Annotated in this window: 47 protein-coding genes, 1 tRNA gene and 1 pseudogene (2 of these 49 running past the window's edge); 25 read left to right on the plus strand and 24 right to left on the minus strand. The window is 57.0% G+C overall.

Going from position 1 to position 57,671, the window contains the following annotated elements; genetic code table 11:
• The 3 genes from JTM80_RS02380 to JTM80_RS02390 all read left to right on the plus strand — a co-directional run.
• A protein-coding gene (locus tag JTM80_RS02380) for an HD domain-containing protein (protein ID WP_172353993.1) crosses the window boundary here: on the plus strand, positions 1 to 315 show its 3' end. 924 nt of this gene lie to the left of the window's left edge; the window shows 315 of its 1,239 coding nt (coding positions 925-1,239); its start codon lies beyond the left edge, outside the window; it ends in the stop codon at positions 313 to 315.
• A gap of 190 nt (positions 316 to 505) precedes the next feature.
• Positions 506 to 1,282 (plus strand): ABC transporter permease, encoded by a 777-nt coding sequence (locus JTM80_RS02385; protein ID WP_172353994.1) that lies wholly within the window; start codon positions 506 to 508, stop codon positions 1,280 to 1,282.
• A gap of 4 nt (positions 1,283 to 1,286) precedes the next feature.
• Positions 1,287 to 2,258: an ABC transporter ATP-binding protein gene (locus JTM80_RS02390; protein ID WP_172353996.1), complete on the plus strand. Its 972-nt coding sequence runs from the start codon at positions 1,287 to 1,289 to the stop codon at positions 2,256 to 2,258.
• 223 nt (positions 2,259 to 2,481) lie between these two features.
• Here the strand turns inward: JTM80_RS02390 and JTM80_RS02395 are convergent, their stop codons facing one another.
• Positions 2,482 to 4,344 carry an AAA family ATPase gene (locus JTM80_RS02395; protein WP_172353997.1) on the minus strand — a complete coding sequence of 621 codons (1,863 nt, stop codon included), beginning with the start codon at positions 4,342 to 4,344 and terminating at the stop codon, positions 2,482 to 2,484.
• A gap of 476 nt (positions 4,345 to 4,820) precedes the next feature.
• Here JTM80_RS02395 and JTM80_RS02400 point away from each other — a divergent pair, with 476 nt between their 5' ends.
• On the plus strand, positions 4,821 to 6,737 hold the full coding sequence (locus tag JTM80_RS02400) for an ArsA family ATPase (RefSeq protein WP_172353998.1): 1,917 nt from the start codon (positions 4,821 to 4,823) through the stop codon (positions 6,735 to 6,737).
• A 225-nt stretch (positions 6,738 to 6,962) separates the two neighbouring features.
• Here JTM80_RS02400 and JTM80_RS02405 read toward each other — a convergent pair whose 3' ends face one another.
• Both JTM80_RS02405 and JTM80_RS02410 read right to left on the minus strand, forming a co-directional pair.
• Complete coding sequence (locus JTM80_RS02405; protein ID WP_172353999.1) at positions 6,963 to 7,739, minus strand: CPBP family intramembrane glutamic endopeptidase; 777 nt, start codon at positions 7,737 to 7,739, stop codon at positions 6,963 to 6,965.
• A gap of 30 nt (positions 7,740 to 7,769) precedes the next feature.
• Positions 7,770 to 9,002, minus strand: a complete 1,233-nt coding sequence (locus tag JTM80_RS02410; protein ID WP_172354000.1) for a methionine gamma-lyase family protein — start codon at positions 9,000 to 9,002, stop codon at positions 7,770 to 7,772.
• Between the two features lie 221 nt (positions 9,003 to 9,223).
• Here JTM80_RS02410 and dtd point away from each other — a divergent pair, with 221 nt between their 5' ends.
• Both dtd and JTM80_RS02420 read left to right on the plus strand, forming a co-directional pair.
• Positions 9,224 to 9,661 carry a D-aminoacyl-tRNA deacylase gene (gene dtd, locus JTM80_RS02415; protein ID WP_172354001.1) on the plus strand — a complete coding sequence of 146 codons (438 nt, stop codon included), beginning with the start codon at positions 9,224 to 9,226 and terminating at the stop codon, positions 9,659 to 9,661.
• Positions 9,662 to 10,031: 370 nt separating this feature from the next.
• Positions 10,032 to 11,204, plus strand: coding sequence for a hybrid sensor histidine kinase/response regulator (locus JTM80_RS02420; RefSeq protein ID WP_225906914.1), 1,173 nt, complete (start codon positions 10,032 to 10,034; stop codon positions 11,202 to 11,204).
• 106 nt (positions 11,205 to 11,310) lie between these two features.
• Here JTM80_RS02420 and JTM80_RS02425 read toward each other — a convergent pair whose 3' ends face one another.
• From JTM80_RS02425 to JTM80_RS02440, 4 genes are all read right to left on the minus strand, one after another.
• Positions 11,311 to 12,495, minus strand: coding sequence for a DNA double-strand break repair nuclease NurA (locus tag JTM80_RS02425; protein WP_172354003.1), 1,185 nt, complete (start codon positions 12,493 to 12,495; stop codon positions 11,311 to 11,313).
• Positions 12,496 to 12,608: 113 nt separating this feature from the next.
• Positions 12,609 to 13,199 (minus strand): peroxiredoxin, encoded by a 591-nt coding sequence (locus tag JTM80_RS02430; RefSeq protein WP_172354004.1) that lies wholly within the window; start codon positions 13,197 to 13,199, stop codon positions 12,609 to 12,611.
• A gap of 791 nt (positions 13,200 to 13,990) precedes the next feature.
• Positions 13,991 to 14,063 (minus strand) — tRNA-Glu (locus tag JTM80_RS02435).
• A gap of 324 nt (positions 14,064 to 14,387) precedes the next feature.
• Positions 14,388 to 14,666 carry an Npun_R1517 family heterocyst differentiation transcriptional regulator gene (locus JTM80_RS02440; RefSeq protein ID WP_068511929.1) on the minus strand — a complete coding sequence of 93 codons (279 nt, stop codon included), beginning with the start codon at positions 14,664 to 14,666 and terminating at the stop codon, positions 14,388 to 14,390.
• A gap of 1,480 nt (positions 14,667 to 16,146) precedes the next feature.
• Here JTM80_RS02440 and mnmG point away from each other — a divergent pair.
• The 4 genes from mnmG to JTM80_RS02460 all read left to right on the plus strand — a co-directional run bounded on the left by mnmG (position 16,147) and on the right by JTM80_RS02460 (position 20,959).
• Positions 16,147 to 18,042 carry a tRNA uridine-5-carboxymethylaminomethyl(34) synthesis enzyme MnmG gene (gene mnmG / locus JTM80_RS02445; RefSeq protein WP_205370514.1) on the plus strand — a complete coding sequence of 632 codons (1,896 nt, stop codon included), beginning with the start codon at positions 16,147 to 16,149 and terminating at the stop codon, positions 18,040 to 18,042.
• A 135-nt stretch (positions 18,043 to 18,177) separates the two neighbouring features.
• Complete coding sequence (locus JTM80_RS02450; protein ID WP_205370515.1) at positions 18,178 to 18,771, plus strand: tRNA-(ms[2]io[6]A)-hydroxylase; 594 nt, start codon at positions 18,178 to 18,180, stop codon at positions 18,769 to 18,771.
• A 15-nt stretch (positions 18,772 to 18,786) separates the two neighbouring features.
• Positions 18,787 to 19,314, plus strand: a complete 528-nt coding sequence (locus JTM80_RS02455; RefSeq protein ID WP_172354007.1) for a GNAT family N-acetyltransferase — start codon at positions 18,787 to 18,789, stop codon at positions 19,312 to 19,314.
• 415 nt (positions 19,315 to 19,729) lie between these two features.
• Positions 19,730 to 20,959 carry a glycosyltransferase gene (locus JTM80_RS02460; RefSeq protein WP_172354008.1) on the plus strand — a complete coding sequence of 410 codons (1,230 nt, stop codon included), beginning with the start codon at positions 19,730 to 19,732 and terminating at the stop codon, positions 20,957 to 20,959.
• 196 nt (positions 20,960 to 21,155) lie between these two features.
• Here JTM80_RS02460 and JTM80_RS02465 read toward each other — a convergent pair whose 3' ends face one another.
• The 4 genes from JTM80_RS02465 to glyS all read right to left on the minus strand — a co-directional run bounded on the left by JTM80_RS02465 (position 21,156) and on the right by glyS (position 25,998).
• Entirely contained in the window at positions 21,156 to 21,332 is a 177-nt protein-coding gene (locus JTM80_RS02465; protein WP_084782687.1) for a DUF4278 domain-containing protein, read from the minus strand.
• 584 nt (positions 21,333 to 21,916) lie between these two features.
• Entirely contained in the window at positions 21,917 to 22,879 is a 963-nt protein-coding gene (gene crtC, locus JTM80_RS02470) for a cyanoexosortase C (protein WP_172354009.1), read from the minus strand.
• Positions 22,880 to 22,899: 20 nt separating this feature from the next.
• A complete protein-coding gene (locus JTM80_RS02475; protein ID WP_172354010.1) occupies positions 22,900 to 23,493 on the minus strand; it encodes an HpsJ family protein in 594 nt (197 codons plus the stop codon).
• 360 nt (positions 23,494 to 23,853) lie between these two features.
• Positions 23,854 to 25,998: a glycine--tRNA ligase subunit beta gene (glyS, locus tag JTM80_RS02480; protein WP_205370516.1), complete on the minus strand. Its 2,145-nt coding sequence runs from the start codon at positions 25,996 to 25,998 to the stop codon at positions 23,854 to 23,856.
• Positions 25,999 to 26,304: 306 nt separating this feature from the next.
• Between glyS and JTM80_RS02485 the strand changes: the two genes are divergently transcribed.
• Complete coding sequence (locus tag JTM80_RS02485) at positions 26,305 to 27,753, plus strand: sulfotransferase family 2 domain-containing protein (RefSeq protein ID WP_205370517.1); 1,449 nt, start codon at positions 26,305 to 26,307, stop codon at positions 27,751 to 27,753.
• A gap of 136 nt (positions 27,754 to 27,889) precedes the next feature.
• On the opposite strand, the gene JTM80_RS02490 is transcribed toward JTM80_RS02485, so the two are convergent.
• Positions 27,890 to 28,954 (minus strand): hypothetical protein, encoded by a 1,065-nt coding sequence (locus JTM80_RS02490; protein ID WP_172354013.1) that lies wholly within the window; start codon positions 28,952 to 28,954, stop codon positions 27,890 to 27,892.
• An 89-nt stretch (positions 28,955 to 29,043) separates the two neighbouring features.
• Positions 29,044 to 29,541 carry a DUF4112 domain-containing protein gene (locus tag JTM80_RS02495; protein ID WP_172354014.1) on the minus strand — a complete coding sequence of 166 codons (498 nt, stop codon included), beginning with the start codon at positions 29,539 to 29,541 and terminating at the stop codon, positions 29,044 to 29,046.
• Between the two features lie 458 nt (positions 29,542 to 29,999).
• On the opposite strand from JTM80_RS02495, the gene JTM80_RS02500 reads away from it, so the two are divergent.
• The 4 genes from JTM80_RS02500 to JTM80_RS02515 all read left to right on the plus strand — a co-directional run bounded on the left by JTM80_RS02500 (position 30,000) and on the right by JTM80_RS02515 (position 35,761).
• Positions 30,000 to 30,677, plus strand: coding sequence for a hypothetical protein (locus JTM80_RS02500; RefSeq protein ID WP_205370519.1), 678 nt, complete (start codon positions 30,000 to 30,002; stop codon positions 30,675 to 30,677).
• A gap of 290 nt (positions 30,678 to 30,967) precedes the next feature.
• The gene (locus JTM80_RS02505; protein ID WP_205370521.1) at positions 30,968 to 33,589 is read left to right on the plus strand and encodes a DNA polymerase III subunit alpha; all 2,622 of its coding nucleotides are present in this window, start codon (positions 30,968 to 30,970) and stop codon (positions 33,587 to 33,589) included.
• Between the two features lie 40 nt (positions 33,590 to 33,629).
• Positions 33,630 to 34,292, plus strand: coding sequence for a Uma2 family endonuclease (locus JTM80_RS02510; protein ID WP_172354017.1), 663 nt, complete (start codon positions 33,630 to 33,632; stop codon positions 34,290 to 34,292).
• 131 nt (positions 34,293 to 34,423) lie between these two features.
• Entirely contained in the window at positions 34,424 to 35,761 is a 1,338-nt protein-coding gene (locus tag JTM80_RS02515; RefSeq protein WP_172354018.1) for an OB-fold nucleic acid binding domain-containing protein, read from the plus strand.
• A 17-nt stretch (positions 35,762 to 35,778) separates the two neighbouring features.
• Here the strand turns inward: JTM80_RS02515 and JTM80_RS02520 are convergent, their stop codons facing one another.
• Together JTM80_RS02520 and JTM80_RS02525 are read right to left on the minus strand one after the other, a co-directional pair.
• Positions 35,779 to 37,080, minus strand: coding sequence for a dihydroorotase (locus JTM80_RS02520; RefSeq protein WP_205370523.1), 1,302 nt, complete (start codon positions 37,078 to 37,080; stop codon positions 35,779 to 35,781).
• A 7-nt stretch (positions 37,081 to 37,087) separates the two neighbouring features.
• Positions 37,088 to 38,434, minus strand: a complete 1,347-nt coding sequence (locus JTM80_RS02525) for a histidine phosphatase family protein (RefSeq protein ID WP_255548862.1) — start codon at positions 38,432 to 38,434, stop codon at positions 37,088 to 37,090.
• Between the two features lie 571 nt (positions 38,435 to 39,005).
• On the opposite strand from JTM80_RS02525, the gene JTM80_RS02530 reads away from it, so the two are divergent.
• Complete coding sequence (locus tag JTM80_RS02530; RefSeq protein ID WP_205370525.1) at positions 39,006 to 40,583, plus strand: CPBP family intramembrane glutamic endopeptidase; 1,578 nt, start codon at positions 39,006 to 39,008, stop codon at positions 40,581 to 40,583.
• Between the two features lie 77 nt (positions 40,584 to 40,660).
• Here JTM80_RS02530 and JTM80_RS02535 read toward each other — a convergent pair whose 3' ends face one another.
• Complete coding sequence (locus JTM80_RS02535; RefSeq protein ID WP_390820011.1) at positions 40,661 to 42,646, minus strand: transglycosylase domain-containing protein; 1,986 nt, start codon at positions 42,644 to 42,646, stop codon at positions 40,661 to 40,663.
• Positions 42,647 to 43,250: 604 nt separating this feature from the next.
• On the opposite strand from JTM80_RS02535, the gene tyrS reads away from it, so the two are divergent.
• Positions 43,251 to 44,474 (plus strand): tyrosine--tRNA ligase, encoded by a 1,224-nt coding sequence (gene tyrS, locus JTM80_RS02540; RefSeq protein WP_172354021.1) that lies wholly within the window; start codon positions 43,251 to 43,253, stop codon positions 44,472 to 44,474.
• Positions 44,475 to 44,630: 156 nt separating this feature from the next.
• Here the strand turns inward: tyrS and JTM80_RS02545 are convergent, their stop codons facing one another.
• Positions 44,631 to 45,254, minus strand: coding sequence for a hypothetical protein (locus tag JTM80_RS02545; RefSeq protein WP_172354022.1), 624 nt, complete (start codon positions 45,252 to 45,254; stop codon positions 44,631 to 44,633).
• A 777-nt stretch (positions 45,255 to 46,031) separates the two neighbouring features.
• Here JTM80_RS02545 and JTM80_RS02550 point away from each other — a divergent pair.
• Together JTM80_RS02550 and JTM80_RS02555 are read left to right on the plus strand one after the other, a co-directional pair.
• Complete coding sequence (locus tag JTM80_RS02550) at positions 46,032 to 47,759, plus strand: ABC transporter substrate-binding protein (protein WP_225906916.1); 1,728 nt, start codon at positions 46,032 to 46,034, stop codon at positions 47,757 to 47,759.
• A 74-nt stretch (positions 47,760 to 47,833) separates the two neighbouring features.
• Positions 47,834 to 48,103, plus strand: a complete 270-nt coding sequence (locus JTM80_RS02555) for a YciI family protein (protein ID WP_172354024.1) — start codon at positions 47,834 to 47,836, stop codon at positions 48,101 to 48,103.
• A 46-nt stretch (positions 48,104 to 48,149) separates the two neighbouring features.
• Here JTM80_RS02555 and JTM80_RS02560 read toward each other — a convergent pair.
• Positions 48,150 to 48,452: pseudogene (locus tag JTM80_RS02560) on the minus strand (Uma2 family endonuclease); the annotation flags it as partial.
• A gap of 310 nt (positions 48,453 to 48,762) precedes the next feature.
• On the opposite strand from JTM80_RS02560, the gene JTM80_RS02565 reads away from it, so the two are divergent.
• Entirely contained in the window at positions 48,763 to 49,740 is a 978-nt protein-coding gene (locus tag JTM80_RS02565; RefSeq protein WP_172354025.1) for a cysteine synthase A, read from the plus strand.
• On the opposite strand, the gene JTM80_RS02570 is transcribed toward JTM80_RS02565, so the two are convergent.
• From JTM80_RS02570 to JTM80_RS02580, 3 genes are all read right to left on the minus strand, one after another.
• Positions 49,737 to 50,342, minus strand: coding sequence for a hypothetical protein (locus tag JTM80_RS02570; protein WP_172354026.1), 606 nt, complete (start codon positions 50,340 to 50,342; stop codon positions 49,737 to 49,739). The two genes, JTM80_RS02565 and JTM80_RS02570, sit on opposite strands and share 4 nt — an antisense overlap.
• Positions 50,343 to 50,440: 98 nt before the next feature.
• Complete coding sequence (locus JTM80_RS02575; protein WP_172354027.1) at positions 50,441 to 50,614, minus strand: hypothetical protein; 174 nt, start codon at positions 50,612 to 50,614, stop codon at positions 50,441 to 50,443.
• Positions 50,615 to 50,710: 96 nt separating this feature from the next.
• The gene (locus JTM80_RS02580) at positions 50,711 to 50,902 is read right to left on the minus strand and encodes a hypothetical protein (RefSeq protein ID WP_172354028.1); all 192 of its coding nucleotides are present in this window, start codon (positions 50,900 to 50,902) and stop codon (positions 50,711 to 50,713) included.
• 63 nt (positions 50,903 to 50,965) lie between these two features.
• On the opposite strand from JTM80_RS02580, the gene JTM80_RS02585 reads away from it, so the two are divergent.
• On the plus strand, positions 50,966 to 51,106 hold the full coding sequence (locus JTM80_RS02585) for a hypothetical protein (RefSeq protein WP_205370528.1): 141 nt from the start codon (positions 50,966 to 50,968) through the stop codon (positions 51,104 to 51,106).
• Here JTM80_RS02585 and JTM80_RS02590 read toward each other — a convergent pair.
• From JTM80_RS02590 to JTM80_RS02600, 3 genes are all read right to left on the minus strand, one after another.
• Positions 51,083 to 52,213 carry a TIGR03364 family FAD-dependent oxidoreductase gene (locus JTM80_RS02590; RefSeq protein WP_205370530.1) on the minus strand — a complete coding sequence of 377 codons (1,131 nt, stop codon included), beginning with the start codon at positions 52,211 to 52,213 and terminating at the stop codon, positions 51,083 to 51,085. The genes JTM80_RS02585 and JTM80_RS02590 overlap by 24 nt on opposite strands.
• A gap of 32 nt (positions 52,214 to 52,245) precedes the next feature.
• Positions 52,246 to 52,983 (minus strand): HAD family hydrolase, encoded by a 738-nt coding sequence (locus JTM80_RS02595; protein ID WP_205370532.1) that lies wholly within the window; start codon positions 52,981 to 52,983, stop codon positions 52,246 to 52,248.
• 141 nt (positions 52,984 to 53,124) lie between these two features.
• On the minus strand, positions 53,125 to 54,099 hold the full coding sequence (locus tag JTM80_RS02600; protein WP_205371237.1) for a transposase: 975 nt from the start codon (positions 54,097 to 54,099) through the stop codon (positions 53,125 to 53,127).
• A 308-nt stretch (positions 54,100 to 54,407) separates the two neighbouring features.
• On the opposite strand from JTM80_RS02600, the gene JTM80_RS02605 reads away from it, so the two are divergent.
• The 4 genes from JTM80_RS02605 to JTM80_RS02620 all read left to right on the plus strand — a co-directional run.
• The gene (locus JTM80_RS02605) at positions 54,408 to 55,466 is read left to right on the plus strand and encodes a putative 2-aminoethylphosphonate ABC transporter substrate-binding protein (RefSeq protein WP_255548863.1); all 1,059 of its coding nucleotides are present in this window, start codon (positions 54,408 to 54,410) and stop codon (positions 55,464 to 55,466) included.
• A 311-nt stretch (positions 55,467 to 55,777) separates the two neighbouring features.
• Complete coding sequence (locus JTM80_RS02610) at positions 55,778 to 56,980, plus strand: putative 2-aminoethylphosphonate ABC transporter ATP-binding protein (protein ID WP_172354034.1); 1,203 nt, start codon at positions 55,778 to 55,780, stop codon at positions 56,978 to 56,980.
• A 3-nt stretch (positions 56,981 to 56,983) separates the two neighbouring features.
• Positions 56,984 to 57,592, plus strand: a complete 609-nt coding sequence (locus tag JTM80_RS02615; protein ID WP_205370536.1) for a hypothetical protein — start codon at positions 56,984 to 56,986, stop codon at positions 57,590 to 57,592.
• Positions 57,593 to 57,666: 74 nt separating this feature from the next.
• Positions 57,667 to 57,671 carry the beginning of an NF041680 family putative transposase gene (locus JTM80_RS02620; RefSeq protein ID WP_205370538.1) on the plus strand. 1,306 nt of this gene lie beyond the right edge of the window, so 5 of the gene's 1,311 nt are visible here — the first part of the coding sequence; its start codon is at positions 57,667 to 57,669; the stop codon falls past the right edge of the window.

The raw sequence follows: 57,671 nt of genomic DNA on the forward strand, positions 1-57,671 counted from the left end.
CGCCGATTTGTGGATCGAGATTTATTCAAAGCAACTGATATTAGCCCGCTTTCCCCAGAGGCCCACCCAGAGGTTCTAGAGCAGGTGAGGCGATCGCTCTCCCATCGGGGCCTCATTGCTGACTATTACTGCGGCATTCGGGTGGCGCTGAGCCGGGGCTATACGCTCTATCAGCGGGGCATCAAGCTGCAAACCGAAAACGGACTGCAAGAGCTAAGCGAACTCTCCCCGCTGGTGAAAACGCTGACCCAGCCACTCCAGCGGAGCTGGCTGATTCATCCACGAGAGATTGATCTATCCGCTTGGTGGCAATGATTGTACCGGCTTAAATCACTTGTTGACTGTAAAAAGGCGATCGCGCATGGGCATTCCCTCGTGCCAGTTTTTTCCCTGCCACCTGAGTTTATGAACTCTTGTAACTTTAAGGGTATGATCGGCAGGATCACTGGCACGAAGGTTGCATCGGGAGGCAAGGACCCTGTTAGGAGTCAAGTTTGGCGCGAAGGTGCGCGGCTATGGGCGAGAAACGCTGGCAGTAGCGCAGCGAATTTTGCGGGAACTGGTGCGTCGGGGGCGATCGCTCCTGTTTTGGACGCTGTTTCCAGTCACCATTTTGCTGCTCAACGGCTACCTGCTCACCGAATCTGGCAATCTCTCCGAAGCAGAAGCCTTCGAGCGCTGTGTGCCTGCGTCGCTGGTGGGCGCGGCCTTGTTCTTTAGCTGTTTGGGCGGCAGCGTGTCCACGGTGGTCGCAGAGCGCGAGCAGCAGACCCTCAAGCGGCTGTTTATCTCGCCCCTCAGCGGCACATCCTATTTTCTCGGCATTTTTCTGGCGCACACCTACATTGGGCTGGGGCAAGCGCTGCTAATCTATGCCACCGCCAGCATTATGGGCGCGACGTTTGAGGGTTCGCCGCCGCTGAAGCTGCTGGTGATTTTGCTCAGCATTGCCAGCTACGTCGGCGTGGGCTTTATTCTGGGGACGCAGTTTGCCCGCCGCACGGAAGACGTGAATGCGCTGGTGGCGACCTTTGGCGTGCCGCTGCTAATTTTAGGTGGTGCGTTTGTGCCGACCCAGTTTTTTCCCGATGCGCTGCTAAATCTGGCAGAGTTCAACCCGGTGTTTCACATGATCGAGGCGCTGGATGGTGTGTCCGTGGCAGACGGAACCCTGGCTGAAGTGGGGTTGCATCTGCGCTTTCTGGCTGGCTTTGCGATCGCGGTGGTTGCCGGGGGCTGGTTGGCCTATCGCCGTATGGTGCGGGTAGAGAGGAGGCTGTAGCACAGTGCTGCATCTAGAAACGCTGACCAAAACCTACGGCGATCGCCCCGTTTTGCAAGATCTGACGCTGGACGTTCGTCCCGGCGAGGTATACGGCCTGCTGGGGCCCAACGGTGCGGGCAAAACCACTACCATCAACCTGATTTGCAACCTGCTGCAACCCGACAGCGGCCGCATTACGATCGACGGCATTCCTGTCTCGGATGCCACCAAGCGGCTGATTGGCATCGTACCTCAGGAAAACCTGCTGTATCGATCGCTCACCTGTGCCGAAAATCTAGACTTTTTTGCGCGAATTTATGCCGTCCCTCGGGAAAAGCGGGATCTCCGCATTGCCAACTGTCTAGCGGCCGTAAACCTGCTCGACCGCGCCAACTCGCCCGTGGAAACCCTCAGCGGCGGGATGCAGCGGCGGCTGAGTCTGGCGATCGCCCTAGTGCATCAGCCCAGACTCGTGATTTTGGATGAACCCACCACCGGCCTCGACATCGAAGCCCGCTATGAACTGTGGGAACTCATCCGTCGTCTGCGCGACCAGGGCATTACCACCCTGCTGACCACCCACCTGCTGGAGGAAGCCGAACGCCTCTGCCACCGCATTGGCATTCTCAAAGGCGGCCGCCTGTTGGCAGAGGGAACCCTGGCAGAACTGCGGCACTACGTACCAGCCCAGGAGGTGGTGCTGGTGCAAACGACAGAGGAAGAGAGGGCGATCGCCCGCGCCCAGCAACTCGGCTTTCCCTGCCGCCGCTACGGCAACGACCTCACCTTCTGGCTGCCCGCCTACCTAGACATGCAGGACATCATCGCCTGCTTTGAAGGCATTTCCCTCGATTCAGTCTGTCGGCAACCCGTGGGGCTATCGCACATCTATATGGAAGTCACCCAGCTCGGCACCGCGCCCGTGAGTTTAGCAGCAGGCGATTCCCCAAAGGATCGCTTCGCGAATCGCCTGCCAGTAGACTTGTCGCGCTGAGCCAGGGAAGAGGGAAGAGGGAAGAACGAAGAGAGAAGAACGAAGAAGTTTGTTTTTCGTTTTTGTTAGTGTCCTTAGTTTTTCGCCACCTCGATCTGGCAACTGCTGAAACCCTTACAGCATGGTTGTTCTTGATTGGTCATTTTGAGGGTGGCGAATAAATCGGGACACTAACCGTTCTTCGTTTTTCGTTCTTCGTTTTTCGTTTTTCGTTTTTCCCTTTTCACCTTGCCGCCTGCTTCTGACTAGTGATCAGCGCGTGGGCGATCGCAAAGTCTTCCTGCGTAATGTGTAGCGCACTCGGATCAGGGTTTCCGGCTGCTCGGTGGCGGCGAATGGCTTGTAGGGCGGCTTGGTTGCTCAGCAGCGCCAGGTCTGCGCCGTTCCAGCCGTCGGTTTGAGCAGCCCAGTGGGATAGCTCGACCTGGGCCAAGGGGCGATCGCCGTTATGTACGGTCAGGATTTCTAGGCGGCTGGCGGCATCTGGCAGGTCAATCTTGAGCTGAAGATCCAGCCGTCCAGACCGCATCAGCGCTGGGTCGAGGGCTTCGGGTCGATTCGTCGCTGCCACTAGCAGGACGTTGGTGCAGCCCTGCAAGCCGTCGAGTTCGGTCAACAGTTGACCCACGACGCGATCGCCCACGCCCGAATCGCCCTGAAAACTGCCCCGCACCGGAGCCAGCGTGTCGATCTCGTCGATAAACACCACGCAGGGAGCCGCCTGCCGCGCCTTGGCAAACAGTTCCCGGACGGCTTGCTCGGCTGCGCCGACCCATTTGCTCAGGAGTTCGGGCCCGTTCACCGCAATGAAATTGGCCCGGGCCTGGGTGGCGATCGCCTTTGCCAGCAGGGTTTTCCCCGTCCCCGGCGGACCCCACAGCAGGATGCCCCTCGGAGCCGTCGCCCCCGTGCGCCGATACAGATCGGGATAGAGTAGTGCGCCCTCGACCGATTCTTGCAGGGTTTGCTTGACGCTCTCTAGCCCGCCGATGTCGTCCCAGCGCACGTCTGGCGACTCCACCTCCACTGACCGCAGCACCGAGGGACGAATCTCCTGGGCCGCCTGCAAAAAGTCTGCCTGGGTAATGTGCAAATCGGCGGGAACCGGGGCGCTGAGGCTGGGCACTTGCCGCCGCAGAGCCAGATAGGCGGCCTTCTGGCACAGCGCCTTCAGATCTGCCCCCACCAAGCCCACCGAAAGATCGGCGATCGCCCCCAAGTCCACGTTTTGCAAGGGCATGGCGCGAGTCTGGATCTGCAAAATCTCCAGCCGTCCATCGCGGTCGGGCACGCGAAACTGCACTTCTCGGTCAAACCGGCCGGGTCGCCGCAGGGCCGGGTCGAGGTGGTCGGGTCGATTCGTCGCCGCCAGCACGATGACTCCCTGCGACTTGGCAAAGCCGTCCATCAGGCTCAACAACTGCGCCACCAGCCGCTTTTCCACCTCGCCTTCCACTTTGGCCCGGTCGGGCGCGAGGCTGTCGATTTCGTCGATAAACACAATGCAGGGCGCAGACTTTGCCGCTTTCTCAAATACGCCCCGCAGCCGCGCCTCCGCCTCACCGTAGTATTTCCCGATCACCTCCGGTCCAACTAGGGCGATATAGCTCACCCCCAGTTCCTCCGCCAGCGCCCGCGCCGTCAGGGTTTTGCCCGTGCCCGGTGGCCCCACCAGCAGCACGCCCCGCGTCGGTTCCAGTCCTAGCTTTTGCAGCAGATCAGGGCGCTTTAGCGGCAGTTCCACCTGCTCGCGCAGTTCTCGCAGCACCTCGCTCAGCCCGCCCAGGTCTTGCAGCGATGCGGTTGGCGCTTCTCCCGGTGCTTCCACGGGCGGCGTGTCGGGGGCAGCATCGGATGCGGCACTGGTTGCGGCATTGGGTGCGGCATTGGGGCGGACACGGCTGGTTCCAACTCCCGCTCCCCCGGTCGGACTGCCCGTGCGGGGAATGTTGCCCTGGCGCGGAATATTCCCCAGCGGACGGCTATGGATCTGCACGTCGGTCTTGAGTTCGCCGCTGGCGGCTTTTTCTTCGAGGGCTTTGGCCAGTTCCAGCAGTTGCTCAAATCCCTTAAACAGGTCGCTCATGGTTGCGATCGCCCCAATTTGGCGAATGGGTCACGTTTCTTCATTTAGTCATCCCAGCGGATGGGGAACCCTAACGAGAGGGGCGCAAGTGTAATACAGCGTTACCTTGATCCCCCCTTAGCCCCCCTTAACAAGGGGGGAATCGAGCCGCTCTGGAAGTCCCCCTTATTAAGGGGGATTGAGGGGGATCGGTTCCAATACGAGGCAGCCTGAGATCCCCCCTAGCCCCCCTTAACAAGGGGGGAATCGAGCCGCTCCGGAGGTTCCCCTTATTAAGGGGGATTGAGGGGATCGGTTCCGATACGAGGCAGCTTGAGATCCCCCCTTAGCCCTCCAACAAGGGGGGAATCGAGCCGCTCTGGAGGTTCCCCTTAATAAGGGGGGAAACAAGCCCCTCTGGAAGTCCCCCTTATTAAAGGGGGATTGAGGGGGATCGAGCCTTTCAAACCTAACCCCTGACCCCTCATCGCTGCTATATGTATCCATTTGATTCTGTACATCTACTGATGGTCAGCGGCAAAGGTGGTGTCGGCAAAACGACCCTCTCCTGTGCGATCGCCCGTCGCTGGGGGCATGAATTTCCCCAGGATCGGGTGCTGCTGATGTCTACTGACCCAGCCCATTCCCTGGGCGATGTGCTGCTGACAGAGGTGACAGACGAAGCGCGATCGCTCGCTGATTTGCCAAACGTGCAGACCCGCGCCCTGGATGCGGCGGCCCTGCTGACCGAGTTCAAAGCCCGCTATGGGTCGGTGCTGGAGCTATTGGTGGAACGCGGCAGCTTTGTCGAAGGCGCAGACCTCAGCCCCGTGTGGGATCTGGGCTTTCCGGGGCTGGACGAACTCATGAGCTTGTTGGAGATTCAGCGCATCCTGGAAGATGGCGAGAGTGACCGGATTGTTGTGGACATGGCCCCTAGCGGGCACACGCTGAATCTGTTTGGACTGATGGACTTTTTGGATCAGTTCCTGGCCGCCCTCAGTCTGTTTCAGGAAAAGCATCGGGTGATGCAGCAGACCTTCGCTGGGACGTACGCCGCCGACGCAGCCGATGAGTTTTTGGCAGAGATGCAAACGCGCCTGGGCCACGGTCGCGCCTTGCTGCAAGATGCCACCCGCACTGCCTGCCTTGCTGTCGCCATCCCGGAACCGATGAGCTACCAGGAAACCCGACGTTTTCTGGAGTCCCTCGACACGCTCCACATTCCCATTGGCGGTATTGTGGTCAATCGCGTCTTGTCCGACAGCCAGCCCAGCGAGGGCGATTCGCGCAGCGATTCCTATGGGAGTCGCCTTTGCGAACAGGCCGACCTCCTGGAAAAGTTCGCTGCCCTCTGCCCCGACCCTCCGCTGCTCATCCTGCCCCAGCAGCCCACCGAACCCGTCGGCCTCGAAGCCCTCGACAGGCTCCTGCCCCAACTCCTGCCCCACACCCTCGCGCCACTGCCCCCAATTCCTCTGCCCGTCGTGCCATCGACCCTTCACCCGATTCCGCCATCGCTTCCCGATTTTTTAGACCTCCACCGTCGTCTTCTGATCATCGGCGGCAAGGGTGGCGTTGGGAAGACGACCCTCTCAGGGGCAATCGCCCAAGGCATGGCCCAGCGCCATCCCCAGCAGCGAGTGCGGGTCATCTCTATCGACCCGGCCCATTCCTTGGGCGATGCCTTTGGAACCGTGCTGGGGCACGATCCCATACCCCTGTTGCCCAACCTCAGCGCCCAGGAAATCGACGCAGACACCCTGCTGCATCAGTTCCGCGAAGATTACCTGTGGGAATTGGCGGAGATGATGAGCGGCGACACGGGCGACGACGCACTGCAAATCGCCTACGGGCCGCAGGCGTGGCGGCAGATTGTGTCCCAGGCGCTCCCCGGCATTGACGAAATGCTGGCGCTAATTGCCGTGATTGACCTGCTAGAGGACGGCAGCCAAGATTTAGTGATTTTAGATACAGCCCCCACCGGGCATCTGCTGCGCTTTTTGGAAATGCCGACGGCGCTGAATGACTGGCTTGGCTGGATTTTTAAGCTCTGGCTGAAATATCAGGACGTGGTGGGGCGGGTGGATTTGATGAGCCGCCTGCGGACGCTGCGGCAGCGCGTGGTGAAGGCGCAAAAACTGCTGAAAGATCCCAGCTTTACGGAATTTATCGGCGTGGCGCAAAATCAGTCGGCAATCCTGGCAGAAGCGGCCCGCCTGACGGATTCGCTCAGGGCGCTGGGTATCCAGCAGACTTACTTGGTGCATAACCGCTACGTGCCCGGTCAGGAGATTCCCGCGGCGCAGTTTCCGGGGCAAACCATTGTGCGGCTGGCCAGTTTACCCAGGGGAATTCCGCCGCAGGAGCTAATTCAGCTTGCCGCCACGCTCCTCTTCGAGCCGCTGCCATAAGTTAATTTGGGTTTCATTAATTTGGATTAATTGGGGCACTAATATACTTCACGCAGCAATTTCAGCCCTCACCCTAAATCCCTCTCCCAGAGCGGGAGAGGGACTTCAAGCCTATGTCTGGCTCCCCTTCTCCCCGCTTGGGAGAAGGGGTTGGGGGATGAGGGCAGTAAGCTTGCTGTCTCAAGCTATGCCAGTGCCTTAACTTGGGTCATTTGGGGACTGCGGCTAGCTACCCCCGACCCCCCGCAGCGCCAAGTCTGCACAAAAATGGGCCAGCATTGCCGCCTCCAGCCCAAGCTTCCAGTAAAGCGCCCCAAAGACGAGTCCCAGCAGCCCGTTTAGCAGCAGCGATCGCCCAATCACTACCCCCGTCAGCGGCCAGACTGCAGCGGCAGCGGGCAAATGCCCCAGCCCAAACAGCAGCGACGAGAGGGCGATCGCCATCCCAAATATCCAGGTTGGCGGCGACACGGGACGCGCTGCCAGTCGCCACAGCACCCAGGTAATCAGGGTCATCAGCCCCAGCCGCAGCCACAGTTCTTCGGTGATTCCGCCGTAAATGCTCGCCAGTAGCCCTTTCCACAGATCCACTTGGGGTCGGGTGGCGGCGGAACCCGTGAGCGGGGCTGGCATCCACGGCTGAAATAGGATATCCAGCCCCAGAATCGCCAGCCCGCCCAACCCGCCGAGCAGGGCAATGCTGAGCCAGCGACGACGGGGCATGAGGGGCAGAGGGGTGCCCGTCAGCCAGGCCCGCACCAGCGGCGAATCGAGGCCCAGCGATCGCCCCAGCCGCAGCCCCAGCCAGCCCAGCGGCCACAGCACCAGTCCGGTTTGGATGGCCTGCCCAAAGGCGACGGCCGACAGCGGCACCGCCAGATCCGCAGGCGGAGGGGCGATCGCCATTAGGTAGGGAAACACAGCCAGCGCCCCCAACGCACCCAGGATGGCCCAAAATAGGGCAATTTTTATGTTTGGCTTGGTCTTCCAGGTTCTTTGCATATAAACTGCGTAAGTCCTGTAGGTTTTGGGTCAGGTTTTTGGGCCAACGGCTACAATGGCGGCTTCGAGGGCGATCGCCACATGAGTCCAGTGGGTTCCCCCCTGGCAAAAGACCGTGTACGGCTCCCGCAGCGGCCCATCGGCAGAAAATTCCGACGTACTGCCGTCGATAAACGTGCCGCCTGCCATCACTAGCTCACTCTCATAACCGGGCATTTCCGCAGGCACGGGACTGAGGTACGACCCAATGGGGGAATATTCCTGGATTGCCTTGCAAAAGGCAATGACCTTTTCGGGTGAGCCGAGGCGAATCGCCTGGATCACATCGCGGCGGGGCGCATTGGGCAGCGGATTCACCGGATAGCCCAACTGGTGAAACACATAGCTCGTCAGATGGTTGCCCTTCATTGCCTCGCCTACCATCTGTGGTGCCAGGAATAGCCCCTGAAACAGTAGCCGATTTTGGTCAAAGGTGGCGCCGCCCTCGCTGCCGATGCCGGGGGACGTGAGCCGACAGCAGGCTTTTTCTACCAAATCTGCCCGCCCGGCCACGTAGCCGCCTGCGGTGACGATCGTGCCGCCCGGATTTTTGATCAGCGACCCGGCGATCAGGTCTGCCCCAACGGTGGGCGGTTCGCAGTCTGCCACAAACTCGCCGTAGCAGTTGTCCACAAAGCAGACGGTATCAGGATTTTGCTGCTTTACCAGGTGGATAATTTTGGCAATGTCGTCAATCGACAGGCTTTGCCGCCAGGAATAGCCGCAGGAGCGCTGGATTAGCACCAGTTTGGTTTCCGGGCGAATTGCAGTGGCCAAATCTGGCCAGGCGATCGCCCCTTCTGGGGTTAATTCCAACTGTCGATAGGACACGCCAAAGTCCTTCAGCGACCCCAGCCCCTTGCCCCGCAACCCGATGACCTCCTCCAGCGTGTCGTAGGGTGCGCCCGCCACCGCCAGCAGTTCGTCCCCCGGCCGCAGCACCCCAAACAGCGCAGAGGCGATCGCGTGCGTCCCTGATACAAACTGCACCCGCACCGCCGCCGCCTCTGCCCCCATCACCTGGGCAAACACCCGATCCAGCACCTGCCGTCCCAAATCGCCATGCCCATAGCCGCTGACGCTGGCAAAGTGATGAACCCCTACGCCGTGATGTCGAAAGGCCTCCAGCACCCGCCGCAGGTTCGCTTTTACCTGGGCATCGATGCGGGCAAAGGTAGGCTGGAGGGCGTGTTCTGCTTGGACGATTAGACTGGCACTGAGCATGATTGAGAGAGCGTTGTGCGAACAGAGGAAAAATTACACGAATCTCCTATGATGCCATGCAAAATCAGGGTTCTGCATAGAAGCAGCGGTCTTCAGGCAAGATTCAAGCAAGATTTAAGCAAGGTTCAAACAGGGTTCGGACAGGGTTCAAACAGGATTCAAACAGGGTTCGGACAGGGTTCAAGCAGAGAGCCGTTCTGGAACAGCAAGGAGTCGGGAAAATGCGGGTCGTGTTGCAGCGGGTGTCGTCATCACAGGTTACGGTAGCGGGCGAAGTTGTAGGGCAGATTGGGCGCGGGCTGAATCTGCTGGTCGGCATCGCCAGTACAGACACCGAAGCGGAACTGGATTGGATGACGCGCAAGTGTTTGGAATTGCGGGTATTTTCCAATGGTGACGGCAAATTTGACCAGTCGGTGCTGGATGTTGGTGGAGACCTGCTGGTGATTAGCCAGTTCACCTTGTATGGCGACTGTCGCAAGGGGCGACGACCGTCGTTTGATCAGGCCGCAGCTCCCCTGCTGGCAGAGGCACTGTATCACCAGTTTGTCGAAAAGCTGCGCCAGAGCGGGCTGCGCGTGGAGACGGGGCGCTTTGGCGCGATGATGCAGGTGTCGATTGAGAACGATGGCCCGGTTACGTTGATTCTGGAAAAATAAAGGCTGAGCGAGCATTGGAAAACCCAGCCGCCATCTTTGATCGGGACGCAACCTGGGCACTATCTGGGCGCAGCTAGCCCCCTTCACAGCCGACGCTCTGAATTCCGCATTTCGCCCCAAAAAACACCCTGTTAGGTGAGGGCTTTCCGAAATGCCGAACAGTATTATGAAGCCAACCGTAAAGCGCTCAGTCGTGAGTCTGTCCGGCGGATGCGCCTTCATCAGGGATTGAGCGATCGCCCCTAAAGGTATCCAACCTAAAGGCATCCAAAGTGCAATTAGTGCAATCAGTGCAATTAGTGCGATTAAAGCAGTTCAAGCAGAAGCAAAATTTCTAACAACTGGCATGAGTTGGAGCAAGCGTTTGACAATGGAACCTGGCATCGTCTTACTAATTCAGCATGACCCAGAAACGTCGGCCAAAGCGTCGGATGCATTGAATGGAACAGGGTTCAAATTGTCGGTCTGTGAAGCGGGCGAAGGGACGACTCCCGAAGGGATTGCTTCGCGAATCGCCCAGGCTGCTCAAATCCAGCCCGCGCTGATTCTCTTGGATGCCGAATCTGAGGCGATCGCCCTGGAAACCTGCCGCCAGCTTCAGTCCAATCCAAACACGAGCAGCATTCCTGTTCTGCTGCTGCTGCCGCCGACCAGCAATCCCGACCAGCTTTATCCTGGCGTGTCCGATGTCCTGGTGAAGCCGCTGTTCACCCAGATGTTGCAGTCTAGAATTCGCATTCTGATGTCGCTCCAGACCTTGCAGCAGCAGGTGCAGAGACAAAACCAGCGCCTCCAGCAAGAAGCCCTCAGCCGCCAGTGCGCGGTTCAGACGTTGCGGGATGTGATGCATGCGCTCGCCCATGATCTGCGAAATCCTGTCCTGGGAATGCAGATGGTGTTTGGAAATTTGCTCAAGGGCACGGCTCGTCCCCTGAATTCAGGTGTAGACCTGGTTTCGGTTTCTCGCTCGGAGCTAGAGCGCATGGCTCAGGGAGTCGATTGCTATCTCGGCCTGATCAACGCGATGCTGAGTGCCCACGCCGAACCGGATGCATACCTGACAATTCAGCCCCAGCCCTTTCGTCTCGATGAACTGGTGCAAGAGGTGATCAAGGATTTGGAGCCACTGCTCAAAAAGTCGCAGGCCACGGTCTTTTGCAATATTGATCCGGAGTTGCCCCCCGTCAAGGGCGATCCCAAGCGACTGTGGGACGTGTTAGAAAACCTTCTGGTCAACGCCTTGAAGCACAATCCGCCAGGGATTCAGTTGACGGTGGAACTGCGTCAGGAAAACAATTCGGTTTGCTTTAGCGTGCAGGACAACGGCATCGGGATTCCCCAGGAGCAATGCCAGCGGCTGTTTGGGCTACACCAGCGTGGTCCAAATGCTCGGCAAGGCTTGGGGCTGGGTTTATACCTTTGCCAGCGAATCATCCAGGCCCACGGCAGCGAAATTTTAGTAGACAGTCGCCCCAAGGCAGGCGCAAAGTTTTGGTTCCTGCTGCCCTTAGCAAAAGAAGCGAAACTGGCGGCGATCGCCTGATTAGCCCTTGTGACGGCTCCGATACTCCGGCAATCCGGCTCACCTCTCAATTAGGCAATTTGCATTAGGCAATTTGCATCAGGCAATCTGTATTAGGCAATCTGCATTAGGCAATGCTGCCTCGCTTCCGAGCCTCCTTGTAAGAGGTTCCGATATTTTTCAGCCCAGCGCGGATCATTTCCCGCTCAAGCAGCGCAAAAAACCGAGCGCGATCGCCCCCGCGCACCACGGCCTGGTTGTGGGCTTCGGCCAGCGCCACCGGATAGCCATAGCCCTTTTGAACTTGAGCCAGCGTCAGGCTGAGGGCGCTGTTGAGCAATGCCTCGTCTTCTGCTACCCACTGCGGCAGGTCGATGCGGGCAATCTCTGCGCCCACGTTGACATAGCAAAAGTAAACATGGTGCGGGCCGTATAGCTCCAAAATGCGGGAGGAACTGCGCCACAGGGGGCTGCGCTCTCCGGGTTGCAGCAGCAGATTCCACAGCGCCGTATCGCGTAGTGGCGCAAACACTTGGCAGGGCGCATCTTCGGTCTTTCCGGGACAATGGGTGAGACAGTCGGGTTGGGGATGAGGACAAGCGTGGAGCCGCAGGAAATTCAGCGCTTCACCACTGCGGGCAGCGCTGAGGTAGCCCACCAGGGGAATGCGGGTGGCTCGCAGCCGATCCCAGGCTTTGAGGATGGGCGGCAGTAGGCGATCGCGGGCCTCCGTCGGCAGCGGCTCCAAAAACCAGTGAATCAGCGACCCGTCTACCATTGCCAGCGTGGGCCTCTCTGGAGCCTCAGCCTTCTCTCCTTCGCCCAGTTCTGCCAGCACCATCGCCTCCGACACCGTGCGTCGCAGCCCCATCCATTCTTCGGTGCGGATGCCCCACTGGCGGGATACGTACAGGTCTTCGGGTCGGTAAAACACCTCCGGCTGGCTGTCCAACAAAGGATAGCGGTTTTGCCCGTAGTGCAGCACCACGCGCCCGACGTTAATCAAATAGCAATAGGCAATTTCATGGTGGCTGGGGGCAATTTGGGAGCCGTCGGTGGCCAGAACGGTATGCAGCCGGGGGGCCGGGTCAATGGGGAGGCGCGTATTTAGCGGCTCTACCGGACGAGCCGCAGAAAACCCCAGGCGATCGCCCCATTCCTGCTGGCGGGCCACTAGGTCTGCCTGTTGTCCCTCCACCTCCCGCAGCAGCGCCTCTGCCCGCTCTAGTCTCTGTCGGGCGGCGATCGACTCCGCAGTGAGATGCTGGCTAATCCCCTGCATCTGGCGGGCAAGCTTGGTCAAGTCGAGCATATAAGGCAGCAGTGAGATTCCCAGTCAGCCCTCAGTCTGCTCCAAATCCTAGCTCAGGTTCGCAAAACAATACAAGCGTTCTGATTGAAAATCTTTGAATCCAGTCTTCAACATTACCCGGCTGCTTTTTGCAGTTCGTCCAGTCGTGCTAGCACCTCACGACTATGAACGGCAGGATTGACACCCAAAAACCGCTCCCGCAAAATGCCGTCTGGGTCAATCAGATAGGTATGCCGCAAGGACATCGTGCCCAACCATGAGCCGTAGGCTTTGCTGACTGCGCCCGTGGTATCAGCCAACAGGGGAAACTTCAGCCCTTCGGAGTCGCAAAACTCCCGGTGAGAATCCACGTCGTCTACGCTAATGCCCAAAATCTGGGTGTTGCGGGCCTGATATTGCGGCAAGTCCCGCTGAAATCGCTGTGCCTCTAGCGTGCAGCCGGAGGTAAAGTCCTTGGGGTAGAAATACACCACGACCCACTGGCCGCGATAGTCTGCCAAAGAAACCGTGCCGTCGCCAATGTTGGTGGGCAGAGAAAACTCTGGGGCGGGCTGGTCGAGTGGGGGCTGCGGGCCGCCCAGCGCCAGGGCAGTAGGGGAAGGCGGCACAACCCAGAGCCACAAGCCCAGCAGCAGGCAGGCAGCAAGCCGGACGAGCGATCGCCCCTGGGGTAAAAGTTTCCAAAGCGCTCCAAAGACAGCCATGACGCTCACCTGAGTAACGGCAAAGGGGGGAGGGGGAGTAAACCTAGGCATTGACCTAGGCATTGTTTTAAAACTTTCTAGGTCGTTGATTACCCTGATTCGATCCCCCTAAACCCCTAAATCCCCCTTAAAAAGGGGGACTTCCGGAGCGGTTTGTCCCAGTTCCCCCTTTGTTAAGGGGGGCTAGGGGGGGATCAATAAGGCTTTAAAACACGACCTAGCGACTGTGAGAGCTAATTTGTAAAGGAGCCTGAAAGCCTTGTTAATCAAGGATTTCCGAGAAACCGCTTTTCCTGGGCAAACATGACCTCAAAGCCACACATGCCAAGAGTTTCAGGCTTCTTAAGATTTGCTTCATAAATTAGCTCTGAGTTTCGTAGCTCACTTTTCTTAGCATACCGTTACATTTCCCTGTCAGCAGAAGATCGGGCAAGAAACCGCAAAACGCCCGACCCGCGAAATTTTAGATAAGCTTGCTGCTTTGCTTATCGTGCCGCCGAGGTTGCACAGGCTGTAGCGAGAATTTGCAAATCGTCTGTTCTCAATCTAAGTCAATCTAGCTGAGCCATTCCAGGCACTGTTTTAAAACTTTTTAAGTCATTGATTGCCCTGAGTCGATCCTCCTCCTTAAAAAGGGGGACTTCCGGAGTGGCCCGGCTCGGTTCCCCCTTTGTTAAGGGGGGCTAGGGGGGATCAAAGGGTTTTAAAACACGCCCTAGTCTCAAAATCACAAAGCCCCTCTGAAGTGAACCTCAGAGGAGCTTTAACTCGTTTACGAACTGTTATCGGGATACCCCCAGGGGAATTCGAATCCCCGTCGCCTCCGTGAAAGGGAGGTGTCCTAGGCCTCTAGACGATGGGGGCTTGTCCCAGACCTAAACTAGACTAGCGAATAGAAGTTGCAAATGTCAACACCTTTTTCATAGATCCGGCATTGATCTGGCATTGACGTGCCATCCGGATAAGCTGGAAGCTCACTGGCAGCCAGTGATGTAGCTGGGCAGGCCCAACTGGACGAGAGCAAATCGGCAACAGGCGGGAACCTAGGCGATGGGAGACTGGAGGGCGATCGCCACACTCTCGAACACCGCAGTTCCCAGAGGCTCATCTAGAGGCTCCTCTGGAAGCTCACAGTCGCTGAAGCGTCAAAATCTCAGAGTTCTGTCCGCACTAGCCCGTTCTGCTTGGCTAGCTTGCGTCGCTGGAGTTTCTCAGCCGAATCAACTGGCGGCGCATTTGCGGCGAAGCGTTTACTTCGGGAACCTCTTGAGCCGACACTTCTACCTCGATGGGTTCTAGGTATTCATCCGCACCACAGGCAAAGGCATCCAGCAAGGTGTCGAGCAAGTGCTCTCGGTTGCCCAAGGCTCCTTTCTCCTCGATCAGGCGAAACTTGAGGTGAACCTCGCAGTCATAAACACCCACATCGGGATTAACGGGCTGGTATCGAACAGAATTGGGTTCCATGTTTGAAAATCGCACTCCTGCGCCGAACAAAGGACCAGTAGAAACTTAGTAAACGCCAACGAAGACCCGGAGCGTAAACAGACCAAATTAAGTACGTCAAAAAGTACGTCAAACACTTTGGTAAAGTCGTCAGCCATTGATTAGAGGGAGTTGCTGACTCGATGCGGATTTCAGTAGCGACTCAATCACTTCAGTCCAACTGCCTATCTCCAGGATTCCCAAATTGTGCATTGAACTTGCGAACAAACAACTCAAGGTGAGTCAACAAAGTTGGTTGCTAGATGAGTTAAAGTTGCCAACTGAGTCGAAATCTGAGAGTCCCCTGGCATTGCCCTGCGGTCTGCTACTTGCCACTATCAAACGCTATCAAAGCCCCGGATTCCTTGAAATCAAGTGCCTAGATGGCTCTTAATTTGAACATAGCATTCTTCTTTAGGAGGCTGGAGTTAGTTTCTATGAAGTGTATGTGAGGACTTATTCTCGTCTTTATATGTCCTTCAAACGAACTTTTTTGACTTTCAATACGCAGTTGTGAAAGACACTTTTAAATCTGAAACGATACGGAATCTCCCGATTCAAGAGCGTGCTGTTTTTCTGTAGAGTTGCCCCAGGAATTTACGGAGTGAACAACTCACAAACTACACGGAGATTAGCAGACAATATCCTTCGATCGTCAGGTAAAAAAATATGCTGAGGGCGATCGCCCGCCTTTGTCATAAAGGATTTCGGCGCTTCAAGCAGTTTGAATTGACCGTAAATTATGGATCATGGCTTTCCGTACTCCCGCATCATTAAAGACATACATGCCTATATCCATGCTTGTACGGAGTATCGATCCAAACTTCGGATTTTTCGCTGTCAACGCTCTGAGCGGTAATTCATGACTGTACAAATAACGCACCAATCTTGTTCTACGCACTTACGTATAGAAGTTGGTGTCTCTGAATGAACTTGAAACGGGGCATCTGATTTTGTCCTCATTACAACCGCGCAATTCTCTACGCAAAACGTCTGATTTCGTTCGGGGTTTCTACCGTTGGATTTTTCAGCACGCCGGAATTGCCACATGATTGCCCAGAAAAGGAAGGAATTAGCGAGTTTTCAGCAGAATTGAAAGCGAAATTGGAATGTATGAATTGTTCAACTTATTGCATTAAGAAATCCACTCAGTACAGGTTCTTGCTGGGTTTGTACGGGCATTTTTTAATTGCTGGTGATATTTATCACAAATCGAAGTGGGCGATTGTCTGAACGCAGGAGAGTGGGCAGGGCGATCGCCCAACTCATGCCCGACCGCGTTAAGTCCCTGCACACGCTGGAAAATCGCTGTAGGATCAAGAATGGAGCAACGCTCGGCTTGGAACTTTGCGTCTGAAGCTTTCTACTGCCCGTTCGCCATTCCATCCTCTGTGCTGCAAGTTCTTGTCGTGCAACCTCCACTTGACGTAATCTGTTCAATCTTGCCGTGGATCTTCAGAGCTTGGTCGATTTTCAAGATGCGTTTGATGTCGTGGTCGTGGGTGCGGGCCACGCTGGCTGCGAGGCGGCGCTGGCGGCGGCCCGGCTTGGTTGTCGAACCCTGCTGCTAACGCTGAACCTGGACAAAATTGGCTGGCAACCCTGCAACCCAGCCGTGGGCGGCCCGGCCAAGTCGCAACTGACCCATGAAGTCGATGCTCTTGGCGGCGAGATTGGCAAAATGGCCGACCGCACCTATCTGCAAAAGCGCGTGCTAAACGTATCGCGGGGGCCGGCAGTGTGGGCGCTGCGAGCGCAGACCGATAAACGGGAATATGCGTCCGTTATGCGCGGCATTGTGGAAAATCAGGAAAACCTGACCCTGCGCGAGGGCATGGCGACTGACCTAATCCTGGGCAAAAACGAGGAAGTCGTCGGCGTGCAGACCTACTTTGGCGTGGCGTTTGCCTGCAAAGCGGTGGTGCTGACGACGGGCACGTTTCTGGGCGGCATCATTTGGGTGGGCAACAAGTCCATGCCGGCTGGACGGGCAGGCGAGTTTGCCGCCACAGGGCTGACCGACACGCTGAATCGCCTTGGCTTTGAAACCGGGCGGCTGAAAACCGGGACTCCGGCGCGGGTGGATCGGCGCTCGGTGGATTATTCTCGACTGGAGCCGCAGCCCGGTGATGACGATGTGCGCTGGTTCAGCTTCGACCCGGAGGTGTGGGTTGAGCGGGAGCAACTGTGCTGCTACCTGACGCGCACCACCGCAGAAACCCATCGGCTGATCCGAGAAAATCTGCACCTGTCTCCGGTGTACGGCGGCTGGGTAGATGCCAAGGGACCGCGCTATTGCCCCAGCATTGAAGACAAAATTGTGCGCTTTGCCGACAAAGAGTCGCACCAGATTTTCATTGAACCTGAAGGGCGAGATATTCCTGAACTCTATATCCAGGGTTTTTCTACCGGGCTGCCAGAGGCGCTGCAAATCCAAATGTTGCGATCGCTCCCCGGTTTGGAAAACTGCGCTATGCTGCGTCCTGCCTATGCGGTGGAATACGACTATCTGCCTGCGACCCAGTGCTATCCCACGCTGATGACCAAAAAAGTCGAGGGGCTGTTTTGTGCGGGACAGGTGAACGGCACGACCGGGTATGAGGAAGCCGCGGCCCAGGGGCTTGTGGCAGGCATTAACGCGGCTCGCTTTTGTCGCAGCGAAGCCATGCTGATCTTCCCGCGTGAGCAAAGCTACCTTGGCACGCTGATTGACGATTTGTGTACCAAAGATCTGCGGGAGCCGTATCGAATGCTGACCTCGCGCTCGGAGTATCGGCTGTTGCTGCGATCGGACAATGCCGATCAGCGCCTCACCCCTCTGGGCCGAGAAATTGGGCTGATCGACGATCGCCGCTGGGATTTGTTCACCCGCAAGCAGGCGCAAATCACTGCCGAAAAAGAGCGGCTGCACACTACCCGCATCAAGGAACACGATGATCTGGGCCAGCAAATCTATGCCGATACGCAGCAAGCCATTAAAGGCTCCATCACGCTGGCGGATCTATTGCGCCGACCCGGTTTTCACTATGGGGATTTGGAGCGCTACGGCTTGGACAATCCCGACCTCAGTCGTGCTGAAAGGGAAGGCGCGGAGATTGACATTAAATATTCTGGCTATTTGCAGCGGCAGCAAAACCAGATCGACCAGATTGTTCGGCAGGCAAACCGCTCCCTGCCGCCCGATTTGGACTATTACAGCATCGACACGCTTTCCAAAGAATCTCGCGAAAAGCTGTCGCAGGTGCGCCCGCTGACGATTGGGCAGGCGGCGCGGATTGGCGGCGTGAATCCGGCTGATGTGAACGCGCTGCTGCTGTATCTGGAACTGCGATCGCGCCGAGTGGAGGCGGTGGGATGAGGAAAGAGGGAAGAGGGAAGAGCGAAGAGGGCTTGACCCTGGCTTGCTGCCTTCTCCTCGTCGGGTCATTCCAACACTCTGTCACGCAGCGTTCACCCTGTCACGCAGCGTTCTGGTTAATGTGTCACGGAATCTATGCAGGCTGTTAAGACCATCAAGTTTCTAAAGGAGCCGACTTCGACGGCGTGGGTTGAGCAGGCGATCGCCCATCTCGACACCATCCTGCTCGATCATTCCCATTGCGAGCGCAAGGCGGCGGGTGCGGCGCTGAACCTGATGTTTCGCTATCCCTCCAGCGCCAAACTGGTGCGGAGCCTGACGGCGATCGCCCAGGAAGAGTTGGAGCATTTCGAGCAGGTGAACCAGTGGCTCGATCGGCGCGGCGTGGCCCTGGCCCCGCTGTCGGCTCCCCCCTACGGCGCGGGACTGTCCAGCCAGATTCGCCGCCAAGAGCCACACCGAATGCTGGATTCGCTGCTGGTGTCTGCGCTGATCGAGGCTCGCAGCCACGAGCGGCTGGGGCTATTGGCACAACACTGCCCCGATGCAGAACTGGCGCAGTTTTATCGCGGGCTGATGGCTTCGGAGGCGCGGCACTATGGCGCGTATTGGACGCTGGCGGCGACCTACTTTGACCCAGACACCGTGAACCGGCGGCTGGCAGAACTGGCAGAAGTCGAAAGTGCGCTGTTGGCAACGCTGCACCCAGAGCCGCGAATCCACAGCTAGGGGATTGCTGGGGAAATGGAGTGGTGGAGTAGCGGGGAGCAACTGGAGACGGCGCGGCTGTGGCTAGAACCTGTGTTGCCGGATGACCGTTTGGCGGTGTTTCAGGAATTTACTGCGGCGATCGCCACCTTTATGTATCCCAAGCCGCCCCAGGAGATCCGCGAAACCGACGAATTCCTTAGCCATGCCCTGCGGCAAAACGCCAGCGGTACAGATCTGCACCTGACCATTCGGCGGCGCGAAACGGCGGAATTTTTGGGGCTGTGCGGCATCACCCAAATCCAAACCCCCACGCCAGAGTTGGGCATCTGGCTGAAGGAGGCGGCCCACGGACAGGGCTATGGGAAAGAGGCGATCGCCCGCCTCAAAGCCTGGGCAGATGAGCATCTGGACTACGAATGCCTGCGCTATCCCGTCGATCGGCGCAACCTCGCCAGCCGCAAGCTTGCCGAACACCTGGGCGGCCGCATCGTGGGCGAGTATACGCAGATGAATCTGAGCGGGCGAATGCTGGAAGTGTTGGAATATCGGATCTATCCCTAAGTAGGACGTGGTATTGCAGGGCAGCGCTGCCCTGCAATACCACCTGTGTCCTAATACCTAATAAAAGTGACTTAGAGCTAATTTATGAAGCAAATCTTAAGAAGCCTGAAACTCTTGGCATGTGTGGCTTTGAGGTCATGTTTGCCCAGGAAAAGCGGTTTCTCGGAAATCCTTGATTAACAAGGCTTTCAGGCTCCTTTACAAATTAGCTCTTAGGACCTACACCGTTGAATGATTTCGCACGGGCGCAGCCCGCGAGAAATCATTCAAACCCCAGAAAACCTATCGCAAGTGCGTAAGTCTTGTGACTATGGCCATAAGAGGTGGGGCTATAAGAGGTGGGATATGTATGCCAAAATTGCAGTGATTCATTCAGGAATCTGATCTCTGCCCCCAGCCCCAGAAGCCCCTAAAAATGCGCGTTCTCTTCCTGCACAACAACTTTCCGGCGCAATACTTGCACCTGTCGCAACTGCTGGCCGCCGACCCTAATAATACGGTCGTCTTTGGCACCAAGCACACCGAAAACGTGCAGCTTGCCGGAGTACACAAGGTCAACTTTGCACCCTCGCGAGAACCAACGCCCAATATCCATCACTACGTCCGCAATTACGAAAGCGCCGTTTTGCACGGGCAGGCAGTGTATCGATTGGCAGAGCAGCTAAAAGCCTCAGGCTTCGTGCCGGATGTGGTCAGCGCCCATTCGGGCTGGGGCGTGGGCATGTTTATCAAAGATGCGTTTCCCGAGGCAGGCTATCTGGCCTATTGTGAATGGTTTGGGCGAGCGCATGGCAGCGATGCCGACTTTGACCCTGCCTTTCCCATGACCCCAGATGATGTGCTGCGGATTCGCGCGGGCAATGCGCCGATGCTGGTGGATCTCTATAGCTGCGATCGCGGCTTGGCTCCAACGCTCTGGCAGCGCGACCAGTTTCCGCCAGAGTTTCACTCCAAAATTTCTGTCCTCCACGATGGCGTAGATACAGACTACTTCTTCCCCGACCCAGCGCAGAAAATGCTGCTCGTTAATGAACGAGGCGAGACGGTTCTAGATCTGTCCGAAGAGGAAGAAATTATCACCTACGTCTCTCGCGGCATGGATGCTTACCGGGGGTTTCCGCAGTTTATCCAGGCCCTGGGGCTGGTGCTGGAACGTCGTCCAAAGGCCCATGTGGTGATCGTCGCCGCCGATCGCATTGCCTACGGCCCTGCCGCCCCCGAAGGCAACAGTTTTAAGGACTACATGCTAAAACAGGTGCCCCTGGATCTGTCGCGGGTGCATTTTGTCGGTAACTTACCTTATGGGCTGTATAAACTCGTGCTGCGAGCATCATCGGTGCATGTTTATCTGACTCGACCCTTTGTGCTGTCGTGGTCCTTTATGGAAGCAATGGCATCGGGCTGTTTGATCGTTGCGTCCGACACGCCACCCGTTCGCGAAATGATGCAAGACGGGGTGAATGGTCTACTGGTCGATTTCTTTGTGATAGAACAAATTGGCGATCGCATTTGTGATGCACTCGAACACGGAAAAGACATGCAGCACATCCGAGACGCTGCACGTCAAACGATCGTCGAACGCTATTCTCAAAGAATTCTGTTACCCAAACATGTGGAATTATTGCAAGAACTGGCCGCAACCTGAAACAGGCAAAGGGATGAGGGCAAGCACAGGTCTGAAGTATAACAAGAAGTACAACAACAACAACAAGCACAACAAACAGTGTCACAAAAAGTGCCATAAAAAGTGCTATAAAAGTGCCAAAAAAAAGCACCCCGGAGGGTGCCTCGGTTTCGCCACAGTTGCTAATCCAAACTTGCCAAACAGAAAAAGTCTAGCGCTACTTGACCCAAGCGCCGCGATACTTCAGACGCAGATCGATGGGCTGGTTGGGAACATTCCGAAACTGGTGCTGACGGACAGGGACACCCCGATACTTGCCAATGACCTCGCCTTCCCACCCTTCAACGGCGTTGTTGGCGGGTTCATAGGTCGCACCACGATAATGAAGTTGCATAGTGACCTCTCAAGACACTCAAAAAGAATTGCTGGTAATCGAATGACCCGATTTGACTAATTCGGTCACCGGAGGGTTGCAGGTTAAACGTCGTAGCGCACTCTCCAACACACGGCTAGCGCTGTTCCAGAGCAGCAAATTAGTGCTGCAAATCAGGTGTTGAATTAATTCTGTATTCATTGTTACCGTTTTTCGAGGTTCTGTCAATGCCGACCCACAGGATAGTCGTAAACCTTAACAATTCAAGCCATTTCTGTCTTGCGGACCCTGCGAACAACCTGATATAGCGAAATGGCGCGAATCGTTTTTGCTCCGTGGAGCAACGATCCGCGTCTCTTTAGAGCCTCTTTAAGGCACGAATATACTTCACGCAGCAATTTCAGCCCTCACCCTAAATCCCTCTCTCACAGCGGGAGAGGGACTTCAACCCCGTATCTAGCTCCCCTTCTCCCAAGTGGGGAGAAAGGGTTGGGGGATGAGGCCAGCAAGTTTGCTGTCTCAAGTCTGTCAGTGCCCTCTTTAAAGGGTAGGCTGCTAGAAGGGTAGGCTGCTAGAAAGGGAGGCTGCTTGAACCGGGTAGTGGCTCAAGCCGGCCGACGACGGTTTGCCAGGGCCCTCGCTGCGTAGTAGTAGAACGTGAACAGCACGCTAGAAAAGAGCTGTCCGCCCCAGTGCCCATGCCAAAACTTGAAGGCGGCATCGCCCCAATAGACCGAGGCGATGGTCAGCAGCATGATGCGCGGTACGTTGAAGATGAGCGCCAGCACAGCACCGATCGCCATCATGCCCAGCACCTTGGGCCAGGTCTGCTTCAGGAATAGCCCCATGATCAGCCCAGCAGCGGCCATGGTGAACGCCATGTTGAATCCATTGCAGCCCCAGTCTACATCCACCGCGCCTTGGGGGAGGGCTACCACCGTGCCATCGGCGATCGCCGGATGCCCAATGACTCGCAGCGCCGTGGCCCCTGCCTGCGCCATAATGCGTTCCAAAAACTCCGGCGGCGTGAGCGCTGTCCAGACCAGTCGCGCCATGACACCGGGTTTTGGGTAGGCTGTGAGGGCCAGCATTCCTACAGCCACCGGATAGCGCCAGAAGAAACTGACCCCCCAGGTGCTACAGGCTATGCCTGCCAGGGCCAGCAGCCAGAGGATAGACTGTGGCCAAATGGCGAATCGACAAAAGGGAAACAGCAGGACGCTGCAACCAATCAGCAGGTGTCCGAGAAACTGATCTTCTTCAGAAGCGTGCATTTGGGCAAGCTGATCGCGCCGCTTCCAAAGCTGCTGCAAGCCCAAAAACACCATCACCGATAGCAGCGGCAAGCCGGCTGATCCCTGGGCTGCCCGGGTGATTAGGCCGGGGAGCCAGGCTGGAAGATAGCACAGACCCACAGTGAGTCCTGCCAGCACCAGCCGCCCGTGCCAGGTTTTGACCGACGCTTTGAGCCAGGGCAGGATGGCATTGTGAACGCTCTGACGAATGCTAGTCCGAAGGCTCTGGAGAATACTAGGGCGCTTCTTTTTACGACTTTTGGTTTGACTCATGGAGTTTTATTCAGCAGCATTTAGCTTCTGCGCGATCGCATTCCGACTCGTCCTAGCCCGATTAGCCCCAGTCCCACAATCACCAAATTACCCACGCTGGCAATGCTGGATTTGGTAATGCCTGTGCGGGCGTTTTGCTTGAGGGAGTCTGCTTGGGCCTGGACTTGGCGGGCGGCCTGCTCAAGCTGCTCTGGGGTGACATTGGGCGGCAACTCCTGATTGCGGCTTTGCTCAATCTGGGTTTGAATTTCGGCGGCGCGAGTGCTGATGTTTTCCACGGTTGCCTGCTGCAAGACCAGCCCATCGCGGATTACCACCAGGCAGCAAATCTGAAAGAATACGCCAACAGCCAGGGCGATGTAGGCCAGCGGCTTGCGCTGCGATCGCTCTTCCCAAAAGCCGTATAGCAGCAGGGCAATGCCAAACAAAAAGACAATGCTGCGATCGCCCAGTTGTTGCAATACGCTAATCCGCCACGCCTCGCCTGCGCCAAACGGCAGAGCGATCGCGCTCATATCCAGCAAAAAGCCCGCTATGCAGGTAAACCCGACGATTCGGCAAAGTCCTTTTGCCACCTGCGGATTGACCATCGACTGACCCGGCACGCTAACCATATGCAGACCACCTAATGTGAAATTGTGAGATTTTGAAACTGTGGAATGAATAATGTAAAACTGCGGAACTGTGAAATCTTGCAGCTTGGAGCGCTACAAGGGTGAATTCACAGATGAATTACGGCCGAATTCACACATGAATTCACGGCTGAATTCACGGCATGGCGATCGAAACGGAAGCGTTTCGACCGGGCGATCGCATTCCACTCCTTCTTTCACTGACAGAAAACAGCCATCCGGGTGATGCCAGCACAACTTCTTCCGTGCTTTGCACAGGCTTTGTAAAGGCTTTATATCCAAAAGCGAGCTAAAAGCGAGAAACTGCGTAGATCCTACGACAGGTCGCACGAAAGGCTTCGCTTACTTGACGATCGCCCCAAAGTCGGCCAGCACTCGCGCATGGTTTCGCAATAGCCCCAGCAGGTTGAGCCGATTGCGGCGTACGGCCGGGTCATCCGCCATCACCAGCACACTGTCTTCGCCATCAAAAAAGCGTCTGACCACGGGCGCAGCGTTTGCCAGGGCATCCACCAGCTTTTGGTAATTGCGCTCGGCCTTGGCGGCCTGCGTTTTGGGCACCAGCTGAATCAGCGCGTCGTAAAATGCCTGCTCCGAAGACTTCTCGAACTGCTTCGGGTCGATCAGCGGCTTGGGATCAAGCGCAGCAGTGTCCAGATCGCCCTGCTTAGCCAGCCGCGCCGAGCGATTCACCGTTTCATAAATTGCGTCCAGGGTTTTGTTGTTGCGAATGGACTGGAGGAACAGGGCGCGATCGCGCACATCTAGCACATCCTGCAACGCGCGATCGCCATACTCAGCGTCATTTTCGCCCACCACGGCATTCACCAGGTCGTAGTCAATGCCTTGGTCTTCCTGAAGCAGCGTGCGAATCCGCGTCAGGAAAAAGTCGCGGAGTTGATGATGCAGCGCGGTGGCATCCTTGACCGTGCCCGCAGGATAGTCGGCAATTACGTCCTGGAGCACCTGATCCAGATTCAGCGGCAGGTTTGCGCCCCAGGCAATGTTGACAATGGCGTTGGCGGCGCGGCGCAGGGCAAAGGGGTCTGAAGAGCCGCTGGGAATCATGCCCAGGCTGAAAATCCCCACCAGCGTATCGATCCGATCGGCCAAGCCCACCACTTGCCCCGTCTGGGTTTGGGGTAGCGAGTCCGATGCGCCTTTGGGCAGGTAATGTTCGGCGATCGCCAGCGCGACGGCCTCCGGTTCCCCACTGGCGCGGGCATACTTTTCGCCCATCACGCCCTGGAGCTCTGGAAACTCGCCTACCATCTGCGTCACCAAGTCTGCCTTGCACAGCAGCGCCGCCCGCAGGACGTGGGTTTTCGCCGTACCCGTGATCCGAAGCTGGTCGCACAGTTGCTCGGCAATGCTAACGAGGCGATCGCTCTTGGCCCGCATTGACCCCAAGGCTTCCTGAAAGGTGACGGTTTCTAGCTTGGGCAAATAGCTCTCTAGCGGCTGCTTGCGATCGCTCTCAAAAAAGTAGCGCCCGTCCGACAGCCGCGCCCGAATCACGCGCCCATTGCCCTCGGCGATGATGTCTGACTTGGCCGGGTCGCCGTTGGAAATGGTGATGAAATAGGGCAGCAGATCTGGAGAATTTTCCGACTTTCGCACCGGAAAATAGCGCTGGTGGCTCTCCATCTCCATCACCAGTACCTCGGCGGGCACCTCCAGAAACTCTGGGTCAAACTGCCCGACGACGGCGGTGGGATACTCCACCAAATCCACCACTTCATCCAGCAGGCTGGGGTTAACGGCAGCAACCCCGCCGACCCGCTTGGCTGCCGCCACGGTTTGCTCTTGAATCACCTGACGACGCTCGGCCGGGTCTACTTCGATGAATGCCTTCCGCAGCGTGGTGACGTAGAGCGAGGCGCTTGGAATCTTGACGGGTTCGGGGTGCAAGATGCGGTGTCCTTTGGAGAGGCGATCGCTCGTCACCGTTTCTCCCCCATTCACCAGCGTCAGCGGCAGCACGACCTCATCCCACAGCGCCACCAGCCAGCGAATCGGCCGCGAAAACCGCTGGTCGCCATCTCCCCAGCGCATAAACCGCTTGCCCTCTAGTTTGAAAATCCAGTCGGGAATGAGTTCTGTCAGCACGTCAGTCGTGGGGCGACCGGGAATCGTCTGCTGCACGAAGATAAACTCGCCCTTGTCGGTTTTGCGAATCTCGAAATCTGCGACCGACACGCCGCGCGATCGCGCAAAGCCTTCGGCGGCCTTGGTCGGCTGCCCGTCCTTAAACGCCGCCTGCACCGACGGGCCCTTGGCCTCTTCCACACGGTCGGGCTGGCGCTCTGGCAAGCCCTCGATCACCACTGCCAGGCGACGCGGCGTGCCGTAGACGTTCACCGCTGAGGGCTTGAGAAAATGCTCACTGAGGCTGGCGGGAATTTTCGTCTGCCACTGGGCGATCGCGCTTGCCACAAACCCTGCGGGCAGTTCTTCTGTCCCCACTTCCAATAAAAACGTCGCCATAGATGCGATTCTCCAAACCCGGCGGCTCCGTGCGCCTTGCTAGTCCTAACGGTTCTCAACTTCAACAGTGTATCGCAGGGACGGGGACGGAACGTATCGATGTCTCCTTGAGCGCTACAGGCGCAGGGGCAAAAACGTCTTAACATTTTCAACATTTTGCCAGCGCGGTAGGCCATACCCACGCTTCTGAGTCGTGCTGAGAATTAAAACTGCTGGAAGCCCTGTAGACAAACGACTGGCAATCCAAAATCCAAAATCCAAAATCCAAAATCAACATACCGAGCGTCGGCGGTTGATAATAGCCGCATGGACGACTCGACTTTCCCGACGCTGTATTGCCCCTTGGCGGCGACCGACCAGCTTTGCTATATTCACATTCCCAAAACGGCGGGTTCCACCCTAACGGCGATCGCCGATGCCCAGTTCGACGTGCGCCAGATCGCGCCGGGGCCGTATCAGCTACCCGCGCTCGATCCGGCGGCTGAGGGGCGATCGCCCACCGAATTGCGGCAGTTGCTAACGCGCTATCGCTTCATCCGGGGACACTTCAGCCACAACTTGATTCGGCAATTTCTGACGCGCCCGGTCTACATCACCGTGCTACGCGACCCGGTGGATCGGGTGATTTCGCTGTATGAATTTTTTCGGCGGGCGGCCCAGCGCGGCACTGCGGAAACGCCGGAATACGAAGTGCTGATGCGGGCGGCGGCGGAACATGACCTGTTGGGCTTTGTGCTGCATCCCGACCCCATTGTGCAGCAGCGGACGAGCAATTTTCAGACGCGGCAGTTGGCGATTTGGGAGGGGGATGAGGCGGCGCTGTCGGCGGACGATTCCCAAAAGGATTACTTGGCGAATCGCCTCCAGTCGGCCTGCGCCAGTGTCGATCGCTTTGCCTGGGTGGGGCTGATGGAGCAGTTTCACGCCTCGGTGCAGCTTTTGAACTACCGATTTGGCTGGTATCCAGCGGCGGAATATCAAAACCTGCGCGTGGTAACGCATCGGTCGCGGCGGGAAGGTCTGTCGCCAGCGGTGATCGAGGCGATCGCCCAGCACAACGCCCTCGACCAAGCGCTATACGACCACGCCAAGGCCCGCTTTGCTGTCCAATATCAGCAGATGCTTGAGGCGCTACACCAGCACGAGAACTTGCAAGATGCCAGCAACCCCCCTGCGGTGCAGGTCGCGCTCCAGCAGCACTACGCCCGCCACTATGCGGCGACGCACCCGCCGGAGCAGTTTCCCGAAGTCTCCCGCAAGCGGTTCGTTTACGACTTTCGACAGCCGCTCTCTGGCGAGGGCTGGCATCGGCGCAACGGTCGCTTTAACGGCATTTCGCCGCAGGATGCCACCCGCTGGTCGGGCCCGGGGCCAGTGTCGGTGCTGGATTTGCCGCTGGTGGGGCCGCTGGCGGGCAATGCTGATGTGCGGCTGACGCTGGAAATCGAGCAGGCAATCGCCCCCGATATTCTCGACAGCCTAGAGCTGACGGTGAACCAGCACCCGGTTTCGCTGCATGTTCAATCGCGCCAGGGCGGCGGCGTGCTGACGGGCACTATTCCGGCGATTCGCGAAGCGATCCCTGCGGGAATCGCCCTCCGCAGCCCCCAGCCCTTCGCCCGCTTCACCTTTCGCCTCAGCCACACGCTGCCGCTGAATGCAAACAATCCCGCATCAGAAGATGATCGGCTCGTTGGCTTTGCCCTGCGACGGTTAACGCTAGAATCTGTTCGCCGCTGGTGGATTTGGGCATGAAGCCTCAAGATTAATTTTGGAAATTTTGGATTTTGGATTGCCTATTCAGCGTCTGTGGGTCTTCCAGCCATCTTAAATATGTAGCTATGCGTAGCTCTGCTTGAGGGACAGGGTTTTGGGTGACGCGAAAAGCCTCCTACTCCCAGTCTCCAGCGGGATCGCCCTCCTCTTCCGCCATGACCTTGAGGCGAATGCGGCGGGAAGTGCCGCTGTCCGGGTCGCCCAGTTGCAGTTCCAAAATTTCGCCGGAGAGCGGAGTTAGATACGCCAGGAGCGATCGCAAGTTTGGGGTGCTGCTGCCGCTGTCGAGGTAGACCCGCTCTGACAGGCTGACGATGCGCCGCCAGGTGGTGTAAAGTTTGGCGATCGCCTGTTCGAGTTGGGCTGCCTGGTTTACGAGGTCGGCGGTGCTGTTCAGGCAGCCGATTCGCATCGCTTCTTCTAGGGCGCTTTCCAGATCCAGCCCGTCGCGGTTGAGCGTCTGCACCTGGGTTGCGGCGTTGAGGTATTTTGCCAAAAAGCGGGCCTCGGCGGTGACCTGCTTCACGGTGTCGATGTCGGGATTTTCCGCCACTTCGTCTCGCAGGTGAACCTGGTGCGCTTCGGGCAGTTTTTCCATTTCGCGCACCAGCGGAGCCAGATAGCGTGTGGGCAGGGTGTGGTCGGCGGCTTTTTCCTTCACCTCGATGGGCAGCAGGTCGGAGGTGACGGCAGTCCACTCGTCCGCCAGTTGCCGCACCTCTCGTCGCGTGATGCGATCGCCCCGATGGGCGGCCTCGCTCACCATCTGCTGCACTTCCGGCGCGGCCTGGGCCGTTTCGATGAAGGCGCGTTTGCTAAACTGGCTCACGTCTTGCGGCTCCAGCAGGCCCTCTTGCAGCAGCAGGTCAGCACTGTCGGCCAGCTCCATCAGGTTATAGGCATGGCTTTTGCTGATTTCTCGATCTGCCAGCCAGCGCAAGAAGCCAGCGCCGCCTGCGTTGCCAACGCGCTTTTCGCGATCGCGCACAGTTTTCAAGATGCGCCCGCGCCAGATGTCGGTCTGCAAATCGAAGCGATCGCACACCTGCCACGCCGCCTCGATCTGCTGCTGAAACTCGTAGTCGGAAATCTGCTCATCCTCTGGGTCGGGAAGCTGAAAGGTCAGATCAACCTCAGGGGTGGTGGATGTGAGATCAGAAATATAGGGTGCGGCAACCATATCTAGCGTTTGGCAGGAGCAGTTTGGAGGGGCTGGATTATTATGGCAGGTTTCCCGCAACTTTTCAGAAGACTCGCCAAAAGCTTTGTCTAGCCCACGGCCGTCAGTGCGGCCAGCAGCGCTCTCAGCAGCGAGGCCATCAGCAGCAAAATACCGCCTACGATAGCGACCACGGCGATCGCAATCAGGGCCACCGTTTGGCGATCGGCAGCCTCACTCTGGGCGGGGTTGGCCAGGTGTGCCTCCAGCAGGGCCAGGTTGCGGGCGTTGCTTTTCCACACCGCATCAAAAAAATCGCCCATCCCCGGCAGCAGCCCCAAAATACTGTCTAGGGCGAGGTTTCCCACCATACGGAATAGCGTTTCCGTCGGCAGGCGAAACCGCAGACACTCCAGCACTAGATAGGCCGACAAAAATAGCCCCACCACGTCGCCGCCCCCCGGAATCAGTCCCATGATCGGGTCTAGCCCGATGCGATAAGGCGTACCCGGAATCGGGATGGCATCGTCCAGCAGGTAGGCCAGCGTGCGAATGCGCTGGAGGGCGCTGGCATCGGCAAGGGCGCGAGAGTCTCGCTGGCGTGACATAGGGAACTCGGGTTAAAAGGCGCGATCGCCCCGGAAGGGACTATCTCAAACAAGTTGGGCGGGCATGGGCACTAGGGGCGATTGCTGGGGAGGACTAGCGTGGGGACTATTATGGCAAGACCTCTGGTGACGATGATATAGCCGGGAAATGAGTCGTCTGGGGTGTAGAAGTTACTATGCAGCAGTCAATGCAGCAGTCACTATGCCAAAGTCACTGTGAAATAAGGAGTGCATCCCACTTTTGTAACCCTCATCCTAAATCTCTCTCCCAGAACGGGAGAGGGACTTTGAATCCGGCTCCCCTTCTCCCGTTTTGGGAGAAGGGGTTGGGGGATGAGGGCGAATTTGCATAACTGAGATGCGCCCTGCAAAAGTCACTATACAGAAGTCACTTTGTAAAAGTCGCCCTACTGTTCTTGAAGTCTATCTCTAATGCACTGCGGTTGAGGCCCATGATCATGCGTCCTATTCAAGCAATTTTCGGCAGTTTGGCGATCGCCACGATGCTCTCGGTGGGCTGCTCCTCTGTGCAGCCACAAGCCTCGGTTAGCCCAACGTCTGGGGTTGCCCCGTCGGCCCCGGTTCCCCAGGCTGAACCTCAGACCGATGCGGGAGATGGATCAAGGGTCACGTCTCCCAGTCCTGCACCAAAGCCGCCTACCCCTGTTGCCCAGTCCCTTGGCACCCCCCTGCCCATTGAGCAAATGGCGATCGCAGGCATTCCGCTCCAGGCTCCAGAGTCAGCCGTCCGACAGCGGTTTGGGGAACCCCTGAGCCAGGTGGATGAAGACTGGGCCTGCTGCGGCATGGTGCGAACCCTGGGCTATGCTCCGGATACCACGATCAAGCTGCTAGAAAGCCTGGACGGCAGCACGTTTGAGGTTTTTTCTTTTGGAACACGCAATCCCGACTTGGCAACGCGGGCCGGCATTCGCGTCGGCGACTCGCACCAAACCCTGCTTCAGACCTATGGCCCGCCAGCCGGCATCCGCGAAGAAGAGGGCTACACCCTGCTGTTCTACGGTGTACCCGATGAGTATGCAGCAGCGCTGTGGTTCAAGCTAGAGGGCGATTTGCAGAGCGATCCTTCCAGGAATCGCATTGTCGAAATCGGCTACGACGCTCAATTGACTTAGACGTAGTAGGCAGCGCGAAGACAGTGCGAAAGGAGCGTCAGTCGCATCCTAATCCCAAATCCCCGGCGGCGGAAAGGGGGAAAATCGAGAGAAGGCTTACGCGAAAACCCCGTCGAAATTTGATACCTTAGTACTATAGAGTTTCTCGTAATTGCCATGCAGAAACGGGTTTGACGCTGCCCACTTCTTGATCGACAGGCTCCACATCTAGAGTTTCCGTTACAAGAATTGCGCTTCAAAATCCAGGGATGGTGTTAATCTGATGCTCAGCCCTGTTTGCGGTTTGAGTTATGTCCTTTGTCGGTCTGCATATTCACAGCGACTATAGCCTGCTAGACGGCGCGAGTCAGCTTGACCAGCTCATCGACCGGGCGATCGAGCTTGGAATGCCAGCGATCGCCATTACGGATCACGGCGTGATGTACGGCGCGATCGAGATCCTCAAGGTGTGCAAAAAGCGCGACAACGCCGTCAAGCCCATCATCGGCAACGAGATGTATGTGATCAACGGCGACATCACCAAGCAGGAGCGTCGCCCCCGCTATCACCAGGTTGTTCTTGCCAAAAACACGCAGGGCTACAAGAATCTCGTCAAGCTGACCACCATTTCTCACCTCCAGGGTGTGCAGGGGAAGGGCATTTTTTCGCGCCCCTGTGTCAACAAAGAACTGCTGGAGCAGTATAAAGACGGGCTGATTGTCACCAGCGCCTGTCTCGGCGGCGAAGTGCCCCAGGCGATTATGCAGGACCGCCCGGATGTGGCGCGGCGCGTTGCCCAGTGGTACAAGGACGTGTTCGGTGACGATTACTATCTGGAAATTCAAGACCACGGGCTGCAAGAAGAGCGCATCGTTAACCCCGAAATCGTCCGCATTGCCCGCGAGCTAGACATCAAGCTGGTCTGCACCAACGATTCGCACTATATCTCCTGCTACGACGTGGAAGCCCACGACGCGCTGCTCTGCATCCAAACGGGCAAATCCATCGTGGAAGAGAAGCGGCTGCGCTACACGGGCACGGAGTATTTGAAATCCGCCGATGAGATGCGGCTTTTGTTCCGCGATCACCTGCCGCCGGATGTGGTGGAAGAGGCGATCGCCCATACGCTAGAAGTCGCCGAAAAGGTCGAAGGCTACAAAATTCTGGGTGAACCGCGCATTCCTAACTACCCTGTGCCCGACGGCTACACGCCTGCCACTTACCTCGAAGAAACCTCCCGATCTGGGCTAGCCAAGCGCCTTAAAGTCGCCACCTACCGTGAAGTTCCCCCAGACTATCAGGAGCGGCTGGAATACGAGCTGCAAATGATGCACCAGATGGGCTTCGACGGCTACTTTCTGGTGGTGTGGGACTACATCAAGTTTGCGCGAGATCATGGCATTCCCGTGGGCCCAGGGCGCGGGTCGGCGGCGGGGTCGCTGGTGGCCTACTCGCTGGGCATCACTAATATCGATCCGGTGCATCACGGCTTGCTGTTCGAGCGGTTCCTGAACCCTGAGCGCAAGTCCATGCCCGATATCGACACAGACTTCTGCATCGAACGTCGGGGCGAGGTGATTCAGTACGTCACCGAAAAGTATGGCACCGATCGCGTCGCGCAGATCATCACCTACAACCGCATGACCTCCAAAGCCGTCCTAAAGGATGTGGCGCGGGTGCTGGATATTCCCTATGGGGAATCCGACAAGATGGCGAAGATGATTCCCGTCGTGCGCGGCAAGCCCACCAAGCTCAAGGTCATGATTTCCGACGAAACGCCCACGCCGGAATTCAAGGAAAAATACGATAGCGATGCCGTTGTGCCTGGCAGCGATCCGCCCGTCACCTACCGCCGCTGGATTGACATGGCCATGCGGATCGAGGGCACCAACAAATCAACCGGCGTTCATGCGGCGGGCGTGGTGATTTCGGCAGAACCGCTGGACGAAGTGGTGCCGCTGGAACGCAGCAAGGAAGGCGGCGTGACGACGCAATACCCAATGGAAGACATCGAACTGCTGGGTCTGCTGAAGATGGACTTCCTGGGCCTAAAGAACCTGACGATGATTCAGAAAGCGGTGGATCTCATCAGCAAGACCCACGGCATTCAGGTTGATTTGGACAATTTGCCGATGGAAGATCCGGCCACCTATCAACTGCTGGCGCGGGGCGAACTGGAGGGCATCTTCCAGCTAGAATCCTCCGGGATGCGGCAGATTGTGCGCGATCTGAAGCCGTCGGGACTGGAGGATATTTCCTCGGTGCTGGCGCTGTATCGTCCCGGGCCGCTGGATGCGGGGCTAATTCCCAAGTTCATCAACCGCAAGCACGGTCGCGAACGGATCGAATATGAACACGAGCTGCTCACCACCATTCTGAATGAGACTTACGGCATCATGGTCTACCAGGAGCAGATCATGAAAATTGCCCAGGACATGGGGGGCTATTCGCTGGGGCAAGCCGACCTGCTGCGGCGGGCGATGGGCAAAAAGAAAAAAGAGGAGATGGAGAAGCATCAGAGCATCTTCACCGAAGGTGCAGAAAAGAACGGCGTGCCCAAGAAGGTGGCGGCGGATCTGTTTGACCAGATGGTGAAGTTTGCGGAGTATTGTCTGAGCTATGACACGAAGATTTTGACTGTGGAATATGGGGCGATCGCCATTGGCGAAGTTGTAGAACGCCAGCTTCCCTGCACTGTGTTCAGCGTCGATGCCAACGGGTTTGTTTACACGCAGGCGATCGCCCAGTGGCACCAGCGCGGGCTGCAAGAGGTCTTTGAATACACCCTGGAAGACGGTTCCACCCTCCGCGCTACCCCCGATCACAAGTTCATGACGGAAGATGGCGAAATGCGCCCCATTGACGAGATCTTCGAGAAAAACCTGGCGCTAAAACGAGTTGCCGTCCCTGTGCCTGCTGGTTCGAGAGTTTGAGCAATGATCTCCCCAAGCCTTTACCCTGGTGAGTCCTGAAATGGTTAGCACTGCTCCCCAATTTTCAATTCCTCGGTCTGCCCTGGCCGGAGAGCGGCGGGTCACGATTCATCAGCTTAGCTGGCAGGGCTATCAGCAGATTCAGCAGACGTTGGGAGAACGGCGATCGCCCCGCCTCGCCTACGACCAAGGCACGCTAGAGCTAACCATGCCCCTGGAAGAACACGAAAGTTTTGCAGAATGGATTGGGCTATTGATTCGGATTTTGGTGGAAGAGTTTGGGTTAAAAATGAAGTCCATCGGTTCTACAACGCTGGAGTATCCGAATCGGGAGCGCAGCGTTGAACCGGATAACGCTTACTATATTCAAAATCAGGCGAAGGTGAGCGGGCGACGCATTAATTTTGAGCAAGATCCCCCGCCTGATTTAGTCGTGGAAATCGACATTACGCACACGGATATTGATAAAAACCGCCTCTATGCCAGCATCGGGGTTCCGGAGTTTTGGCGCTTTAACGGCACCGCCCTAAGCATCTACCAACTGCAATCTCAAGCCTATGTTGAAGTAGAACATAGCCCGACGTTTCCTAAAGTACCCAAAGACAAGTTCTATGAGTTTTTGCAGCAGGCCAGCCGCGATGAAGTAGAGGCAAGTCGCGCACTGCGGGCGTGGGTTCGTCAGTTGCAGTCAGGCGATGTTTAGGGAGTAATCGAGATTGGGATAGGCATGAATCGGTAGTAAAGATTGGATTTTTAAGTTGGGTTTCACGGTAGGTTTCACCGCAGGTTTTACGGTAGGTTTCACAGACGGAAGGGGAAGGGGCGATCGCCAAAATGGTTAAAATTATCAGCCGCAAGTCATTAGGCACCCAATGGGTTTACGATATCGGTGTTGAGCGCGATCACAATTTTGTGCTGGAAAACAGTCTGATTGCCTCCAATTGTTTTAATAAATCCCACTCTACAGCCTACGGCTACGTCACGTTTCAAACGGCGTACCTAAAAGCCAATTACCCCGTGGAATATATGGCGGCGCTGCTGACGGCCAACAGCGACGACCAGGACAAAGTGCAGAAATATATTTCCTCCTGCACGATGATGGGCATCACCGTGGAGCCGCCAGACATCAACCGATCGGGCGTGGATTTTACGCCGCTGGAGCGCAGCATTTTGTTCGGGCTGTCGGCGGTGCGAAACGTGGGTGCAGGCGCGATCGAGAATATTTTGCAGGCGCGAGAGGCCGATGGCCCCTTCAAGTCTCTGGGCGATCTGTGTAGCCGCATCGACCCGCGCACGGTGAACCGGCGAGCGCTGGAGGCACTGATCCAGTGTGGAGCAATGGACTGCATCGAGACGAATCGGCGGCAGTTGATGAATGATCTGGATTTGGTGCTGGAGTGGGCGCAGTCGCGGGCGAAGGATCGGGCAATTGGGCAGGGGAACCTGTTTGATATGCTGGGCAGCATCAGCGAAGCGCCGGGGAGCTTCGAGTCTGCGCCTAAGGCTCCCGCCGTAGAGGACTTTCCGCAGCAGGAGCGGCTAAAGCTGGAAAAGGAACTGCTGGGCTTCTATGTGTCGGATCATCCCCTGAAAAATATTCGAGAAGCCGCCAGAATCCTAGCGCCGATTAACCTGAGTAGCCTGGAAGAGCAGCCGGAGGGCAGCAGCATTAGCGCGATCGCCATGCTGACGGGGGTCAAGCCCGTGGTAACCAAGAAGGGCGATCGCATGGCCATCATCCAGCTTGAAGACCTGACGGGGCACTCCGAAGCCGTCGTCTTTCCGCGCACCTATGAGCGCATCGGCAGTCTCATCGTGCAGGAGGCGCGGCTGATGATCTGGGGCAAGGTGGACAAGCGCGACGAGCGCAGCCAACTGATTGTCGAGGATGCCGAACCCGTGGAGGACGTGCAGTTGGTGATGGTAGAGCTAGACGCACAGATTGCAGGCGACATTGTGCAGCAAAACACCCTGCGCGAGGTCATTCTCAAAAACCGGGGCGACGAAGACCAGTGCAAAACGCCCGTCGTGGCGATCGTTGCTGGGGCGCATCGTCGGGAGCTGGTGCGTCTGGGCAATCAGTTCCGCGTGCAGGATTATCAGGCCGCTGTAACCGCGCTGAACCGAGCCGGATTCCGCGCCCGATCGACCGCGTTGACCAGTGCTTCTTGAGAAACGAACGCACTTGGTCAGAAGAAAACCTTTACCACTTGTCCCTGAATCTCTTGGCCCAGCCAGGGCGTATTGGCAGAGCAGGAATGAAGCGTTTGGTGGGTGACTTTCCACAGCGGGCGCGGGTCGAAGAGCGTCAGGGGGGTAGGCGTGTCAGGGGCGCTTTGCGAATCGATCCCGATGGGAATTGCCCTCAACTCCTCTCCCAGACACCGCAGCGGATTTGTACTCAGCGCCTGCCACAGCGTCAGTGCGGGCAACTGTCCTGGCTCCACCAACTGCTGCCAGAGCAAGGGCAGCGCCAGTTCCAGCCCAATCGCCCCCGGCGGCGCTTCGGCAAAGGGGACGGTTTTTTCTTCGTAAGTATAGGGGCTGTGGTCAATGGCGATCGCCTCGATGATCCCATCGCGCACTGCCTGGATCAGCGCCGCCTGATCTGCGGGTGTGCCCAGGGGGGGTTCCAGCCGCAGATGGGGGTCGTAGCCGCCCACGGACTGGGTATTCAGCAGCAGGTGATGCCAGGTGGTGCTGGCGGTAATCGGTAAACCACTGGCCTTGGCCTGGGCAATTAGCTCCACGCTGCGAGCCGTGGAGACGCGCATCAGGTGAACAGGTGTGCCGATCTGGGCGACGCATTCTAGCAGGGCCGCGAGGGGAGCAGTTTCGGCGATCGCAGGCGCACCGGGTAGCCCAAACCGAATCGCGTCTGGGCCGTCGCGCATCACGCCGTTGCCCCGCAAGGTTTCGTCGCAGCACCAGAGGGCAATCGGCCGGTGCAGCGCCTGGGCATATTCGAGCGATCGCCGCAAAAGTTCCCACTGGCGGATGGGTCGCCCGTCGGCAAAGCCCGCAATGTCCGTTTGCGCCAGTTCGCCCAGTTCTGCCATCTGCTCACCTTTGGCATCCAGCGTCAGAGCAGCCCAGGGTTGCAGGCGAGGCAGTCCGGCTGGCGTGTGCTGCCCTATCCACTCTACGTCAGCAGGCGTGGCAATCGCCGGATCGGTGTCGGGCAGCAGCAGCACCCGCCCAAAGCCGCCCGCCCGCGCCGCCCGGTGCAGCGAGGCCAGCGTTTCCCGCGATTCGTAACCCGGTTCCCCAGAATGGCTGTAGAGATCCACCAGCGCCGGCCCCAGCACCAGCCCCGAAGCATCCGTCTCTGTCACGTCAGCGCTGGGCGGCTCCACATCGTCGGCAATTCCCCGAGGGATTGCTTCGCGAATCACCCGCACGCTGTCCGACTCGATCCACACATCCACCACCCGATCCGTTTCTGCCACGGGATCGAGCAGCCTGACCTGGCGGAACAGTTCACTCGCCATAGCCCCTCTACAGCGCTCCAGCGGCCGTCTTGTCTAGCACGCCGCTGCCCAAGTGGGTGGTAATGTTGAGCGATTGCAGCATGGGGCGGTTTTCCGGGCCGCGGGGATAGTCGATCACCGTGACTGCGCCGTTGCCCTGCTTAAACACCCAGAACTTTTCCGGGCCCCAGCCCATCAGGCCACTGAGGATGGCTTTGTTGACCGCATCGTGGGCAACCACGAGGACTGTCAGGGGGCGATTCTCATAGGGATCGCTTTGCGAATCGCCCGTTGAACTGGCCACGATCTCGTTCCAGGCGGCGATCGCCCGCTCCCACACCTGCTGCAAGTTCTCTCCGGCGGGCATCTGCACCGTTTCCGGGGTCACCTTCCAGGCGGCCAGTTCATCGGCATAGACCTCTTGAATTTCCTCCTCCAGCTTGCCTTCCCACAGTCCGTGGCTGATTTCCTTGAGGCGATCGTCTGTCTCCAAGGAAACATCGGGATGAAATTGCAGAATCAGTTCCGCTGTTTCCTTGGGGCGCAGCATGGGGCTAGTGATGGCGCGATCGATGGGGATATCTTTCAAAAAGAAAGCAGCTTTTTCGCCCTGGATGCGCCCATTTTCATTCAGCGGCACGTCAATTTGACCCTGAAAGCGCTTTTCGCGGTTCCAATCTGTCTCGCCGTGGCGCACCAGCAGCATTCGCGGGCCGCGATGGTTGCCGCGCACGTCCGGCAGGGGCTTGCCCAGGTGATCCACTAGATTCACCGATTCCAACTGCACGGGTTTGCCAAAACCGCCTGCAAAGTTCAGCACGCTGATGGCGCAGTTGGCTTGATTCAGCGCGTGATAGTCCGCCGGCCCCAGCCCGACAGCCGTGCCAATTAGCGCCCGGTTGATGCCGCTATGGGCGACCAGCAAAATTGTCTCCCCCGCGTGCTGCGGCAGCGTGTCGCGCCAAAACTGCTCTGCCTGACGGTACAAATCCACCACCGGGAAAAATTCCTGCTCCCCTTCTGGGGTCGTCAGTCGCATCTTCAGCTTTTCTGGTTCCTGTTGCCAGTGGCAATAGGACTCTGGAAACCGCTCCTTCACCTCGTCAAAGAGCAGCCCTTCCCACTCCACCATGTTGATTTCCTTGAGGTCGTCCCGCAGTTGCAGGGCTGGTGGGTTCTCAAGCTGGGCAGTGAGAATTTCGGCTGTTTCCCGCGCCCGCTGGAGCGGACTGGCGTAGATCGCGGCAAAGGGCAGCCCGCGCAATGCCAGCCCCGTCAGCCGGGCCGCCTCCCGCCCTTCGTCCGTCAGCGTAGACTCGTCAAAATGCCCCTGGATGCGGCGCAGGGTGTTGTAGGTGCTGATGCCGTGGCGCACCAGGATGACGCGAGTAGCCAGGGCCGTGTCCTCCGTGTATGAAAGGGGTGTACAGGGTGCAGAGGGTTGCTTTCAAATAGAAGCATTCTACCCCGTTCGTTCTCCGAATCTGGGGGGAATCTGGGACGAATTTGGGGAGAATCTGGGGGCTATCTGGGGAAAATCTGGGGGCTATCTAGGGAGAATCTGGGGGCTATCTGGGGGCGATCGCCCTGCATCACACCCCATCCTGCCACACTTGCCGCTGTCACTCGATAATCTGATGCTCTATCGAGCGGTGGAATTCACCCGGTCATCACTGCTGCAACGGGGGAACAGTGAGATAATGCCGGGGTAACCCTGTGCTATGGCTGAACGTTCGTCACTCAAAACGTTCGTCACTCAATCTGTCACTCAAAGCAGCAGGGTTTAGTCCCGTTGCCCGTGTTCTATTCCCAACCTCAAATCCCGCAGTAAATCCTCCCGTAAATTCCCCAGTAAATTTCCCAAGGTTCATCGTCTGTTAACCCGGCGCATAGCCCCAATCCCCCTTATTTCTTCTCTGAATCTCTAACCCCTCTCCCCAAAAGGCATGACCCTCAAACGACTGATTCTCAGCGTGTTGACGCTGTTTGTGGCAATTTTGGTCGGCGGTTCGCTCTGGAGTAGTTTTCAAGAGCCGCAAATTACGAACCGTTTGCAGCTTTATCAGACCAACTTGCTGCTGCACGCCACGGCAGCGACCGAGATCACGGGAGAGGTAGACGGGGCGGCCTTGCAAAAGGCGCTGCTGGGAGAGTCTCCGCTGAAAACAGCGCTGGAGCAGTATCAAGCTGTCCGGAAGGCGGCAGAGGCCGATCTGGCGAAGCTGGAAAAGCGTCTGGCGACGGTTGATCCGGCGGCGCTAGGAGACTCTGGCCCGCCGCCCGCTGCGTCCTCGCGCCCGATTCCGTCGCGCACGGTCGATTCGCAAGCGACCCGCCTGACCACCGCGCTCCAGCAGCAGCGATCGCTCCTTGATCAGTTGAACTTGAGCATTGGCATTTTGCAGGCTGAGCAGGGCGATCTGACCGCTGCCCAGCAAACCTGGGGGAAACTGGCCGAGAGCGCCGCAGCAGGCAGCCCCGCAGCGGACACCGCCAGAACCTTGACGGGTCTCTGGAACGAGCCGCCCCGAATTGTGCCCGATGCTGAAATGCAGCTTCAGAAAGGGCTAGAAGGCTGGTTTCGCTATACAGCGCTGGATCGACTCTATAGCTTGCAGCAGCGCACTGAGGCGCTGAACGCGCTGCGGGCAGACGAGGCCGCGATCGCCCAGGGAACCCTCCTGAAGCTGGCGCTGGTGGGGACGGTGCCCGTGCTGGGGGCGATCGCCGGAGCGGGGCTACTGGTTTTTCTGGTGGCGCAACGGCTGGCGCAGGGCAAACAGTCGATCCTGGCGCTGAATGGCGAGGTTCCCTGGGACGTACCCTGGGATTGGGAAATCATCTGGCAAGTGCTGATTGTCGGCTTTTTTATGGCAGGGCAGGTGGTTGCGCCGCTGATTGTCGGCGTGCTGAGTCCAGTCCTGGCTGCTTTTGGGCCACGGGCAAAGGCGGTCTATGCCTTCACCTATTACCTGCTGATGGCGGGGTCGGGGCTGGCGGTGCTGTACTGGTCGATCCGCAAGTGGATTCCCCTGCCCAAGGACTGGTTTCAATATCGCGGAGCCGATCGCTGGCCCCTGTGGGGGTTGGGCGGCTATCTGGTGGCGCTGCCGCTGATGATTGGCGTGTCGCTGGTGAACCAGCACATCTGGCAGGGGCAGGGCGGCAGCAATCCGCTTTTGCAAATTGTCCTGGAAGAGGGCGATGCGGTGTCGCTGGGGCTATTTTTGTTTACCGCTGCGGTCGCTGCGCCCATTTTTGAGGAGACGCTGTTTCGCGGGTTTCTGCTGCCGTCGCTGACGCGCTACGTGCCTGTGTGGGGGGCGATCGCCCTCAGCAGTCTGCTGTTTGCCGTGGCCCACCTCAGCCTGTCGGAAGTGATTCCGCTGACGACACTGGGAATGGTGCTGGGCGTGGTCTACACGCGATCGCGCAACCTGCTAGCTCCCATTCTGCTGCACAGCCTGTGGAACGCCATTACCATGATTGGGCTATTCGTGCTAGGGAGCGGAGCGCGGCTATAAAGTCAGCTAATCCTTTAGACTTTGCAGCACGACATCCCTCACACACAAGACCTCGCAGCACTACAAACCTCGAAACGCTATGGCCGAATAAACGCTGACGGTGGCTGGAAATTCTCCACAGGCACATCCTTCAGCGCCCGCAGCATAAAGTTTCGCCAAATCGGAGCGACATACCTCCCCCCCGTTGCGCCCTGTCCGACGGGGCTGTAGTTGTCGTTGCCCACCCACACAGCCACCGAAAGCTGAGGCACATAGCCCACAAACCAGATATCTCGTTCCGCAGAGGTCGTGCCCGTCTTGCCTGCCGCCGGGCGGCCAATATCTGCCCCCTGCGCCGTCCCGCGAGTAATCACGCCCTGCATGATGTCGTTCAGGGAGGCGACTGCCCAGGGATCTAGCACCAGTTGCGGGCGGGGAGTGTTGTCCAGCAGCACGCGCCCGGTGCTGTCCGTCACGCGAACGATAAAGGTCGTGTCCGACTGCCAGCCGCCGCTAGCAAAGGTGGCATAGGAACCCGCCATTTCCAGTGGGGTCAAATCCACCGACCCCAAGGGCAGCGACACAACCGGCTCGATGGGACTCTTGATGCCCAGGGTGCGGCAGACTTCGATGACGCGGTTAATCCCCACTTCTTGCCCCAGCTTCACAGCGGGGATATTGCGCGATTGCTCCAGCGCTGCCCGGAAGCTCATGGCTCCATAAAAGCCGCCGCCATAGTTCTGCGGGCGATAGGTGTCGTAGCCGTCAGGATAGCTGACGGGCGTATCCATGACGGTGGATTCTGGCGTGTATTTACCCGAAGCCAGCGCCGCGTAATAGACAAACGGCTTGAAGGCAGACCCCGGCTGGCGCAGCGCCTGAATAGCACGGTTAAACTGGCTGGTCTGATAATCCACGCCGCCGACCATTGCCTTCACGAAATGGGTGCGTGGATCTACCGCCACCAGCGCCATCTGGTCTGCCCGAACGCCCTGGCGACGCAGGCTGCGGTGTCCTTCCCGAACCACCTGTTCGGCCATATTTTGCATATTCAGGTCAATGGTGGTCTGCACTCGCATTCCACCCTTAAGTACGGCATCTCGACCAAACCGCGTCTGGAGTTCTTGCTCCACGGCTTCAGTGATGTAGGGCGATCGGCTAGTGGTGAAAGAGGTAATGTCGCCTAGGATAATTGGCTGCTGCTTGGCGGCGGCAGCTTCCTGGGGCGTAATCCACTTTAGCTCTAGCATCCGGTTCAGCACGATTGCCTGACGACGCTTGGCCAATTGGTAATCCACAAAGGGGCTATATTCTTCTGGAGCCTGGATTAGCCCAGCCATCATGGCAGCCTCTGCCAGGTTAAGCTGCGAAGCGGGCTTGCGGAAATAGCTCTGGGCGGCGGTCTGTGCGCCGTAGTTGTTGTGGCCCCAGTAGACCTGGTTCAGGTACATTTCCAGGATCTGGGGCTTGGTGAAGATTTGCTCTAGACGCAGGGCCAAGACGGCTTCGGCAATTTTGCGACTGAGCGATCGCTCTGGGGTAAGAAACAGGTTCTTAATCAACTGCATCGTCACCGTCGAGCCGCCTTCCACCGTGCGCCCTTCCTCTAGGTTGCTAAGCAGCGCCCGCCCCACGCTGGTGGGGTTAATACCGTGGTGCTGATAGAAATAGCTGTCTTCAATCGCCAGCACGGCCCGCTTCAGGTGCGGCGACACCTCATCCAAGTCCACCACTTCCCGATTGAACTCGTCGTGGATGCTGTCGAGCAGCACCCCCTTCACGTCATACACATAGCTCGTCTCAGCAGGGATATAGTTCCGCAGCACTCGAACATCGGGCAGGTTGCGGAAGCTAATCGCCAGCCCTACCAGCCCCCCCGCGATGACGGAACTGGTCAGCATTGTGGTGCCCAGCAGCGTTCCAGCCGTGACCTTGCCGACCGCCTGCACAAACTTGTAGATGGGGGCAAGATTACTGGTCTGAACATAGCTCTCAACCCGAGGCGCATCGGCAGCATTGGCAGCACGCACCTTGGCAGATGCTTTCTTCTGGGGCTTCTTTTGACGGGCGGTGTTTGACGACACGGCAGGAAAGGGTTGGGGATTCAGACAGAAAGGGTTACAGGACGGAGGGAAAGGGTGAAGTGGGGGTGCGTCACCGCAGGAAATAGACTCGACCTCACTGGCAAAACCAAAGGAATTTGTGAACTTTCAAGCTGAGCAGCAAAAATAGCGATGTGCAGGTGGTAAAGCGAGACGAGTCGTGAAAAAATGAGACTTTGGCTTTTGGAACAATTTGTGCTGAGGGATTCCCCACACACTACATCGAGATGGATCTGGATTCAGAGCATGAGCTAAATGAGCTAGAGAAAAGAAGTCGAGTAACTAACTAAGATAGCGGAGGATCTGCCGATTCGTCATGGCTTTTGTCATAGGTATTGTGACTCAGGTATTGTGACTCGCTAAAGCTGAGCTATATCGAACCGCCACTCTTTCTTATAACTTGAAGTACAGCCTTCAGTAAGTATGGCTGATGATTACATAATTTTCGAGTCTTGCGCGGTTTTCTAAAGATAGGGAGCAGATTTGCTCTACAGGGGGCATCAAAGGCTGCCCGATTGCGCCTATCGCGGTTTTTATAACTGTCAAATTGTTACTGTCAACTCATTCCTCCAGTACCGCTTATCCTATGACTGACTTATCGACTGATTCCTCTTTTCAATGGCTGTATCGGGGCATCAGCGAAATTTTTCCCGATCAGCGGGAGTCTCAGAATGCTGATGAGAACCTGGCGCGGCGGCTAGCGGAGAGCGATCGCCCCTTACGCATTAAGTTTGGCATCGACCCCACGGGCACGGACATTCACCTAGGGCACAGCACAGTCTATCGCAAGCTGCGGGCCTTTCAAGACGCAGGCCACACGGCGATTCTGCTAATCGGCGACTTTACTGCCCGCATCGGCGACCCCACCGGCAAGTCGGACGTTCGCAAGCAGTTGACGGAGGCAGAAGTGGCTCAAAACGCCCAGACCTACCTCGACCAACTCCGGCCGATTCTGGACTTTGACACGCCGGGGCGACTGGAGATCCGCTACAACTCCGAGTGGCTATCGAAGCTAGACCTGGCAAAGATTCTAGAACTGCTGGGCACGATGACCGTGGGGCAAATGCTGGCGAAGGAGGGCTTTGCCGAGCGCTATGAAAAAGAGACTCCGATTTATCTGCATGAGTTTCTCTATCCGCTGATGCAGGGCTACGACTCGGTGGCGCTGGAGGCGGATGTGGAACTGGGCGGCACGGATCAAAAATTTAACCTGGCGGTGGGGCGCGATTTGCAGCGGCACTTTGGGCAGCGGCCACAGTTTGGGCTGCTGATGCCGATCTTGCCGGGGACGGACGGTGTGCAGAAAATGTCCAAATCGCTCAATAACTACGTGGCGCTGCGGGAAGACCCGCTCTCGATGTATTCCAAGCTGGAGAAAATTCCCGACAGCGCCATCCTGCAATATTTTGAGCTACTCACCAGCCTACCGCTGGACTCGCTGCCAGAAAACCCGCGCGATCGCCAAAAGCTCCTGGCCCTCGAAGTGGTCAGCCAGTATCACGGCAAAGAGGCGGCTCTCGAAGCCCAGAAAGCTGCGCTGAATCTGGTGCAGGGCGATGCAACCAAGGCCGAAGCCGTGCCGGAGTTTTCCCTCGCAGAGATTCAGTTTCCTGCCAAGCTGGCCTATATCCTGGGAGCCAGCGGCCTGTGCAAGAGCAGCAGCGACGGACGGCGACAGATTCAAGGCGGCGCAGTGCGGCTAGATGGCGATCGCCTCGACAATCCTGACACCAGCTTCGACACGCCCGACGCGCTGACGGGCAAAGTCCTACAAGTAGGCAAAAACCGCTTTGCCCGACTCGTGCCCTAGTGCTGTGTCACAGCTAGAACTTAGGTTGGTAGTAAACGCTTTAGCGCTGAAGCGCGTACTACGAGCCAAGGCATCACCCCAAAACTAAACTATGACACTGCACTAGTTAGTAGCCTGATTGAGGCGAGTGAGTCACGCAAAACGGCTGATTCCTCTCTAGCGGCTACTGTTGGGCAGCAGCGGCCGCACCACCATAAACCCAGCCCCAAAGGCCGTGATGATAATTGCCAGCACGGTGAACCAGAGCCAGAGTCCGCTGAGGTCGCGGGGGCTGCTTTCCGACGGGTCGCCAAGGGGCAGGCTACCGGGCTGCTCTGTAAACCGGAGGCTGTCTGCGAGGGCGTGGGCCTCGGAGATGGCAGGCTGAGACGGCGGGGCTTTGGGTTTGGAGGAGGTAGGCGATTTCTTGGAAGGCGGTTGAGAGACAGGCGGGGCAACGGGGCGGATCTGCTGGGCGATCGCCGCTGCGTCTTCCTGGTCGGCGCGAGTGGGCGCAACCCATGCTGGTTGAGACAAGCCCGCAATCTGCTGAAGATTTAGCACCGACGCACTTAGGCGCTCAATTTCCTGGCGAAACTGCTGATTTTGACGAGCAAGCTGCTGGTTCTGCTGATGCAGCGAGTCCAGCATGGCTTTGCTAGCCTGAAGCTCTGCCGACAGCTCGCGATAGACCGACATGGGCACCGTCGGCGCGTAGCCCGCAGCGGGCGCGGCAGGGGAATTGGGCAGGGCGGACCCAGGGTTCCGCAGCGAAGGATCTGGGTTGGATTGGGGTTTCATGCGTCGGATCTTGCGTAAAGGGATTGGGGTTATTTAGGGGTTGTCTAGAGTTTGTCTAAACGATTTTGTCTAAACGATCAGGACTGGACAGCAGTCGATCACGAGTCTTACTAAGGGTATGGGCAATTTTCAAAAAAGGCTCATTCAGTCCACTAAATTTTTTGTCGCAGGTCTGTTGCAGGTTTGTTGCTGGTTTGCTGCGGGTGCAAATGCGAGGGCGTGTTTTAGAACCCCTTGATCCCCCCTGGCCCCCTTGAAAAGGGGGGAACCGAGCCGAACCACTCCGGAAGTCCCCCTTAATAAGGGGGATTCAAGGGGGATCGACTCAAGGCAATCAACGACCTAGAAGGTTTTAAGACCCTGCCTAGCGTTCTTCCCAGCGTTTTGAGGACATCTTTGGGCGATCGCCCTTACTATACAACTAAAACATCCGCACTATCCACAGTCAATCAAAGGATCGAATAAATAATCGACTATCGAAACCATGCAGTTTTTTGTGAATAATCGACTATCGAAGCCACGCCGTTCCCTAGCCAGTGGCTTCAGTCCCTCCTCAGGTCACCCTGTCAGACCAGACCCTCCAGTTCGCTATGGTATGACTATTGCAGGCCGCTCCCGTATTCTTCCATGCGAATCATGATTTTCAGGCTTTTCTCACGACTCACAGTTCGGCGGCGCGGATGGCGCTCTGGGCGCACAGGCTTTCACCAGAGTCCTGTCTGGACGGTGGGCCCCAAGCTGCGCTGGGCAGTGCCGTCTCTGGGCGTGCTGCTGGTCATGGCGATCGCCCTCACAGGCTGCAACCCAAGCCGGTTCACCACTCAGGCGGCTCAGGTGCCGCGCATCGTGCTGGCAGAACTGAGCGACCCCAAAACGTTTAACCCCCCTATGAGCAATGAGGTCAACCCGTCGCTGGGGCTGATGTTTAGCGGGCTACTGTCGCAAAACGGGCAAACAGGTGAGCTAGAGCCGGAGCTAGCCGAGTCTTGGGAAATTTCTGACGATCAGCAGCGCATTACATTTACCCTGCGCGACGGATTGAAATGGTCTGATGGCGAACCGCTGACGGTGGATGATGTGCTGTTCAGCTTCAACGACATCTATTTCAATCCGAATATCCCCAGCAGCGAGAGCGACATTCTGCGCGTTGGGGTGGAAGGCAAGTTTCCGACGGTGACGAAAGTGGGCGATCGCCAAGTGGAATTTGCCTCACCGGAACCCTTCGCTCCGCTGCTCCGCTTTGCTGGAGGGGTGCCGATTCTGCCCAAACATGCCCTAGCGGATTACGTGTTCTCCACCGGATCTGACGGCAAGCCCCGGTTTCTCTCCGTTTGGGGCACCGACACCCCCCCTTCAGAAATCGTCTGCAATGGCCCCTATCGCCTTAGAAGCTATCAGCCCGCCGAGCGGATTACGCTGGAACGCAACCCCCACTACTGGCGCAAAGACGCGCAGGGCAACCCCCAGCCCTACATCGAGCAATACATCATGCAGATTGCAGGTTCGACCGACACGGCGCTAATCCAGTTTCGTTCTGGCGGGCTGGATGTGCTGGGGGTCACGCCGGACTATTTCGCTCTGCTGAAGCGCGAGGAAGAACGCGGCAACTTCACCATCTATAACGGCGGCCCGGCGTTGACGACGACGTTCCTGGCCTTCAACCTCAACCAGGGCAGCCGCAATGGCAGACCCCTGGTAGACCCCATCAAATCCCGCTGGTTCAACAGCGTGGAGTTTCGCCAGGCCGTCGCCTACGCGCTCGATCGCCAGCGCATGATCAACAACATTTACCAAGGTGTTGGCGTGCCCCAAGACTCGCCTATTAACAAGCAAAGCCCCTATCACTTATCGCCAGAGGAAGGCTTGCCCGTTTATGACTACAACCTCGACAAAGCAAAGGAACTGCTCCAGCAGGCGGGCTTTCGCACCAATGCCCAGGGGCGACTGACCGATGCCGACGGCAACCTGGTTCGGTTCACGCTGATTACCAATGCAGGCAACAAAATCCGCGAAAGCATGGGGGCCCAAATCAAGCAAGACTTGGACAAACTGGGCATGACGGTGGATTTTCAGCCGATTGCCTTCAACACGCTGGTCGGCAAGCTTTCCGACACGCTGGATTGGGAAGCGCATATTCTGGGCTTTTCGGGCGCGGGCGTGGAGCCAGACGGCAGCCGCAATGTGTGGTCAGTTGACGGGACGCTACACGCTTTTAATCAAGGGGCACTGCGTGGACAAGACCCCATCGAAGGGCGCGTCATCGCCGATTGGGAGCAGCGGATCAGTGACCTCTATATCGAAGGTAGCCAGCAGTTGGACGACGAAAAACGCAAAGCCATCTATGCCGAAACGCAGCGCCTTGCCCAGGAATACCTGCCGTTTATTCACTTGGTGAATGCGCTGTCGCTGTCGGCGGTGAGAAACACCGTAGACGGGGTAAAATTTTCTGCGCTGGGTGGTGCGCTCTGGAACATTTACGAGCTGCGAAAAATCAGCCCGGAGTAAGTGGAAGATTGAAAATTGAAGATCGAAGATTGAAGCTCGAAAACTGATATAGCTTATAGCTCTCAACTGCAAAAATGCCGAAATACGTCATGTGGGGCAGCTACTGCGAAAACGTCGTCGAAAAACGCGCCCCCTATCGCCAGTCCCACCTCGATCGTCTGGCTCAGCTCAAAGCCGCAGGCTCCGTCGTCACCCTTGGCCCCACCCAAGACCTGACGATGGTGTTTGGTGTGTACGACGCGCCCGACGAAGCCGCTGCCCGCACGCTGGTCGAAGAAGACCCCTACTGGAGCGCGGGTATCTGGACGGAATATCACCTGAAGGAATGGATTCAGGCGTTTTAATCGGCCGGATCGTTTGCTTGAGCCATGCACTGCTCAACCTCTGCTAGGTGATCTCAAAAATTACCGCAGGCACTTCGCCCTCTTCCCAAATTTTGTCGCTGTCGCGTCCGCCTGGCTCTACGTTTTGGATCACTATCACGTCTGAAGCCACCCGTAGGCGGGGAAACCCCTGGGCATAATACAAAAACTGATCTGCCAGTACCGTTGCCCGCTGCCCTTTGAGGTACTGTTTCAGCACTTCCAGGGTCACGATCATGGCGTAGAGGTGAATGTAGGTTTCGGCCAAGGGTTTACCGTCGGAACAGGGATAGACCAACGGGGGTGGCGATGGAGCGATTTCCGGTGGCAGAGCAGGCTGGGTTTGGAGCGGCTGAGTCACCGTTGGCGCTGACCCCAAAGTCTAGAGTAGAGAGCGATAAGACCAGAGAGGACTTACGCACTTGCGATCAGCTCTTTGGGTTTTGGACAATTTCTCGCGGGCGCAGCTCGCAAGAGATTGTTCGACTGCGTAAGTCCTGATCAGAGAGGGATGAAACTAGACTAGCAGGCGGGGGCGATCGCCCTGAAAGCAGGCTAAAACCAGCCAGAACCCCCACCGACCGGTTTCCCCAATTCACCCCAAGCTCTAGAATGCTGGGAGGACTTCACGACACAGCGGCATGGATATTAAGAGCGGATTTATCGGCACGATTGGGAATACGCCCCTGATTCGCCTGCACAGCTTTTGCGAAGAAACGGGCTGCGAAATTTTGGGCAAGGCAGAATTTCTCAACCCCGGCGGCTCTGTGAAGGATCGGGCGGCGCTATATATCATCCAGGATGCCGAACAGCAGGGGCGTTTGAAACCGGGTGGGACGGTGGTAGAAGGAACAGCAGGCAACACAGGCATTGGGCTGGCCCACATCTGCAATGCCAAAGGCTACAAGTGCCTGATCATCATTCCCGAAACCCAGTCGCAAGAAAAAATGGATCTGCTGCGGACCTTGGGCGCAGAGGTGCGTCCGGTGCCCGCTGTGCCCTACCGCGATCCCAACAACTACGTGAAGCTGTCGGGGCGGATTGCCGAGGAAACAGAGAACGCCATCTGGGCGAACCAGTTCGACAACCTAGCCAACCGGCGGGCGCATTACGAAACCACCGGGCCCGAAATCTGGATGCAGACAGACGGCAAGATCGATGCTTGGGTGGCGGCGACGGGCACAGGTGGCACCTACGCCGGAGCCGCGATGTTCTTCAAAGAAAAGAACCCAAATATCCGCTGCGTGTTGGCTGACCCGATGGGCAGCGCGTTGTACAACTATTTCAAAACGGGAGAGCTCAAGATCGAAGGCAGCTCGATTACCGAAGGGATTGGCACGAGCCGCGTAACGGCCAACCTGGAGGGTGCGCCAGTGGATGATGCGATCCGCATTGACGACCATGAAGTGCTGCGCGTGGTCTATCAGCTTTTGCACAAAGACGGGCTGTTTATGGGCGGTTCAGTCGGCATTAACGTGGGGGCGGCGGTAGCCCTAGCCAAGCAGATGGGGCCGGGGCATACGATTGTGACGGTGCTGTGTGACGGTGGGGCCCGATATCAGTCGCGCCTGTATAACCGCGAATGGCTGGCAAGTAAGGGCTTGCTGATTGCCAGCTAGGGTAGCAGGCGGGTGCGCTGGAGCCAAAGGCGCATGTCGTCGTATTCCAGTTCACAGTCGCAGCTTTCGGCTAGCACGATCACGGTTTGCGAGTCTGGAGACTTGAACCAGCCTCGAACTGTGTAGCCCGGTTCGGGGCGAGTAATCAGAACCGGCATTGCGTCCAAATTTCCCGATTGGGCGCTAGGATCTGCTTCGCCCTGCTGTCGGAGAAAGTCCGGAAGTGCGAGGTTCGCTGGATTGGGCAGGCTGCGGATGCGGAAGGAATACATGCCGCGAGGGGCGATCGCCCGTCCCCCCTGTTCTATACAACGCAGCACCTCAAAGGTTCCAGGGTCGAGGATTTCTACCGTGCCGTCGGGCAGTGTGCGGGTTCTGAAGTTCTCTGGAATGGCGATCGCCACGCCAAACTGTGGCAGTTCCAGCGTCCGCAGGCTGTCTGAGGCGGGCACTTCGGCGATGTCAGGGCAAGGCGTAGCCCCCAGTTCTGATGCCAGATTGGTTTCTGATGCCAGATTGGTTGGCCCAGAGCGTGGCAGCGCCAGGGACATCCCTGCACCCAGCAGCGCGCCTGTGAACAAAACCAAAAGCTGAATTTTCATCCCCTGAACCTGCTTCTAGACATGCAGCAGCCAGCGCCATCGCCAGCGTCTTGATCTAGAACTACAGCAGAACAGGTCGGACTTCCAGGCAGCTTGACCTACCAGCGGCGAGTTTTTTGCACAATATCCACCACGCCTGCGCCAACCGTGCCCAGCAGCAAGATCCACAGCAGCCCGCCGGGAATAAACGTGAGAACGCCCAACCCGCGCATCACCCAGACCGTGACCGTAATGCCCAAGAGAATTAGAAACGCCGCAGTCGTTGGCTTCATCGCAGTTTGCCCCAGCAGTTTGCCCCAGGGTTCGCCCCAGGTTTTCTCTATTCTTGCCCCCTGTTCGCTACAGGCGAACGACAGGATAGCGACAGGTTAGCCGCGCCTGCGAACGCCCGCCAAGATGCCCGACCCGATCGCCAGCAGCACCAGCGCGTAGACCGCTTCTCTGGGGATTTCCGTCAGCAGACCGAAGGATTGCAGCAACAGCAAGATTGCCATCATGACCAGCAAAATGCCAGCGACGTAGAGAAAGATAGTGATGGCTAAGTTGGGAGAACGACCCACGGGTGAAACTCCATTCAGGGCAGGGCGGCGTGTCGAGCAGCAGGGCACGAAGAACTGGGTACGATGGCCTATTTTGACACGGGATTGACCCTGCTGGGGGAGAAGTTGGCATCTCTTGGTTTTACGGAAGCCGCAGAGCAGGCAGGAGGGGAAAGGAGTGGGGCGATCGCCCGCACTGGATTAGACCAAGACCTGCCGATCTAGCACCTCTTCTGCCAGCCCAAAGGAAAGCGTCATGCCCGCGCCACTCAGCGCATTCACCACCGTCACACCCGGTTCGGGATGTTGAATCCAATGCACCTGCCCTGGCAGTTTGGCGTAGATCCCGTGCCAGGTTTCGGCGATCGAAAAACTGGGAGCGCGGGCAAAGCCTCGCAGATATTCCAGCACGGCCTGATTCACCTCGGCACGGTCAAACGGATCGGGCGACAGACCGTATTCGTGGGAATCGCCCAGCACCAGTTCGCCTGCACGATTTTGCGACATCATGACGTGAATGCCCCACTTGGGGAAAAAGGGCGTTTCTGTGGCGATGCGCTGTTTTAGGGCGGGCAGCGATGGACAGTCGGCAAAGGCGGCATAGTGGGTCAGCGTCAGTCCGGCGCAGAGGGATGGTCCAATTCGCCAGCCGTTGGGCTGTGGCCCGGTTCGCATCATTTGCAGCTTGACCTTGGTCAGTCCACTGGCAGCATACAGGTCAGGATAGAGCGTTTCAAAATCAGCGCCGCTACAGACGAAAATTTCCTCCGCGCTCCAGGGTTTGCCGCCTGCTAGCACCTGGGGATGGGCGATCGCCGTCACCGCTTCCCCAAACCGAAACGCCACCCCATACTTGGCTGCCAAGTAATCCGGAAGTTGGGCGATCGCCTCTCGCGGGTCAACCGTCATCTCTGTCGCGCTCCACAGCGCCCCCAACAGCCCCTCCGTCACTGCCGCCGCACTTTTTTGAGCCACTTCGTCTGCCGTGAGCAGTTGGATGGAATCGGCGGCACGGTTTGCCGCGACAAATTCCTCCAGCACCGCCAGCTCATCGGCCCGATAGGCCAGGTGTAGCGACCCGCATTCCTCAATGCCAAATCCAGCGCCCTCCGCTGCTTCCAGCCAAATCTGACGTGACTTTAGCGCCCGCGCATATAGCGCTCCCTGGGGTTGCCCAATCGGCCACACCATGCCAAAGTTGCGAATCGACGCGCCGATCGCCCGCGTATTTCGTTCAAACACCACCACCTGCCGACCGCGCTTTGCGGCTGCCAGCGCGTGGGCCAGCCCCACTATTCCCGCCCCGACAACAATGACCTCTACTTTACTCATTTTTATTCATCAATTTTGTCTTTGGGGGACGTTCACGACGACGCTTCCAAACTCACTAAGACTCCCTTTAGCTCCATCAGCGAATCTAGCAGTCCGTCATTGGGATAAGCCGCCAGTTGCGATCGCTCGTGGGTTCCGTTGGTGACCCCCAGAGACAGGCACGCATGAGCATTGATTCCAGCGGCCAAATCAGACGGCGTATCCCCAATAACCACCACCGCCTGGGGGTCTTTAACGCCTAATTTATACATCGCTTTCTGAATCATGTAGGGCGCAGGCCTGCCCTCCTGGTTGTAAATTTCTGATGGCGTAACGGAGGCTTGAATGATGGAGTTGGGGCCACCCACATAGTCCGAATTTAGCCCCACATCCCAACCCAAACGATTTAGGATGATGTCCGTTACTTTTCGATAAAAACCTGTGTTGAGGGCGATCGCAATTCCCTGGTTCTGCAAATAGGAAAACATCGCCAAACAACCCTCTGTAGGCGAAACAGAATGGGTTTGATAATGCTCCTCTAGCACCGAGCAAAATGCAGCGTAGGACACATCAATCTGTTCGGATAAATCTGGATGACCTGCACCAAGTTGGGCTTCCCAAAGGGTTTGAAAAACTCGTTTTTTTGCCCATCCCATCATGGACACAATCTGGTCAGTCGTTGCTTCCAGTCCGGTTTGTTCGGCTGCCAGAAAGAAGCACTTCTCAACTTCTTGCTCATCCTTAACCGTTGTGCCCGCCATGTCGAACACAACAAGCTGAATACTAGACACAGCAATTTTCCTGCGTAGGTTGAATGATAGCTTGGAACAAACCAGACAGCGCGAACTGACTCAAGCTTGAACTATGACGAGTCCCCCAAGCCGTAGCTACTCAGAAGTGTTGAATTGAGACATAAAACTTTACATTCAACCCTACGAAGCTCCTACGAGTGTCTCTGGCAGCAGATCGTAGCTCCAATGGACAATCGAACAACGACGACTCAATTCAAGTTGCAAATAGCGCAACTTATCTAGTAATTGATGACCATAAAACTCTGGAATTTCTATCAATTGCAGAATCAGATAGGCAATCAACACCATGTAGATTTGAATGGTGACTCCATTGACACTCTTAGAGATTAGTTTATCTAGCTTCAAGTGCATCTTTAGAAACTTCCACAGCACTTCTATCTGCCACCGATGGCGATAGACTTCACTAATCTCTTCATTCGTCATCAGTTCTACATTGGTCGCCAGCCGAAACTCCGTTTGGCTCTCTAAGTCACAAAACCAAACCACTCGATATCGCTCATGCTCAAACTCGGTCTTCATCGTGTTCTTAAGGCGGACAACAAAGCGAGTCTGATCCTGGCTTAATTGGTCAAGGAAATCCCAACTGGCAAAGCCTCTATCCATGACGCCGATGGCATCTTCAGGAATCATTCCTGTCACTCTGTCAGCAAATTTTGCGTCATGTCCTTGACCAAAATGAATCAGGCATTCACTGGGATTACCTTGCGTTAAGTTGACTCCATTAAGCAATTTGACTTGATGATAGCCTTGCATCCAGAACAACTTGCTTGTCAATGTGATGACCGTTGAATCAATGGGAAACAGCATCTGTGCTGTCGCTGGATTTTTTTGTTTTAGCTGTCTTATGAGCTCAGCGTAGATGCGACAAAAGTGTTCATCCTGTCGAGTCTTGCAGGCTTTAGAAAAGGTGGAAATATCAACCTTGATTCCTGCTTTGTTGAGACGATAAAACAGGCTTCTCATGCTCGTTAAACCCTGGTCTAAAACGAAGGTCAACCAGATTTCAAAGAATAAGCGAGAGTTCAAAACAGGATAGTTATGTGGGCACAACTGCTTGAGTATCGGTTTGACAAGCGCAGGAAATGACACTAGCATCTTAAACATTGTTTTTGTTTGCTGGGGGCTAGAATACAATATTCTGCCCCCATTTTTTGTATGTTGAGCTATCTTTCAACACTTCTGGTTCTGAATACCTGCTAAATACCCAAAAGAGATAGGTGTATAAAGTTTTTTATGTGTCCGGTCTTCACGTTCTTTAAATTTTCTCACTGCTCTGGTTTTCGGTTCTAATTCGGCTGTCCTGACGCTTTTAAGCTTGGTTCGGCAATTACATTCAACGATGGATTATTACAATGCTTGAGAAATGGATTGGGAAGCGTAGGTCACGCTTTTTGACTGGATTTATGGCAGCGTTTGGGTTGGTCATCGTGGTGGCTGCCTGCACCTCTGGCCCTGTAACCACAAACCCTGGAACGGGCACTGCGACGGGTTCAGCGACTGCAACTGGGGGTTCGGAAACGATTACGGTGTATACCGCACTGGAAGATGACCAGCTTGCGGAATATATTCCTATGTTTGAAAAGTCTCATCCCAATATCAAAGTGAATAAAGTACGCGACTCTACGGGAATCATCACCGCTAAACTGCTGGCCGAAAAAGACAATCCCCAGGCCGATGTCGTGTGGGGAACGGCGGTGTCGAGTCTGCTAGTAGCTGATCAGCAGGGAATGCTGGAACCCTATGCTCCGGCAGGCTTAGAAGCTGTACAGCCCCAGTTCCGCGATGACCGGAACCCGCCGACCTGGGTCGGGATTGATGCCTGGATGAGCGCCTTCTGTGCCAACACGGTAGAACTGGAGCAAAAGGGCGTGCCCGTGCCGACCTCTTGGGCAGATCTCACCAAGCCTGAATACAAAGGCATGATTGTGATGTCGAACCCGGCCTCTTCGGGCACGGGATTCCTGTCGATATCGGCTATTTTGCAAATGATGGGGGAAGAGCAGGGCTGGAAGTATCTCGATGCGCTGCATCAGAACGTAGTTCAATACGTCCACTCTGGCTCCAAGCCTTGCAAGATGGCGGGCGCAGGCGAGTATCCCATCGGCATTTCCTTTGACTATCGGGCTGTGAAGCAGAAAAACGACGGGGAGCCGATTGCTGCGGTATTTCCAACTGAAGGATCGGGGTGGGATATCGAGGCGAATGCGTTGGTAAAGAAGGCGAATATCAAGCCCGGAGCGAAGACGTTCCTAGATTGGGCGATTTCTCCGGAGATTATGGGCGAGTATGCCAAGAACTTTCCGGTGACTGCGGTAAAGACGGATGTACCGATTCCTGAAGGATACCCGGCTGATCCCACCAAGCAACTGATCAAGAATGACTTTAACTGGGCAGCCAAGAACCGGGATGCGATTTTAGCTGAGTGGACAAAGCGCTACGACAGCAAATCGGAGCCTAAGTAGGAACGTGAGTGTGAATGGAGATTGGAACGAAACTGGAGTAAAACTGGAGCAAAACTGGAGCAAAACTGAAACGAAGCTGAGACATGGGCTGGAGTGGGGGCGATCGCCCTTGTTGCTCGGTCAGTAACGCAGTGAAGTAACTCCAGGAATTCGCTCACTGATTCCTACGGAATGTCCAGAGATCACTCAGAGGATGAATCGGTTTCTTTGGCTTGCAGATCGGTTCATCCTCTTTTCCTATTCTGAGCATTTTTCGAGCTTCATTGTGAGCCTTATCTTAATTTTTTAGATTTTTTAGATTTTTTAGAATCATGACTTACTCGCCTGATCCGCCAGCAACGGCTCGTCCAGTTTCTTCAGCCAGTTCATCTGCGTCGGTGAGGATGCCCGTTGCCCACACCGAGGGCGATCGCGCTCTGGAAACGCCTTACCTGCAAATCGAGAATGTTCACAAGCGCTTCGGCAGCTTTGTGGCGCTGCGAGACATTTACCTGGATGTGTATCCGGGGGAGTTTGTCTGCTTGCTGGGGCCGAGCGGCTGCGGCAAGACCACGCTGCTGCGGATTATTGCGGGGCTAGAGCAACAGACCAGCGGGCGTGTGATTCAAGCAGGGCGAGACGTTTCAAGCTTGCCGCCTGCCAAGCGAGACTTTGGCATCGTGTTCCAATCCTACGCGCTGTTTCCCAACCTGACAGCGGCGCAGAACATCGCCTACGGACTGCAAAATGCCAAGATGCCCAAGGCGCAAATTGATGCTCGCGTTGCAGAACTGCTGGAAACCGTTGGCTTAGCGGGATTTGGAGCCAAGTATCCAGCCCAGCTTTCGGGCGGGCAACAGCAGCGGGTGGCGCTGGCGCGGGCGCTGGCCCTGTCTCCCGGACTGCTGCTGCTGGATGAGCCACTGTCGGCGCTGGATGCCCAAGTGCGGGTGCGATTGCGGACAGAGATCGCGCAATTGCAAAAGCGGTTGGGAATTACCACCATTATGGTGACGCACGACCAGGCGGAGGCGCTGGCCATGGCCGATCGCGCCGTGGTGATGGACAAGGGCTACATTGCTCAGGTCGGTACACCCCACAGCATTTATCAGCGCCCCACAACCCCGTTCGTAGCCAACTTCATCGGGGTGATGAACTTTTTGCGGGGCGTGGTAGCTTCTTCTGGACAAGTCCGCTGCGGCAATCTCTTGCTCGATGCACCCCGCAATGAGTTTGACATGAATACGCCAGTGCAGATTGCAATTCGTCCAGAGAATGTAAAAATCCTGCCGCAACAGGATGCCTTTGACAGCAGCCTGCCGAATGTAATTGCGGCGGAGCTAGAGGAAGTAGAGTTTCTGGGGTCTGGCTATCGAATTGGGATGCGACTGGAGGGCGATGCCAAGGATCTGATCACCAGCGAACTGCCCGCTGATGCGGCGGAACTGCTGGATTTGCAGGTGGGGGCAGCACTGGTGGCGCAATTGCCGCCCGACTGTATTCAAGTCTTTGCCCAGGAACCCGTGAGAGCCTGAACCATGACGACATCTCCTGCTTCCTCCTCTCTGCGCGATCGCCTCTTTCCCCCACAGGTGCGCCACGTCATCACCCGCGAAGACTGGATCATGCGGCTGATGCTGGCGATCGCCACGTTATTTCTGCTGGCGGGCGTGGTGCTGCCCTTGGTGCCGATGATCCAGCGGAGCTTTCAGGACACAGAGGGCAACTGGGTGGGCTGGGCCAACTACGTTCGCTACCTGACCACGCCCTCGCTGCTGGTGTCATTCACGAATACTCTCTCAGTGGCGATCGCCAGTACGCTCCTATCCGTCATTTTGGGATTCCTCTATGCCTACGCGCTGACGCGCACCGCCATGCGCGGCAAAGGGATCTTTCGCATTCTCGGTACTTTGCCGCTGTTCATTCCGCCGCTAGCCCATGCGATTGGGCTAATTTACCTGTTTGGCAATAAGGGCCTGTTTACGACTGGATTCTTTGGGCTGTTGCCGCCGTTTGATATCGGCCTCTACGGCCCCGTTGGCATTACCCTGGGCGAAGCGCTCTATTGCTTCCCGCAGGCAGTCGTGATTCTGGCGACCGCCCTCAGCCTCACCGATGCTCGCCTTTATGACTTTAGTTTGGACTAATGGTGAAGAGGAAGGCAGTCAATGAGAAGCACCGACTGCCGTAAGGTCAATGAAGTACAACCAACATTGACCCCATGAT

The sequence above is a fragment of the Thermoleptolyngbya sp. PKUAC-SCTB121 genome (genome assembly GCF_016919485.1).
Taxonomy (GTDB): Bacteria; Cyanobacteriota; Cyanobacteriia; order Elainellales; family Elainellaceae; genus Thermoleptolyngbya; species Thermoleptolyngbya sichuanensis.

Excerpts from the sequence above, each read along its gene's own strand:
- JTM80_RS02395 (WP_172353997.1), bottom strand. The coding sequence starts at position 4,344 with ATGAGCGACCTGTTTAAGGGATTTGAGCAACTGCTGGAACTGGCCAAA.
- JTM80_RS02400 (WP_172353998.1), top strand. The coding sequence starts at position 4,821 with ATGTATCCATTTGATTCTGTACATCTACTGATGGTCAGCGGCAAAGGT.
- JTM80_RS02405 (WP_172353999.1), bottom strand. The coding sequence starts at position 7,739 with ATGCAAAGAACCTGGAAGACCAAGCCAAACATAAAAATTGCCCTATTT.
- JTM80_RS02410 (WP_172354000.1), bottom strand. The coding sequence starts at position 9,002 with ATGCTCAGTGCCAGTCTAATCGTCCAAGCAGAACACGCCCTCCAGCCT.
- dtd (WP_172354001.1), top strand. The coding sequence starts at position 9,224 with ATGCGGGTCGTGTTGCAGCGGGTGTCGTCATCACAGGTTACGGTAGCG.
- JTM80_RS02420 (WP_225906914.1), top strand. The coding sequence starts at position 10,032 with ATGGAACCTGGCATCGTCTTACTAATTCAGCATGACCCAGAAACGTCG.
- JTM80_RS02425 (WP_172354003.1), bottom strand. The coding sequence starts at position 12,495 with ATGCTCGACTTGACCAAGCTTGCCCGCCAGATGCAGGGGATTAGCCAG.
- JTM80_RS02430 (WP_172354004.1), bottom strand. The coding sequence starts at position 13,199 with ATGGCTGTCTTTGGAGCGCTTTGGAAACTTTTACCCCAGGGGCGATCG.
- JTM80_RS02440 (WP_068511929.1), bottom strand. The coding sequence starts at position 14,666 with ATGGAACCCAATTCTGTTCGATACCAGCCCGTTAATCCCGATGTGGGT.
- JTM80_RS02450 (WP_205370515.1), top strand. The coding sequence starts at position 18,178 with ATGCAGGCTGTTAAGACCATCAAGTTTCTAAAGGAGCCGACTTCGACG.
- JTM80_RS02455 (WP_172354007.1), top strand. The coding sequence starts at position 18,787 with ATGGAGTGGTGGAGTAGCGGGGAGCAACTGGAGACGGCGCGGCTGTGG.
- JTM80_RS02460 (WP_172354008.1), top strand. The coding sequence starts at position 19,730 with ATGCGCGTTCTCTTCCTGCACAACAACTTTCCGGCGCAATACTTGCAC.
- JTM80_RS02465 (WP_084782687.1), bottom strand. The coding sequence starts at position 21,332 with ATGCAACTTCATTATCGTGGTGCGACCTATGAACCCGCCAACAACGCC.
- crtC (WP_172354009.1), bottom strand. The coding sequence starts at position 22,879 with ATGAGTCAAACCAAAAGTCGTAAAAAGAAGCGCCCTAGTATTCTCCAG.
- JTM80_RS02475 (WP_172354010.1), bottom strand. The coding sequence starts at position 23,493 with ATGGTTAGCGTGCCGGGTCAGTCGATGGTCAATCCGCAGGTGGCAAAA.
- glyS (WP_205370516.1), bottom strand. The coding sequence starts at position 25,998 with ATGGCGACGTTTTTATTGGAAGTGGGGACAGAAGAACTGCCCGCAGGG.
- JTM80_RS02485 (WP_205370517.1), top strand. The coding sequence starts at position 26,305 with ATGGACGACTCGACTTTCCCGACGCTGTATTGCCCCTTGGCGGCGACC.
- JTM80_RS02490 (WP_172354013.1), bottom strand. The coding sequence starts at position 28,954 with ATGGTTGCCGCACCCTATATTTCTGATCTCACATCCACCACCCCTGAG.
- JTM80_RS02495 (WP_172354014.1), bottom strand. The coding sequence starts at position 29,541 with ATGTCACGCCAGCGAGACTCTCGCGCCCTTGCCGATGCCAGCGCCCTC.
- JTM80_RS02500 (WP_205370519.1), top strand. The coding sequence starts at position 30,000 with ATGCGTCCTATTCAAGCAATTTTCGGCAGTTTGGCGATCGCCACGATG.
- JTM80_RS02505 (WP_205370521.1), top strand. The coding sequence starts at position 30,968 with ATGTCCTTTGTCGGTCTGCATATTCACAGCGACTATAGCCTGCTAGAC.
- JTM80_RS02510 (WP_172354017.1), top strand. The coding sequence starts at position 33,630 with ATGGTTAGCACTGCTCCCCAATTTTCAATTCCTCGGTCTGCCCTGGCC.
- JTM80_RS02515 (WP_172354018.1), top strand. The coding sequence starts at position 34,424 with ATGGTTAAAATTATCAGCCGCAAGTCATTAGGCACCCAATGGGTTTAC.
- JTM80_RS02520 (WP_205370523.1), bottom strand. The coding sequence starts at position 37,080 with ATGGCGAGTGAACTGTTCCGCCAGGTCAGGCTGCTCGATCCCGTGGCA.
- JTM80_RS02530 (WP_205370525.1), top strand. The coding sequence starts at position 39,006 with ATGACCCTCAAACGACTGATTCTCAGCGTGTTGACGCTGTTTGTGGCA.
- tyrS (WP_172354021.1), top strand. The coding sequence starts at position 43,251 with ATGACTGACTTATCGACTGATTCCTCTTTTCAATGGCTGTATCGGGGC.
- JTM80_RS02545 (WP_172354022.1), bottom strand. The coding sequence starts at position 45,254 with ATGAAACCCCAATCCAACCCAGATCCTTCGCTGCGGAACCCTGGGTCC.
- JTM80_RS02550 (WP_225906916.1), top strand. The coding sequence starts at position 46,032 with ATGGCGATCGCCCTCACAGGCTGCAACCCAAGCCGGTTCACCACTCAG.
- JTM80_RS02555 (WP_172354024.1), top strand. The coding sequence starts at position 47,834 with ATGCCGAAATACGTCATGTGGGGCAGCTACTGCGAAAACGTCGTCGAA.
- JTM80_RS02565 (WP_172354025.1), top strand. The coding sequence starts at position 48,763 with ATGGATATTAAGAGCGGATTTATCGGCACGATTGGGAATACGCCCCTG.
- JTM80_RS02570 (WP_172354026.1), bottom strand. The coding sequence starts at position 50,342 with ATGAAAATTCAGCTTTTGGTTTTGTTCACAGGCGCGCTGCTGGGTGCA.
- JTM80_RS02575 (WP_172354027.1), bottom strand. The coding sequence starts at position 50,614 with ATGAAGCCAACGACTGCGGCGTTTCTAATTCTCTTGGGCATTACGGTC.
- JTM80_RS02585 (WP_205370528.1), top strand. The coding sequence starts at position 50,966 with ATGGCCTATTTTGACACGGGATTGACCCTGCTGGGGGAGAAGTTGGCA.
- JTM80_RS02590 (WP_205370530.1), bottom strand. The coding sequence starts at position 52,213 with ATGAGTAAAGTAGAGGTCATTGTTGTCGGGGCGGGAATAGTGGGGCTG.
- JTM80_RS02600 (WP_205371237.1), bottom strand. The coding sequence starts at position 54,099 with ATGCTAGTGTCATTTCCTGCGCTTGTCAAACCGATACTCAAGCAGTTG.
- JTM80_RS02605 (WP_255548863.1), top strand. The coding sequence starts at position 54,408 with ATGGCAGCGTTTGGGTTGGTCATCGTGGTGGCTGCCTGCACCTCTGGC.
- JTM80_RS02610 (WP_172354034.1), top strand. The coding sequence starts at position 55,778 with ATGACTTACTCGCCTGATCCGCCAGCAACGGCTCGTCCAGTTTCTTCA.
- JTM80_RS02615 (WP_205370536.1), top strand. The coding sequence starts at position 56,984 with ATGACGACATCTCCTGCTTCCTCCTCTCTGCGCGATCGCCTCTTTCCC.